General features: G+C 46.3%; 44 protein-coding genes, 1 tRNA gene and 1 pseudogene. 21 read left to right on the forward strand and 25 right to left on the reverse strand.

The features are described 5' to 3' along the window. Positions 1 to 356: 356 nt before the first annotated feature. Both rd and HMPREF9140_RS07085 read right to left on the reverse strand, forming a co-directional pair. A complete protein-coding gene (gene rd / locus HMPREF9140_RS10330; RefSeq protein WP_006952957.1) occupies positions 357 to 524 on the reverse strand; it encodes a rubredoxin in 168 nt (55 codons plus the stop codon). A gap of 218 nt (positions 525 to 742) precedes the next feature. After that, the gene (locus tag HMPREF9140_RS07085) at positions 743 to 2410 is read right to left on the reverse strand and encodes a formate--tetrahydrofolate ligase (RefSeq protein ID WP_006952958.1); all 1668 of its coding nucleotides are present in this window, start codon (positions 2408 to 2410) and stop codon (positions 743 to 745) included. A 154-nt stretch (positions 2411 to 2564) separates the two neighbouring features. Between HMPREF9140_RS07085 and HMPREF9140_RS07090 the strand changes: the two genes are divergently transcribed. Genes HMPREF9140_RS07090 through HMPREF9140_RS07100 form a run of 3 tightly spaced genes read left to right on the forward strand, consistent with a single transcriptional unit; the run spans position 2565 to position 7382 of the window. Continuing rightward, positions 2565 to 3794 carry a nucleoside recognition domain-containing protein gene (locus HMPREF9140_RS07090; protein WP_006952959.1) on the forward strand — a complete coding sequence of 410 codons (1230 nt, stop codon included), beginning with the start codon at positions 2565 to 2567 and terminating at the stop codon, positions 3792 to 3794. Between the two features lie 15 nt (positions 3795 to 3809). Then, positions 3810 to 5261 (forward strand): oligosaccharide flippase family protein, encoded by a 1452-nt coding sequence (locus tag HMPREF9140_RS07095; protein WP_006952960.1) that lies wholly within the window; start codon positions 3810 to 3812, stop codon positions 5259 to 5261. Between the two features lie 9 nt (positions 5262 to 5270). Further along, entirely contained in the window at positions 5271 to 7382 is a 2112-nt protein-coding gene (locus HMPREF9140_RS07100; protein ID WP_006952961.1) for a S46 family peptidase, read from the forward strand. Here the strand turns inward: HMPREF9140_RS07100 and HMPREF9140_RS07105 are convergent. From HMPREF9140_RS07105 to HMPREF9140_RS10965, 5 genes and pseudogenes are all read right to left on the reverse strand, one after another. Further along, on the reverse strand, positions 7356 to 7838 hold the full coding sequence (locus HMPREF9140_RS07105; protein ID WP_040556416.1) for a hypothetical protein: 483 nt from the start codon (positions 7836 to 7838) through the stop codon (positions 7356 to 7358). The genes HMPREF9140_RS07100 and HMPREF9140_RS07105 overlap by 27 nt on opposite strands. Positions 7839 to 8035: 197 nt before the next feature. Further along, positions 8036 to 8398, reverse strand: coding sequence for a GntR family transcriptional regulator (locus tag HMPREF9140_RS07110; RefSeq protein WP_006952962.1), 363 nt, complete (start codon positions 8396 to 8398; stop codon positions 8036 to 8038). Positions 8399 to 8417: 19 nt separating this feature from the next. After that, entirely contained in the window at positions 8418 to 9224 is an 807-nt protein-coding gene (locus HMPREF9140_RS07115; RefSeq protein WP_006952963.1) for a hypothetical protein, read from the reverse strand. 27 nt (positions 9225 to 9251) lie between these two features. Continuing rightward, positions 9252 to 9683, reverse strand: coding sequence for an ATP-binding cassette domain-containing protein (locus HMPREF9140_RS10960; RefSeq protein WP_373852584.1), 432 nt, complete (start codon positions 9681 to 9683; stop codon positions 9252 to 9254). Further along, a pseudogene (locus tag HMPREF9140_RS10965) lies at positions 9663 to 9974 on the reverse strand (ATP-binding cassette domain-containing protein); the annotation flags it as partial. The pseudogene HMPREF9140_RS10965 and the gene HMPREF9140_RS10960, both read right to left, overlap by 21 nt. Before the next feature lie 405 nt (positions 9975 to 10379). Here HMPREF9140_RS10965 and HMPREF9140_RS07125 point away from each other — a divergent pair. From HMPREF9140_RS07125 to thrS, 7 genes are all read left to right on the forward strand, one after another. Beyond that, on the forward strand, positions 10380 to 11474 hold the full coding sequence (locus HMPREF9140_RS07125; protein ID WP_006952965.1) for a thiamine-phosphate kinase: 1095 nt from the start codon (positions 10380 to 10382) through the stop codon (positions 11472 to 11474). A 127-nt stretch (positions 11475 to 11601) separates the two neighbouring features. Further along, a tRNA-Phe gene (locus HMPREF9140_RS07130) sits at positions 11602 to 11674 on the forward strand. An 83-nt stretch (positions 11675 to 11757) separates the two neighbouring features. Further along, positions 11758 to 12939, forward strand: coding sequence for an Lnb N-terminal periplasmic domain-containing protein (locus tag HMPREF9140_RS07135; protein ID WP_006952966.1), 1182 nt, complete (start codon positions 11758 to 11760; stop codon positions 12937 to 12939). Beyond that, positions 12932 to 13282 carry a hypothetical protein gene (locus tag HMPREF9140_RS07140; RefSeq protein WP_006952967.1) on the forward strand — a complete coding sequence of 117 codons (351 nt, stop codon included), beginning with the start codon at positions 12932 to 12934 and terminating at the stop codon, positions 13280 to 13282. The genes HMPREF9140_RS07135 and HMPREF9140_RS07140 overlap by 8 nt, the downstream gene beginning before the upstream one ends. A 76-nt stretch (positions 13283 to 13358) precedes the next feature. Then, positions 13359 to 16715 (forward strand): preprotein translocase subunit SecA, encoded by a 3357-nt coding sequence (gene secA / locus HMPREF9140_RS07145; RefSeq protein ID WP_006952968.1) that lies wholly within the window; start codon positions 13359 to 13361, stop codon positions 16713 to 16715. A gap of 454 nt (positions 16716 to 17169) precedes the next feature. Next, positions 17170 to 17664, forward strand: a complete 495-nt coding sequence (locus tag HMPREF9140_RS07150; protein WP_006952969.1) for a gamma carbonic anhydrase family protein — start codon at positions 17170 to 17172, stop codon at positions 17662 to 17664. A gap of 187 nt (positions 17665 to 17851) precedes the next feature. Further along, a complete protein-coding gene (gene thrS, locus HMPREF9140_RS07155) occupies positions 17852 to 19801 on the forward strand; it encodes a threonine--tRNA ligase (RefSeq protein WP_006952970.1) in 1950 nt (649 codons plus the stop codon). 74 nt (positions 19802 to 19875) lie between these two features. Here thrS and yihA read toward each other — a convergent pair whose 3' ends face one another. Beyond that, positions 19876 to 20478, reverse strand: a complete 603-nt coding sequence (gene yihA / locus HMPREF9140_RS07160) for a ribosome biogenesis GTP-binding protein YihA/YsxC (RefSeq protein ID WP_006952971.1) — start codon at positions 20476 to 20478, stop codon at positions 19876 to 19878. A gap of 305 nt (positions 20479 to 20783) precedes the next feature. Between yihA and aspS the strand changes: the two genes are divergently transcribed. From aspS to HMPREF9140_RS07200, 7 genes are all read left to right on the forward strand, one after another. Beyond that, the gene (aspS, locus tag HMPREF9140_RS07165) at positions 20784 to 22544 is read left to right on the forward strand and encodes an aspartate--tRNA ligase (protein WP_006952972.1); all 1761 of its coding nucleotides are present in this window, start codon (positions 20784 to 20786) and stop codon (positions 22542 to 22544) included. Beyond that, positions 22544 to 23791 (forward strand): GTPase HflX, encoded by a 1248-nt coding sequence (gene hflX, locus HMPREF9140_RS07170; RefSeq protein WP_006952973.1) that lies wholly within the window; start codon positions 22544 to 22546, stop codon positions 23789 to 23791. Before aspS ends, hflX begins: the two co-directional genes overlap by 1 nt. A 17-nt stretch (positions 23792 to 23808) precedes the next feature. Then, positions 23809 to 25662 carry a DUF4954 family protein gene (locus tag HMPREF9140_RS07175; protein ID WP_006952974.1) on the forward strand — a complete coding sequence of 618 codons (1854 nt, stop codon included), beginning with the start codon at positions 23809 to 23811 and terminating at the stop codon, positions 25660 to 25662. Between the two features lie 394 nt (positions 25663 to 26056). Next, complete coding sequence (locus HMPREF9140_RS07185; protein ID WP_006952976.1) at positions 26057 to 28972, forward strand: M16 family metallopeptidase; 2916 nt, start codon at positions 26057 to 26059, stop codon at positions 28970 to 28972. An 89-nt stretch (positions 28973 to 29061) separates the two neighbouring features. Beyond that, positions 29062 to 30708 (forward strand): fumarate hydratase, encoded by a 1647-nt coding sequence (locus HMPREF9140_RS07190; RefSeq protein ID WP_006952977.1) that lies wholly within the window; start codon positions 29062 to 29064, stop codon positions 30706 to 30708. Between the two features lie 14 nt (positions 30709 to 30722). Beyond that, on the forward strand, positions 30723 to 32045 hold the full coding sequence (locus tag HMPREF9140_RS07195; RefSeq protein WP_006952978.1) for an alpha-L-fucosidase: 1323 nt from the start codon (positions 30723 to 30725) through the stop codon (positions 32043 to 32045). After that, on the forward strand, positions 32042 to 32713 hold the full coding sequence (locus HMPREF9140_RS07200) for a copper homeostasis protein CutC (RefSeq protein ID WP_006952979.1): 672 nt from the start codon (positions 32042 to 32044) through the stop codon (positions 32711 to 32713). Before HMPREF9140_RS07195 ends, HMPREF9140_RS07200 begins: the two co-directional genes overlap by 4 nt. 395 nt (positions 32714 to 33108) lie before the next feature. On the opposite strand, the gene cysS is transcribed toward HMPREF9140_RS07200, so the two are convergent. The 8 genes from cysS to HMPREF9140_RS07240 form a co-directional block, all read right to left on the reverse strand. Then, positions 33109 to 34596: a cysteine--tRNA ligase gene (gene cysS / locus HMPREF9140_RS07205; RefSeq protein WP_006952980.1), complete on the reverse strand. Its 1488-nt coding sequence runs from the start codon at positions 34594 to 34596 to the stop codon at positions 33109 to 33111. A 10-nt stretch (positions 34597 to 34606) separates the two neighbouring features. Next, positions 34607 to 35578 (reverse strand): ribonuclease III, encoded by a 972-nt coding sequence (gene rnc, locus HMPREF9140_RS07210; protein WP_006952981.1) that lies wholly within the window; start codon positions 35576 to 35578, stop codon positions 34607 to 34609. Then, a complete protein-coding gene (gene fabF, locus HMPREF9140_RS07215; RefSeq protein WP_006952982.1) occupies positions 35568 to 36830 on the reverse strand; it encodes a beta-ketoacyl-ACP synthase II in 1263 nt (420 codons plus the stop codon). The genes rnc and fabF overlap by 11 nt, the downstream gene beginning before the upstream one ends. Before the next feature lie 80 nt (positions 36831 to 36910). Then, a complete protein-coding gene (locus HMPREF9140_RS07220) occupies positions 36911 to 37147 on the reverse strand; it encodes an acyl carrier protein (RefSeq protein WP_006952983.1) in 237 nt (78 codons plus the stop codon). Positions 37148 to 37428: 281 nt separating this feature from the next. After that, positions 37429 to 38658, reverse strand: coding sequence for an FtsX-like permease family protein (locus HMPREF9140_RS07225; RefSeq protein ID WP_006952984.1), 1230 nt, complete (start codon positions 38656 to 38658; stop codon positions 37429 to 37431). A 10-nt stretch (positions 38659 to 38668) separates the two neighbouring features. After that, positions 38669 to 39004 (reverse strand): 30S ribosome-binding factor RbfA, encoded by a 336-nt coding sequence (gene rbfA, locus HMPREF9140_RS07230; protein ID WP_006952985.1) that lies wholly within the window; start codon positions 39002 to 39004, stop codon positions 38669 to 38671. Between the two features lie 76 nt (positions 39005 to 39080). Continuing rightward, positions 39081 to 39716, reverse strand: a complete 636-nt coding sequence (locus HMPREF9140_RS07235) for an O-methyltransferase (protein WP_006952986.1) — start codon at positions 39714 to 39716, stop codon at positions 39081 to 39083. Further along, complete coding sequence (locus HMPREF9140_RS07240) at positions 39706 to 40137, reverse strand: type II 3-dehydroquinate dehydratase (RefSeq protein WP_006952987.1); 432 nt, start codon at positions 40135 to 40137, stop codon at positions 39706 to 39708. The genes HMPREF9140_RS07235 and HMPREF9140_RS07240 overlap by 11 nt, the downstream gene beginning before the upstream one ends. Before the next feature lie 41 nt (positions 40138 to 40178). Here HMPREF9140_RS07240 and HMPREF9140_RS07245 point away from each other — a divergent pair, with 41 nt between their 5' ends. The 4 genes from HMPREF9140_RS07245 (at position 40179) to HMPREF9140_RS07260 (ending at position 45619) form a co-directional block, all read left to right on the forward strand. Continuing rightward, on the forward strand, positions 40179 to 41138 hold the full coding sequence (locus HMPREF9140_RS07245; RefSeq protein ID WP_006952988.1) for a site-specific tyrosine recombinase: 960 nt from the start codon (positions 40179 to 40181) through the stop codon (positions 41136 to 41138). 813 nt (positions 41139 to 41951) lie between these two features. Beyond that, positions 41952 to 43502: a glycine--tRNA ligase gene (locus tag HMPREF9140_RS07250; protein WP_006952989.1), complete on the forward strand. Its 1551-nt coding sequence runs from the start codon at positions 41952 to 41954 to the stop codon at positions 43500 to 43502. A gap of 7 nt (positions 43503 to 43509) precedes the next feature. Continuing rightward, a complete protein-coding gene (locus tag HMPREF9140_RS07255) occupies positions 43510 to 44142 on the forward strand; it encodes an FKBP-type peptidyl-prolyl cis-trans isomerase (RefSeq protein ID WP_006952990.1) in 633 nt (210 codons plus the stop codon). A 58-nt stretch (positions 44143 to 44200) separates the two neighbouring features. Then, positions 44201 to 45619 (forward strand): MATE family efflux transporter, encoded by a 1419-nt coding sequence (locus HMPREF9140_RS07260; protein WP_006952991.1) that lies wholly within the window; start codon positions 44201 to 44203, stop codon positions 45617 to 45619. Between the two features lie 97 nt (positions 45620 to 45716). Here the strand turns inward: HMPREF9140_RS07260 and HMPREF9140_RS07265 are convergent, their stop codons facing one another. The 9 genes from HMPREF9140_RS07265 to HMPREF9140_RS07305 all read right to left on the reverse strand — a co-directional run bounded on the left by HMPREF9140_RS07265 (position 45717) and on the right by HMPREF9140_RS07305 (position 56783). Continuing rightward, positions 45717 to 47186, reverse strand: a complete 1470-nt coding sequence (locus tag HMPREF9140_RS07265; protein WP_006952992.1) for a TolB family protein — start codon at positions 47184 to 47186, stop codon at positions 45717 to 45719. A 2-nt stretch (positions 47187 to 47188) separates the two neighbouring features. Next, on the reverse strand, positions 47189 to 48979 hold the full coding sequence (locus HMPREF9140_RS07270; RefSeq protein ID WP_006952993.1) for a DUF6057 family protein: 1791 nt from the start codon (positions 48977 to 48979) through the stop codon (positions 47189 to 47191). A 665-nt stretch (positions 48980 to 49644) separates the two neighbouring features. Then, the gene (gene nqrF, locus HMPREF9140_RS07275) at positions 49645 to 50913 is read right to left on the reverse strand and encodes an NADH:ubiquinone reductase (Na(+)-transporting) subunit F (protein WP_006952994.1); all 1269 of its coding nucleotides are present in this window, start codon (positions 50911 to 50913) and stop codon (positions 49645 to 49647) included. A gap of 6 nt (positions 50914 to 50919) precedes the next feature. After that, positions 50920 to 51546 (reverse strand): NADH:ubiquinone reductase (Na(+)-transporting) subunit E, encoded by a 627-nt coding sequence (nqrE, locus tag HMPREF9140_RS07280; protein WP_006952995.1) that lies wholly within the window; start codon positions 51544 to 51546, stop codon positions 50920 to 50922. Between the two features lie 3 nt (positions 51547 to 51549). Then, positions 51550 to 52179: an NADH:ubiquinone reductase (Na(+)-transporting) subunit D gene (locus tag HMPREF9140_RS07285; protein WP_006952996.1), complete on the reverse strand. Its 630-nt coding sequence runs from the start codon at positions 52177 to 52179 to the stop codon at positions 51550 to 51552. Positions 52180 to 52191: 12 nt separating this feature from the next. Continuing rightward, the gene (gene nqrC / locus HMPREF9140_RS07290; protein ID WP_006952997.1) at positions 52192 to 52905 is read right to left on the reverse strand and encodes an NADH:ubiquinone reductase (Na(+)-transporting) subunit C; all 714 of its coding nucleotides are present in this window, start codon (positions 52903 to 52905) and stop codon (positions 52192 to 52194) included. Between the two features lie 18 nt (positions 52906 to 52923). Then, on the reverse strand, positions 52924 to 54078 hold the full coding sequence (locus HMPREF9140_RS07295) for an NADH:ubiquinone reductase (Na(+)-transporting) subunit B (protein ID WP_018572108.1): 1155 nt from the start codon (positions 54076 to 54078) through the stop codon (positions 52924 to 52926). A gap of 39 nt (positions 54079 to 54117) precedes the next feature. Further along, positions 54118 to 55473, reverse strand: coding sequence for a Na(+)-translocating NADH-quinone reductase subunit A (locus tag HMPREF9140_RS07300; RefSeq protein WP_006952999.1), 1356 nt, complete (start codon positions 55471 to 55473; stop codon positions 54118 to 54120). Positions 55474 to 55925: 452 nt separating this feature from the next. Continuing rightward, positions 55926 to 56783 (reverse strand): DUF6261 family protein, encoded by an 858-nt coding sequence (locus tag HMPREF9140_RS07305; RefSeq protein WP_006953000.1) that lies wholly within the window; start codon positions 56781 to 56783, stop codon positions 55926 to 55928. Between the last annotated feature and the right edge of the window lie 888 nt (positions 56784 to 57671).

Raw genomic sequence — 57671 nt, forward strand, 5'->3', positions numbered from 1 at the left:
AGTAGTAGTGTGTGTGTGTGTGTGTGTGTGTGTGTGTGTGTGTGTGTGTGTGTGTGTGTGTGTTAGCACTTTTTCTGAACCCTGCAAGAATATAGTGTTAAAAAACACGGGAGAAGTGGAATTCTCTCGCGCCGTATTATTGCTATAATAAAAGAAGGGTTTGTTACTCATGGCGGCAAAGGTATATCATTCAGTCTTTTCTGGCAAATAATTCTCCAACTCTCCTTATCAGCATCGAAGCAACTGAACGAAAAACGGTAGTTTAGCTTGGTTGTAAAAAGTAAAAGAGGGCACAAATAAAACTTGCACCCTCTCTTGTCAATTAAATTATAATAATCAAGTAAAATGAAAATCGATTAATCCTCTAAAGGACTGAATTCCGATTTACCGACTCCACACTCCGGACAAACCCAGTCTTCGGGAAGTTTATCGAAAGGAGTACCCGGCTCTATGCCGTTATCGGGGTCGCCAACTGCCGGATCATAAACCCAGCCACACACGTCGCAAACATACTTTTGATTCATAATGCTTTTGTTTTTATTATTTACTTATTAAGTGTTCGCTAGTCGAATAATCTCAACTTGCGCGTGACAAAGGTAAGTAGATGTCCATAATAAAACGCTACCTCAGCATTAGAATCTGTTCGATTCGTAAAAGATAAAGGGTGCCTCTCTCACGAGGGACACCCTTTTTATACTTTCCGAAAAGATGTTCGGGAAAGAGGGGATTTTTGAGGAAAGGATTAGGATAAGCCCTCGATTAATCCGTTAACTACTTCGATTCTCTCGGCTTGCGGGCTCTTCGGCAAGCCTGGCATGCGCATAATTGTACCGGCAATTGCTACGATCATTTCGGCACCGGCGTTGATAACGAAGTCGCGGATTGTTATGTCGAAACCTGTTGGGACACCATAGGCTGTTGCATCTTCCGAGAACGAATATTGAGTCTTGGCAATGCAAACCGGGAAATGAGCATAACCAAGCTCCTTGATGCGCTCGAGTTGCTTCTTGGCGGCAGGACGAAGACGAACATTCGCAGCGCCATAGATGGTTTTCGCAATAGTTTCGACTTTATTTTCAATGCTGTCGTTATCGTTATAAAGCATCTTGAGCGGAGCTGAAGGCGATTTATCAATGGTATCAACAACCAGTCGGGCGAGGTTTTCGGCTCCTTTACCTCCATCAAGGAATGCCGTGTTGATAGTAAACCCAACACCAAGCTTATCGCAATGTTTACGAACGAGTTCGAGTTCTTCGTCGGTGTCGGTTGCAAATCTGTTGAGGCAAACAACCACTGTTTGACCGAACTTACGAAGATTTTCGATGTGCTTGTCCATATTTGCAAATCCCTTTTCAATGCCTTCGGTGTTAGGCTTAGATATTTCCTTAACATCGATTCCTCCGTGCATCTTCAGAGCTTGAGCTGTTGCAACAAGAATTGTTAGTTTGGGCGATAAGCCAGCCTTACGGCATTTGATATCGAAGAACTTCTCGGCTCCGAGGTCGGCTCCGAATCCAGCTTCGGTTATGCAATAATCTCCAAATGTTAGTCCCATCTTCGTTGCCATTATACTATTGCATCCATGCGCGATATTTGCAAATGGGCCACCATGAATGAGTGCCGGCGTGTGCTCTATTGTTTGTACAAAGTTGGGGTGAATAGCGTCGTGCAGAAGAGCAACTATAGCTCCGGCCACACCCAAGTCTTTCACCGTAAATGGTTTTCCTTCGAGGGTTATACCCAATAGGATGTTTTCGATGCGGCGGTGCAGGTCTTCTTCATCGGTTGCAAGGCAAAGGATGGCCATGATTTCGGATGCTGGCGTAATATCGAATCCGCTTTCACTCACTATTCCGTCGGTTCGACTACCTAGTCCGGTTACAATGCTACGTAAGTTACGGTCGTTCACATCAAGCACTCTGCGCCAAAGAATTTCGCGCATTCCGAATCCATCCTGCTGATGCTGGTAGATATAATTGTCGAGTAGGGCCGAAATCATGTTATGAGCCGATGTGATGGCGTGGAAATCACCAGTGAAGTGAAGATTAATTTTCTCCATCGGCAACACTTGTGCATATCCACCTCCAGCAGCTCCGCCCTTCATTCCGAAGCATGGGCCGAGCGATGGTTCGCGAAGAGCTAACATTGCATTTTTCCCGATTCGGTGCATTCCCAATGCCAAGCCTACACTGACGGTGGTTTTACCAATTCCTGCTTTGGTAGGCGAGATGGCTGTGACGAGAATCAGATTCGAACGCTTCACACGTTCATTATCAATGAGAGAATAAGGGATTTTGGCAATGTGTTTGCCATACGGGTCAAGCGCATCTTCAGGTATTCCAACTTTACTGGCAATGGTGCCGATGGGTTCTAACTTTGTTTCATGCGCGATTTCGAAATCTGTTTTCATGACTCTGTGAATTAATCGATTGTTATTAATGTAAATAATTGGCTCAAATGTACTTCATTTCCAGCAGTCGGCAAATTTTCTTCTTGAAAGTGCTTACTTTTGCTCGCGTAAAATCAATTGGTATTTAAATACAAAACGCACACTTTCCGCCCTCATGGTATTGAATTATATTTGGATTGCATTTTTCCTTATAGCTTTTATTTTCGGCGTGATTGCTCTGATAACGGGCGACGCTGCAGTGCTTCAGAAAATGCTCGATGCAACTTTCAGCGCATCGAAAGGCGCTTTCGAAACTTCTCTGGGCCTTACAGGCGTGCTTGCTCTGTGGTTGGGAATAATGAAGATTGGCGAACGCGCAGGTGTGGTGAATGTGCTGGCAAGAATGCTTAATCCGGTGTTTACGAAGCTCTTTCCCGACATTCCGAAGAATCATCCCGTTATGGGTTCAATCTTCATGAACATTGCATCGAATATGCTCGGCCTCGACAATGCCGCCACACCAACTGGCTTAAAAGCTATGGCGCAGATGCAGGAACTTAATACGCAGAAAAAAGATACGGCCACGAATCCGATGATTATGTTCCTGGTGCTTAACACGTCGGGGTTGACGATTATTCCCACGAGCATTCTTGCTTTCAGAAGCGCCAACGGAGCAGCGGTTCCTACAGATGTTTTTATTCCTATTCTACTCGCAACTACGGTGGCTACGATAGCCGGAATAATTATCACCGCCATTTGGCAACGCATAAATCTCCTTCAGCCGGCTCTGCTGGGAGCAATTCTTGGAATGATTGCGCTTGTGGGCGCGATTATGTGGGGATTCGGACAGATGGACGAGCAAACAATGAAGACGGTAACATCGGTTGCATCGAGTTTGATAATTCTTTCCATCATCGTGCTTTTTCTTTGTGCCGGAATTTACAAGCATATCAACGTTTACGATTCGTTTATCGAAGGAGCCAAGGAGGGATTCACAACCGCCGTTAAAATTATTCCTTATTTGGTTGCGATTCTTGTGGCCGTGGGAGTTTTCCGCGCATCGGGTGCAATGGATTTGCTCACAGAGGGAATAAGATGGATGGTTTCGGCATGTGGACTCGACACCGGATTTGTAAACGCCCTGCCCACGGCATTAATGAAACCACTTTCGGGAAGTGGGGCTCGTGGATTGATGCAGGAAACAATGACTCATTTCGGAGCCGATTCCTTTGCCGGCCGACTGAGTTGCATCTTCCAGGGTTCTACAGACACTACTTTCTATATTCTCGCAGTTTATTTTGGAAGCGTAAGCATTAAATACACCCGACACGCGGTTGCATGCGGACTCTTAGCCGACCTCGCCGGAGTGATTGCAGCCATAGCCGTATGCTACATCTTCTTTTAGACAAATAAAACAGAAATGGCAAACTTAAAATCTTTAGCCAAAGACACTGCCATATACGGATTGAGCAGTATCATCGGGCGATTTCTGAACTATCTTCTTGTACCCATCTACACGGCAAAAATAAGTGCAGCTAGCGGAGGCTACGGAGTTATAACCAACATGTATGCCTACACAGCTTTGCTACTCGTAGTGCTTACATACGGAATGGAAACCACATTCTTTCGCTATGCCAACAAAACCGAAGAAAATCCCCAAACGGTTTACTCTACCGTGCTTTCGATGGTTGGAATAACCTCGCTCACGTTTATCGCCTTGGTGTTTATATTCATAAACCCGTTGAGCAATCTCATGGGCTATGCCGACCATCCGTCGTATGTATGGGTAATGTTTGTTACCATAGCCATCGACGCATTTCAATGTATTCCGTTTGCTTACCTCCGATACAAAAAACGCCCCGTCAAATTCGCTGCGCTTAAACTTCTGTTCATCGCACTAAGCATTGCGCTCAACATAGTTTATTATATCATTTTGGGCGGAACCGAAGTGGGCTATGCATTCTATATCAACCTTGTTTGCACTGCGTCAATAACCCTCTGTTTCTGGAAAGAACTGCGCGACGGATTCTTTGCAGGCGGAAAGCTACTCGACGCACAATTGGTTAAACGGATGCTCGCCTACTCCTGGCCGATTCTAGTGCTGGGCATAGCCGGCATACTCAATCAAACGGCTGATAAGATTCTCTTTCCATATATATATAAAGGTAGCGACGCCCACACGCAGCTCGGAATCTACGGAGCCGCAAGCAAGATTGCAATGATTATGGCAATGATAACCCAGGCCTTTAGATATGCCTACGAACCGTTTGTATTCGGTAAATCGAAAGACAAAGACAACAAAGAAACCTATGCCAAGGCGATGAAATATTTCGTGATATTCACCCTCTTCGCCTTCCTGTTAGTAGTGGGATATCTCGACATTATTCGCCACATCATCGGTCGCGATTATTGGGACGGTCTCAAAGTTGTGCCCATCGTGATGGCCGCCGAAATAATGATGGGCATATATTTCAACCTCAGCTTTTGGTATAAACTAATCGACAAAACCATCTGGGGAGCCTATTTCTCGGGAGCCGGATGTGCCGTGCTCATCGCCGTTAACATCATCTTCGTACCGCGATACGGTTACATGGCCTGCGCATGGGCCGGATTTGCAGGATACGCCACGGCGATGGTGCTATCATACATCGTTGGGCAGAAAAAATACCCCATAGCCTATCCGCTAACCTCCATTGTAACATACACAATACTGGCCACAGTGCTCTTTGCCGGAATAACTCTGGCCAATGAGCATCTCGAAACCATACCTGCCCTCGGCGTAAAAACACTCCTCATAGCAGTGTTCGGATTATATATCTACAAAGCCGACATCAGCAAAATGCTCCGAAAACATCAAACAATTAATAAATAAAACGCACAAATGAAGAAAACAGCTTTAATCGTCGCCGGCCTAATGGCGCTCTCTACAGTCCACGCCGACGAAGGCATGTGGACACTTTACAACCTACCAGATGCCGTTTACGAGCAAATGGTAAACGAGGGATTCCAACTTCCCTGCGACATGCTCTACAATTCGCCAAATGCAATTAGCAACTATGTGGTGAATTTCTCCGGCTATTGCTCCGGAGTAGTAGTGTCGCCCGACGGACTCGTATTCACCAACCACCACTGCGGATTCTCTGCCATCAATTCGCACTCAACCGTTGAGCACGACTATATGCTCAACGGATTCTATGCAAAATCATATAGCGAAGAACTCCCGAACGAAAAAATGTTTGTTTCCTTCATGAAGGAACAGAAAGACATCACCTCTCGGGTCAATGCAATCACTCGTGGAAAAGAAACCGATGCACAGGAAGCAGCTATCGATTCGCTAACAAACCTACTAACAGACTCGGTAAAGAGAATAGATAAGACTCTCCACGTAGAAATAGACCCCTTCTACGAAGGAAACAAATACTTTGCAACCGTATACCAAGACTTCAAAGACCTGCGCCTTGTATTCACCGTGCCCAAATCGATGGGAAAATTCGGCGGAGAAACCGACAACTGGATGTGGCCACGACAAACGTGCGACTTCTCTGTGTTCAGAATCTATGCCGACCCAAAAACAAACGGGCCGGCCGACTATTCGCCAAGCAACGTGCCATATCATCCCGAACATTGGGCACCCGTGAGCCTCGAAGGATATAAAGATGGCGATTTCGCAATGACTGTTGGCTACCCCGGAACAACTAACCGATACCTCTCGTCATACGGAATCAAGCAACGCCGCGATATCGAAAACACCAGTCGCATACAAGTACGCGACATCAAGCTCGCCATCCTCAAGAAATACATGGATGCTAGCGAAAAAACACGCATTCAATACGAAGACTCCTACGTAGGTTCGGCAAACTATTGGAAAAACTCCATAGGAATGAACAAGTGCATCGACTCGATAGGCCTAATACGCCAGAAAGCAGAATACGAAGCCAAAATCAGAGCCTGGCTCAGTAATCCAAAGAATAAAAACTCTGCAACCGACGTAGATTTCGCACTCCTCGAGCAACTCTACAATCGCAACGCACCCCTGGCCCACGCAATCGGCTACTGGCAAGAATCATTCTGGAAAAACTCCGAATTCCTCACACGAGCCATCAAAATAAACTTCGGAATGCAACCCAAAGGTACGCCCGACAACCAATACTGCGAATTCGATGACAACAGCAACGAATGGAATCTCGAACTCGACAAAGAACTCACTGCCGCAATGTTCAAGAACTATGCAGCAAACGTTCCCGAAGAATATCAACCAGAACTCTTCAAAACAATCAAAACAAAATTCAAAGGCAACTACGAGAAATACACCGCATGGCTATACAGCAAAAGCAAACTGCTCGTAAAAGGCACCAAGTTCTATCCCGACAACCAGAAAGATTTCTTAAAAGACCCTGGCGTACAAGTTGGCTTCCAGCTCATGCTCCAATACGCTGAAATCGGTTCGCAAATCAAACCCATCATGGACAGCATAGCCCAACAAGAAAAGAAACTATGCCAAGCCAAGCTCGAAATGGAAATGAACAAACCACACTACAGCGACGCCAACTTCACCATGCGACTAAGCTACGGGCAGGTAGGCGGATACATGATAGGCAACTTCAACAGCGGATACTACACCACAACCCAAAGCATACTCGACAAAATGAAACAAGGGGCCAACAATGCCGACTACAAAGTTGAACCCATAATGGAACAACTCATGAGCGCAAAAAATTTCGGCCCCTATCAAGATAAGCGAACCAAGCAACTTCAGCTCTGCTTCCTAACCAATAACGACATCACGGGCGGAAACTCAGGCTCTCCGATGTTCGACGGTAAAGGACGCCTCATCGGCCTCGCTTTCGATGGAAATTGGGACAGCCTCTCGTCCGACATCAACTTCGACACCCACCTAGCCCGATGCATTGGCGTCGACATACGCTACGTGCTCTACATGATGGACAAATGGGGACACGCTGACCGCCTAATCAAAGAAATATCTCCGAAATAATCCCCACCCTTGCATCTCAACAAATAACTCCCTCTGCTCTACCCCAAACGGCAGGAACGTTTCGCCAAAGGGCGAAGAGATGAATCCAACGGCAGGAACGTTTCGCCAAAGGGCGAAGAGCCAATCCAACGGCGAGAGCGTTTCGCCAAAGGGCGACGAGCCAAATCCAACGGCGGGAACGTTTCGCCAAAAGGCGACGAGCTGAATCCAACGGCAGGAACGTTTCGCCAAAGGGCGAAGAGCAGAATCCAACGGCGGCAGCGTTTCGCCAAAGGGCGAAGAGCTAAATCCAACGGCGGGAACGTTTCGCCAAAAGGCGAAGAGCTGAATCCAATGGCGAGAGCGTTTCGCCAAAGGGCGAAGAGCCGAATCCAACGGCAGGAGCGTTTCGCCAAAGGGCGAAGAGCTAAATCCAACGGCGGGAACGTTTCGCCAAAGGGCGAAGAGCCAAAACAAGAGGATTCTTTTTTATATCACCCCAAGCGGGCAATGCTTCCTCCCAAAACACCGTATACCAATGAAGCCTACCGGCCGAATTGATATACGGTGTAATATCATCCCATTTTCCCTCCGAGGATTAATCGGATTCTTAAACCGAACTCACGTAAAATAATGTCGCGGCAAGCCCGGTCGGGAAAAAGTATTAATAAAAATCAGCTTCTTTTTGCTTTCTCCCATTCCTCGGATATGGTGCCAATATCGATGCCGAGAAGCTTCATCTGACGAAACATGTCGGGAAGAAGTATTCCAAGGAAGTTTTTACGTCGAACATCCAGAATACGCTTCAGAGCATTAGACGAAACATAATATCCCATTCCACGCCGATAATATATTATCTCGTTACGAGCCAAAAGCTCGAACGATTTAACAACAGTGTTAGGGTTCACCTGGAAATTGGCGCCTATATCGCGAGCTGAAGGAATACGCTCATCTGCCTTGTATTTGCCACTTATGATATCGTCGCAAACACGTTCGGAAATCTGCTCGTATATTGCTTTGCTGTCTGAAAATATCATTCTTGCCTCCTTTCATTTCTTAGATATTAAACCATCGGTTATTAATAACCTGCAGTCGGCAGAAAAGTCGATAAGCAAGAAAATAGTTCAAGCCGGTAAAGACTGCACCGATAAGGAATTTCAAAGGTGTACATACTTGAATGTCGGGCAAACTGAGGTGATAGTTGGTGTAACCATAAATGTAGCTCACCAATCCGATAATCGCCAAAGAAATAATAGTAAACAGCAAGAACAACACAATGATAGTGCATAGCCATGGCACCTTTTTGAAGAAAACGCCACCGAGAACGAAAATGGAATTCTGGAAGAGATAGGCGATGAAATATATCGAGAGCGAGCCGAATCCATTTCTTATTCCTGGGTAACTGTCGAGTATAAATCCAAGCATCGAAACACGAGTTCCGGCATGCAGAAGCATACATAGAAGCTGCTGTATCACGTCGGCAACCAGAAAAGAAACGGCAAGCGATAACATTACGCCGATGGTTACAAACAGCAGTCGGGCAACAAACTTTTCGAGCGCCGAAGCAGGCAAGGTCAGTTCGTCGATTAGACTGTTCTTGTTGTTCAGGTCGGATATGATAAGATATCCTCCGATAGTCAAGAAGGTAGAAAACACAATTACAATCATCCCGAGTACTCCGAGGAATCGTATCGTAATTTCAGTTTTGTCAATTGGCCCTATGTGAAATGGGTCTATAGACATGATTCCTGTCAGAGCAAAGAAGATGGTGAGGCCCAGAGTTAGGCTTATAATCTTCTTACGACGAACAATACAGAGACGACGCAAAACATTTCCGAAACGGATAATATTGAAACTATTCATTTTGTAAATTCCTTTCTTTTTGATTGTTTATTTAAGTTTTCCGAGTATAGCCGCATTGAAAAGCAATTCCACGTTTATTGGCGTTTCGGGCGAATCTTTCTGCCTTAGCGCAACAACGGCATTCCCCTGGAGCGAAGGCTCGGCATAAAGAATGTTATTGTCCATCTGGTCAGGCATTCGATAGCCGAACTCATAACGGCCCACAATTTCATCTGTCGACGCATTAATGAGCAAATTACAATTGTCGAGAATTATAATGTGGTCGAGTAATTGCTCCACATCATGTACTTGGTGAGTTGAAATAACCAACGTCGAACCTTCCGGAATGTTTCCCGCAACAATCTTGCGGAACAAAGCTTTCGAGGGAATATCTAGCCCGTTCGTGGGCTCGTCCATGAGTAACAGTTCGCAACCCGAAGCTAAAGCGAAACTCATGAAAACCTTTTTCTTCTGCCCCATCGAAATATTTCTCAAACTTCTAATCCCCTGCACCTGAAAATCGGAAAGGCATCTCTCCAAAGTTTCCCTGCTGAAATGAGGATAAAAATCCTCGTGAATCTTAATGAAACTCTCTAGCGAAATAGCAGGTAGTTCAAACTCTTCGGGCACCATATAAAGCTCTCGCAACATCTCGGGATGCCTCTTCCGAGCCTCCATTCCATTTGTAAAAACGCTTCCGCTCTTGGGTTTGAGCAGGCCGGCAATAAGATAGAGCAATGTACTCTTTCCGGTCCCGTTCCTTCCAAGCAATCCGTAGATGCTGTTATTATCTAACCCAACACTTAGACCGTCGAACACATTGTATTTACTACCGGCATAGTTGTAATGCAAATCTTTAATCTCAATCATAGTCGTAACTAAATTTATTTTCTGTTTTCTTTTAACCCGCTCATCGGTTGCGCGCAATAGAGCCTTGAGTCGAGTGTACTATTTGTATAAGACACTGCAAATATAAATACACTATTCTATTCGTACAAGCATTCTATGATTTTTTCATCTCAATCTCTAATTAGATATCTGGGTAGAGAAAGGATATACTAAGCAAGAAAATCAGCTTCTTTAGAATCCGGCATTTGTACCCAACGATAAAATATTTTAGTTTTGCCTGCCGGAATACTCAGACTCCCAAAAGAAGAAACATACATTATATAATATATGGAGATAAAAGAAATCGGAGAATTCGGATTAATCGAACGTCTCACAGCCAATATCCATCCCCAAAACAGTTCAACCATAATCAGTATAGGCGATGATGCAGCCGTACTTCGCTATGAAGACAAAGAAATTCTAGTGGCATCGCAAATGTTCATGGAAGGAGTGCAATTCGACCTCACATACATAGATATGCAACATTTGGCATATAAGGTGGCAATGATTGCTATGTCAAACATATTCGCAATGAACGGCGAACCACGACAAATTCTCGTTTCCATAGCCCTTGGAAAACGATTTAAAGTTGAAGACCTCGATAGCTTCTACATCGGATTAAAAAATGCTTGTCAGCGATGGAACGTCGACATTGTAGGAGGCGATACCACCTCGTCTTACACCGGATTGGCAATTAATCTTACCTGCATAGGCGAGGTCGCGAAAAACAAAATAGTACTACGTAACGGAGCCCGTGAAACCGATATAATCTGCGTCTCTGGAAACCTCGGAGCTGCATATATGGGCCTGCAAATACTCGAACGCGAAAAAAGCGTCTACTATCAACAAGTCGAAGAGTTCAACCGCAAGCTCGATGCTGTAAACCTAAATGGAAACAAAACTCAACTCGCTGCTCTAGAAAAAGAACGGGAAATCATAGCTAATTTTCAGCCTGATTTCTCAGGAAAAGAATATCTCATAGACCGGCAATTAAAACCCGAAGCACCCGGCGAAATAATTTGGAAGCTCAAAGAAGCAGGTATCCTACCAACCTCGATGATAGACATATCCGACGGCCTAGCTAGCGAACTAAAACACATCTGTAAGGAAAGCAAATGCGGATGCCGAATTTATGAAGATAGAATCCCAATCGATTATCAAACCGCCGCTACATGCGAAGAGTTCAACTTAAACCTGACAACTGCCGCTCTGAACGGAGGCGAAGACTATGAATTACTCTTCACAGTTCCCATCACCTATCACAACAAACTGCAAGAACTCGATTCCATACGCCAGATAGGCTACATAACAAAAGCCTCATTAGGAGAACGCATTATCACGCGCGATGGCAATGAATTGGAATTACAGGCACAGGGATGGTAGGTCGAGAAGTAACATCTAGTCGTTAACAAACACTAATCAGAAAGATAAAATTTTATCAAACATTGCGAGAGCAAGCTGAAACCTGTACTTTTGCCGACGCAAGTCAGAAATGAAACATAAGAAAGACGGTACCTTAGCTCAGGTGGTAGAGCAATGGACTGAAAATCCATGTGTCCTTGGTTCAACTCCAAGAGGTACCACTCCTCCTTTCATCAGGGCGGTTCTCTAAAGAGACCGCTCTTTTTTATTTCTGACTGAAGATAAAGAGAACTTGCAAATCAAAATGAAACAGAAGACAATCCATATTCTCCTGACAATTCTTATGCTAGCTACAGGTTTAAAAGGCGAAGCACAGACAGTTAATCATTTAGATTCTATGGAGATTTCTCTTCTCACCTGCTCGCCAGGTAAAGAAATATGGGCGCAATATGGTCACACGGCTTTGAGGATCCGAAATTTGGCAAATGGGCAGGATTTAACAGTTAACTATGGTATATTTTCTTCGAGTCAGCCATATTTCGCTCTGCGATTTCTTTTCGGACTGACAGATTATCATGTAGGTGTATCTTATACTGAACTTTTCCTTTCAGAATATGCAAGAGAGGGGCGCGGTATAACCGAACAAAAACTAAATCTCTCATCAACCGATAAACAAGCTATATACAAGGCTTTGCAACACAATCTCAAACCTGAAAATGTGATTTATAGATATAATTTCTTCTACGACAACTGTACTTCACGCGCCAGGGACCTAATAACGAATAATCTACATGGCAAACTATCTTTTCCTAAAGACAATAAAAGAGTTTCGTTCCGTTCAATGATTCATCAATGGAATTTTGTGAATAAATGGTCGCAGTTAGGTGAAGATTTATTGCTCGGAGTAAAAGCCGACTGTCCGACAACTCAAAGTGAACAACAATTTTTGCCGGCCAATCTAATGAACGATCTTAGTAATACTATATATAGAGGTAAATCTATAGTTTCGGAAACTAATCAATTGCTCGAACCACACTCAACCTTAGAGAACGATTCATCGATATTCAATCCAATACTTGTCGGTGTTCTATTTGCCATTTTGTCAACCATTATTATTATTATGGAATATAAAAAACGGCGAATATTCTGGTTTTGGGATGCCTCACTGCTACTCCTATCCGGTTTGATTGGCATTATATTGTTCCTCATGATTTTTTCTCAGCATCCATGTGTTAGTCTGAATATCAATATTCTTTTCTTCAATCCACTATGTCTTGTTTTCTTTTATCCAGTCATAAAGAATGCCCGTCGAGGCAAATCCCACAGATGGTGGTCTATTTGGCAAATCAGCATAATTCTTGGATTCATTGGAACACTCTTCCAAAGAGTTCCTATTCCAATTCTAATAGTGGCATCTTTCTTGCTTATCAACTGTATGATTCATCGATTCATTTTTACAAAACAACGGCCGAAAATCCATGAATAAATACATCACCGTACTTCTTGTAGCTCTCGCCGCCACAGGAGTAGAGGCTCAGAACTATCAATTCGTGCTAAGAGTTGCACTTGGTAATATCGGCTATTCCGAAGTTCATAATTTGCCTGTCGATAACGGAATCAAAAGTAATATTCTGTCAATAATAGCCGCTTATAAAAAAGTAAATGAAGAAACCGGGTCTACTCCAACAATGTTTATTCATTCCTTGGCAGCAACCAAGGTGAAAGTATATCCGATTAGAACCATAAAACATATTCAAAATGATTTCCTCGAGCATCAGAATCCTTCCCTTAGCTCGAGCATCAGAATCCGAGCCCCAAGCATGCAGTAACTCCCCCTAATTAGAAAATCATACCCCAAATTAAAACAATAAGGAGAGAAGTCTCTAAACACAAGAATAATACAAAATGAATTTCAACAAAATATTAAAATCGCTTTTTGGCGATAAGTCCACACGCGATATGCGACTCATTCAACCTTTCGTGGACAAAATAAAGGCAGCGTATCCTGAAATAGAAAAGCTCGACAACGATGAATTGCGTGCAAAAACCCAAGAAATAAGACAATATGTACGCGATTCAGCTAAAGAGCAACGCGAAGCAATCGATAATCTACGCGCCAGTATAGAAGAAACTCCAATAGACGAACGCGAAGAGATTTTCGACAAGATTGACAAACTCAACAAAGAAGCATTGGAGAACTATGAGAAAGCGCTTAACGAAGTGATGCCCGTAGCCTTCTCCATCGTGAAAGAAACCGCACGCAGATTTGCAGAAAACGAGGAGACTGTTGTCACAGCAACTGATTTCGACCGTGAGCTTGCAGCCGACCCTTCGAAGGATTTCATCACAATAGATGGCGACAAAGCCTACTATCATAATCATTGGACAGCCGGTGGAAACGATCTAAAATGGGAAATGATTCACTACGATGTCCAGCTCTTTGGCGGTGTTGTATTACATCAGGGAAAGATTGCCGAGATGGCTACGGGTGAAGGTAAAACACTTGTTGCAACTCTTCCTGTTTTCCTGAACGCACTCACCGGAAACGGTGTTCATGTGGTGACGGTGAACGATTATCTGGCAAAGCGTGACTCTGAATGGATGGGACCACTCTACGAGTTTAATGGATTATCTGTTGATTGCATTGATAAGCATCAGCCTAACTCACCAGAACGTCGTAAAGCTTATCAGGCCGATATTACTTTTGGAACCAATAACGAATTCGGTTTCGACTATCTCCGTGATAATATGTCTGTATCTCCAGCCGATCTCGTACAACGAGAGCATAACTATGCAATTGTAGACGAGGTTGACTCCGTATTGGTTGATGACGCCCGCACACCGCTCATCATAAGCGGTCCGGTACCTAAGGGTGATGATCAGATGTTTGAAGAATATCAACCACTGGTACAGAATCTCTATGAAGTCCAGCGTAAACAAGCAACGGAACTATTATCCGAGGCACGACACAAAATATCGGAGGGAATGAATTCTTCAGATGACAAGACAAAAAATCAACTGCTTGAAGAAGGATTTTTGGCTCTCTATCGTTCCTATAAGGCGCTGCCTAAGAACAAGGCGCTCATAAAATATCTTTCGGAAGAAGGTATAAAAGCCGGAATGCTCAAAACGGAAGAATATTATATGTCGAACAACAACCGCGAAATGCCAAAAGCCATTGAGCCTTTATATTTCGTAACCGAGGAAAAAATGAATTCCTGCGACCTTACCGACAAAGGAGCTGCATGGCTTGCAAAACAGGTGAAGGATGAAAAATTGTTCGTCTTGCCAGATATTGCAACTGAACTCTCGCTATTGGAGAAAGAAAAAGAGGATAAAAACCTTGACGAGCAAACTTATGTTGACAAGAAGGATGACCTTATGTCTCATTACGGTGTACAGAGTGAGCGTGTACACACTTTGCATCAACTTCTGAAAGCCTATACGATGTTCAATAAGGACGACGAATATGTTGTTCTCAATGGTGAAGTAAAAATCGTTGACGAGCAAACTGGCCGAATAATGGAAGGACGCCGTTGGAGCGACGGACTCCATCAAGCCGTTGAGGCCAAAGAGCATGTAAAAGTAGAAGCCGCAACCCAGACGTTCGCAACAATCACACTGCAGAACTATTTCAGAATGTATCATAAACTGGCTGGAATGACTGGTACGGCATCCACTGAAGCCGGTGAGTTTTGGGACATATATAAGCTCGATGTCGTGGAGATTCCAACCAATCGCCCCGTCATTAGAAATGATATGGAAGACCGGGTCTATAAAACTGCTCGTGAGAAATATTCTGCAGTAATCGAAGAAATCGAAGACATGCGAAATCACGGTCGTCCGTGCCTAGTCGGAACAACCTCGGTGGAAATCAGCGAACTTTTGAGTAAGATGCTCGATATGCGGAAGATTCCACATCAGGTACTCAATGCCAAGCAGCATCTGAAAGAGGCACAAATCGTAGCCGAAGCCGGACAGTCGACAAACGGACTCGGCGCGGTGACCATAGCAACCAACATGGCCGGTCGTGGAACCGACATAAAACTTTCGCAGGAAGTGAAGGATGCCGGAGGCTTAGCAATCATTGGAACCGAGCGACATGAAAGCCGTCGTGTTGACCGCCAGCTTCGTGGGCGTGCCGGTCGTCAGGGCGACCCCGGCTCGTCGGTATTCTATGTTTCTCTTGAAGACAAACTGATGCGTCTATTCGGTTCCGAGCGTATAGCCAGGGTTATGGACCGTCTCGGTTTTGAAGAAGGAGAGCGAATAGAAAGTTCAATGATATCTAACAGCATCGAACGCGCACAGAAGAAAGTTGAAGAAAACAATTTCGGTATCCGTAAGCGCCTTCTTGAATACGACGACGTTATGAACAAGCAACGCACCGTAATCTACGAAAAGCGCCGTCACGCACTCATGGGCGAACGAATAGGCATGGACATCTCGAACGCTATTTGGGACCGTTGTCTCAACATCATTCAGAATAATGATTATGAGGGCTGCCGTGAAGAATTCGTTAAAATTCTCGCTATGGAATGCCCTTTCAGCGAAGACGAATTAATAAATGCCAATCGTGAGAACCTCGCCGAACGTAGTTTCCAAGAAGCCATGGCCGCATTTAAACGGAAAACCGATCGCATACAAAGCATCGCATGGCCTATAATCAAGCAAGTCTATGAAACACAAGGTCAGACCTACGAGCGTATTATGGTACCCATCAGCGATGGAAAGCGAGTATATAACATCCCGTGTAACCTCAAGGAAGCCTACGACACCGAGGCCAAATCGGTTGTGAAGCAGTTTGAAAAAGTGATAATGCTACACATCATCGACGACAACTGGAAAGAAAATCTACGCCAGCTCGACGAGCTACGCCACTCGGTTCAGAACGCATCCTACGAGCAAAAAGACCCGCTGCTCATCTTCAAACTCGAAAGCGTGAAGCTCTGGGATAATATGATTGACGATATTAACAACCGTTCGACAAGCGTGCTTATGCGCGGACAGATTCCCGACATGCAACCTGCCGACGAAATCCAAGAGGCCGAACCCGAACAGCGAAGTCAACGCTACAACGAAAAGAAAGACGACCTCATAGACCAGGCACAAGCGGCTGCAGCCAGACAGGACACCCGCGAGTCGGCATCGCAACAAAACCACACGCCCTACAGAGCTGAGAAAATGCCGCGACCAAACGACCCTTGTCCATGCGGAAGCGGAAAGAAATTCAAAAACTGTCACGGGCGCAACGTACGATAAATAAACCAAGAAGATTCGGGGAGCAACTTCCCCGAATTTTCAGTTTTAAAGCATACCTAAAAACCGAATCAACCTGGAAACACTGTTTCTAGCGATTTTCAAAACTGAATCAGGCTGGAAACACTGTTTCTAGCGAGTTTCAAAACCGAATCAACCTGGAAACACTGTTTCTAGCGAGTTTCAAAACCGAATCAATCTGGAAACACTGTTTCTAGCGAGTTTCAAAACCGAATCAATCTGGAAACACTGTTTCTAGCGAGTTTCAAAACAGAATCAGGCTGGAAACACTGTTTCTAGCGAGTTTCAAAACCGAATCAACCTGGAGACGCTGTTTCTAGCGAGTTTCAAAACCGAATCAACCTGGAAACACTGTTTCTAGCGAGTTTCAAAACAGAATCAGACTGGAGCACCACGCTCTTGATATTTCAAAAATGTAAATACACAAACAACAAACATGGCACTCATTAAATCAGTAAACAACCAATCGCCCACATGGGGCGAACGGTGTTATTTTTCAGAAAATGCAACCCTAGTCGGCAACATCACCATGGGCAACGACTGCTCCGTTTGGTTCGGCGCCGTACTTCGAGCCGACGTCGACGGAATAACTATCGGCTCACGTGTGAATATACAGGATTTAGCCTGCATTCATCAAACAAAAGGTTCTCCTGTGGTACTCGAAGACGACGTGAGCATCGGTCATTCAGCCGTTGTTCACGCCGCTACCATTCGTCGTGGCGCGTTGATAGGAATGAACGCCGTAGTGCTCGACAATGCCGAAATAGGCGAGAACTCAGTTATAGCCGCCGGAGCCGTTGTTCTGCACGGCACTAAAGTTCCCCCCAACGAAATATGGGGCGGTATTCCAGCCCGCCGAATCAAAGCCGCCGCCCCCGGACAATCGCGTACTTTTTCCGAACACTATCTGGAAATCAAAGATTGGTATTAGTATTGTCGCAATCCCCAGTTAAGCGCCGGCACACACCAAACCTTTTAGCAAGAATCTCTGTTCGGTACAGATTCCTCCTATCCAACGGTACGACAGAAAATAGAGATAAATCTAGAAGCAATTAATCGTGAACATCTACTTATAAGTAACTTTGCCACACTTTGATTTATAAAAACTAGTTTGTATTATGGTTAAAATCACTTTCCCGGACGGTTCTGTACGCGAATACGAACAGGGCGTAACCGGTTATCAAATCGCAGAGAGCATATCGCCGGCTCTCGCCCGCGACGTTGTATCTTGCGGGGTGAATGGCGTAACGACAGAGTTGAATCGACCGATTAATGAAGACGCAACTATCGCACTTTATAAATTCGGCGACGATGAAGGTAAACACACCTTCTGGCACACATCGGCACACCTGCTGGCCGAAGCGTTGCAGGAACTCTATCCCGGAATCCAGTTCGGATTCGGACCAGCCATCGAAAACGGATTCTTCTATGATGTTATGCTGGCTAACGGACAATCGATTTCGGAAAACGACTTCCCGAAAATCGAAGAAAAAATGCGCGAACTGGCCAAAAAAGACGAACCAGTGGTGCGCCGAAACGTAACCAAAGCCGACGCAGTGAAAGAATTCACAGCCGACGGACAGGAATACAAAGTAGAACACATCGTAGAAGACCTTGAAGACGGAACAATATCAACCTACACACAAGGACGCTTCACCGACCTTTGTCGAGGGCCACATCTCGTGTCGACAGGCGCCATCAAAGCCATCAAAATAACCAGTGTTGCCGGTGCTTTCTGGCGAGGAGATGCTAAACGCGACCAACTCACGCGAATCTATGGCATAACCTTCCCGAAGAAAAAAATGCTTGACGAATATCTCGTGATGCTCGAAGAAGCTAAAAAGCGCGACCATCGCAAAATCGGTAAAGAAATGGAACTCTTCATGTTCTCCGAACGTGTTGGAAAAGGACTGCCCATCTGGCTGCCAAAAGGAACCCAGGTGAGACTTCGATTACAAGAAATTCTACGCAAAATTCAGCGCCCCTACGGCTATCAAGAAGTAATAACACCCGGTATCGGCGGGAAAAGTCTCTATATCACTTCGGGACACTATGCACATTACGGCAAGGATTCGTTCCAGCCCATCCACACGCCCGAGGAAGACGAGGAATATATGCTCAAACCGATGAACTGCCCGCATCACTGTGAAATCTATTCGCACAAACCACGGTCGTATAAAGACCTGCCAATGCGCATAAGCGAGTTCGGAACCGTTTTCCGCTACGAAAAGAGCGGCGAACTGCATGGACTCACCCGCGTTCGCACCTTCACACAAGACGACGCCCACATATTCGTGCGTCCCGAACAAGTTAAAGCCGAATTTGAAGATGTGATAGACATAATCCTGAAAGTGTTCAGAACATTCGGGTTCGAAGACTATGAAGCGCAAATCTCCTTGCGCGACCCGAAAGATAAAGAGAAATACATCGGAGACGACGACGTGTGGGAAGAAAGCGAAAATGCCATCAAAGAAGCTTGCGCCGAGAAAGGCATAAACGCCCGCATTGAAATCGGCGAGGCCGCATTCTATGGCCCAAAGCTCGACTTCATGATTAAAGACGCTATCGGGCGGCGTTGGCAGCTCGGAACAATCCAAGTAGACTATAATCTTCCGCAAAGATTCAAGCTCGAATACACCGCCGAAGACAATTCGAAGCGTACGCCGGTAATGATTCATCGCGCACCGTTTGGGTCACTCGAGCGATTCACCGCCGTATTGATTGAACACACCGCCGGTCATTTCCCGCTTTGGCTCACACCCGACCAGGTAGCCATTCTGCCCATATCCGAGAAGTTCAACGATTATGCACGCCAAGTAAAAACTTATTTCGACGAGCAGGATATTCGTTCCTACATTGACGATCGCAACGAAAAAATCGGTCGTAAGATTCGTGACAACGAACTTCGTCGCACACCCTACATGCTCATCGTAGGCGAGAAAGAAGCTGCCGAAAACTCCGTATCGATGCGTAAACAAGGCGGAGGCGAACAGGCCAGCATGCCCATGGAAGAATTTGCAAAGCGAATCTTAGCCGAGGTAGCCGAACAACTCGGAAAGCTCGACTAACGAATCCCTTCCTACATACAAAAGGTGCCCGCAACTGCTTGCGAGCACCTTTTTATTTGTCTGCTTAACGATACTTATGTGGGAAGATTGTGCATAATGTCGTCGAGATAATTTAGTAGCTCGTCGCGCCCGGTTTTGTTGGTTGCCGACGTAATGAAATGCGGCGGATATTCCTCCCATCCATCGTCAAGAGCTTTCAGCCAAGCCTGTGCATTTGCGTTAGCCTGTCCCGGCCTCAGTTTATCGGCTTTAGTAAAGATAATCGAGAAGGGAACGCCGTTCTTGCCGAGCCAATCTATGAATTCGCGGTCAATTTTCTGTTGTTCATGGCGAATGTCTATAAGCACAAATACGTTCACAAGCTGCTCACGATGCAAAATATATTGAGCAATCATCTGTTCGAGTTTATTGCGCATCGACTTCGAATTACGGGCATATCCATAGCCCGGGAGGTCAACCAAATGCCACTCGTTGTTTATCAGGAAATGGTTTATCAGAAGCGTCTTTCCCGGCATAGCCGACGTTTTGGCTAATCCTTTATGGTCGCAAAGCATATTTATCAGACTCGATTTGCCAACGTTCGAGCGGCCTATGAAAGCAAATTCAAGCCCGGAATGTTGCGGGCACTTCTTGAAATCGGGAGCGGAGATGATGAATTCGGCCTTTTTAATAATCATGATGGAATAAAAAAGATGTTTCGCCTGCAAAGGTAATATAACGTAGGTTCGGTTTAAGAGAAATTTCTAATCAAGCGATATAGCGAGTGTAGAAGCTTCCTAGTATCTATCCGAATGCTAGCTTCCGAAAAAAAAATTGCTTTTGCATCACAAAGTATGAGCAGTCAGAAAATCAATTATTCCGACCGGGCAAAATATCAATAAAAAGCAGACTTATTTGTTCGAAATAACGTGAATAAAGGTTACTGCAAAAGTTATTACCTTTGTGGCACACATAAAACCAATAACGTTTACAACTTAAAAATATGTATCGCACAAATACTTGTGGTGAACTTCGCATAACCAACATCGGCAAAAAAGTAACGCTCGCCGGATGGGTGCAGCGTTCACGAAAAATGGGTGGAATGACCTTCATCGACTTGCGGGATAGATATGGAATCACGCAACTCGTGTTCAACGAAGCCGACAACGCCGAACTTTGTAATGAAGCCAATAAACTAGGACGAGAATATTGCATTCAAATAAAAGGCAACGTAAACGAACGACAAAACAAAAACGACAAAATACCAACGGGTGACATCGAAATCATCGTGAAAGAACTGAAAGTTTTGAGTACGTCACTCACCCCGCCATTCACGATTGAAAATAACACCGACGGCGGCGACGACCTTCGGATGAAATATCGCTATCTGGACCTGCGTCGGCCCGCAGTTAGAGACTGCTTAGAGTTACGCCACAGAATGACGATACTAATTAGAAATTTCCTGGATTCAAAAGATTTCATCGAAGTGGAAACACCTATCCTCATTGGTTCAACGCCCGAAGGAGCACGCGATTTCGTTGTTCCGTCGAGAATGAATCCAGGACAATTTTATGCTCTTCCGCAGAGTCCGCAAACTTTAAAACAACTATTAATGGTTGCCGGATTCGATCGCTATTTTCAAATTGCAAAATGTTTCCGCGACGAGGATTTGCGAGCCGACCGTCAGCCGGAGTTCACCCAAATAGACTGTGAGATGTCGTTTGTTGACCAAGACGATGTGATAAACATATTCGAGGAAATGGCACGCCATCTTTTCAAAGAAATACGTGGCGTGGAGATTCCAAAACTGGAGCAGATGCCATGGAGCGAAGCTATGAGAAGGTTCGGTTCGGACAAACCCGACCTACGTTTCGGAATGGAGTTCGTTGAACTGATGAACGATTTCAAAGGCGTGGCCGACTTCCCTATATTCAACGAAGCAGTTTATATCGGCGGAATCGTTGTTCCCGGGTGCGCTGATTATAGTCGTAAACAACTCAATGAGCTCGCCGACTTCGTCAAACGGCCGCAAATAGGCGCGAAAGGATTAGTCTATGTGAAATACGGTAGCGATGGAAGCATAAAAAGTTCAATTGATAAGTTCTACACCACAGACCAACTGAAGAAAGTGAAACAAACCGCCGGCGCAAAGGATGGTGACCTGCTGCTGATTCTCTCGGGCGACAATATAAACAAAACACGGATTCAACTCTGCTCGCTACGACTCGAAATGGGCGACCGACTCGGATTACGCGACAAGAATATCTTTAAATGTCTTTGGATTGTTGATTTCCCTCTATTCGAGTGGAGCGACGAAGAGCAGCGGCTCATGGCCACGCATCATCCTTTCACGATGCCCAATCCCGATGATATACCTATGCTCGACGAACATCCCGAGCAAGTACGCGCAAAAGCCTACGACTTTGTTTGCAACGGAGTTGAACTTGGCGGCGGTTCGTTGCGTATTCACGATACCAACCTGCAAGAACGAATGTTCGAAGTATTAGGGTTCACGCCCGAACGTGCCGAAGCCCAATTCGGATTCCTTATGAACGCATTCAAATATGGTGCTCCTCCGCACGCCGGACTGGCTTTCGGCCTCGACCGATTCGTGAGTCTCCTCGCCGGTCTCGACACAATACGCGACTGCATCGCCTTCCCCAAAAACAACAGCGGGCGCGACGTAATGCTCGATGCTCCTTCTGAAATCGACACAACGCAACTAGACGAACTACAAATCAAACTCCAGCCGAAAGAAGTTTAATGAAAGAATTTGTCATATCCGAGGTTAAGGCCGAAACAGCCGTACTCGTCGGGCTAATAACGCAAGAGCAGAATGAAGCTAAGACGAAAGAATATCTCGACGAACTCGAATTCCTTGCCGATACAGCCGGTGCCGTGACCGTGAAAAGATTCACGCAACGGGTAGGCGGGCCGAGTGCTGTGACCTACGTCGGTAAAGGCAAACTCGAAGAAATAAAGAACTTCATTAAACTGAAAGAAGACGAAGAAGAGCCGATAGGAATGGTGATTTTCGACGACGAACTGTCGGCCAAACAACTCCGTAATATAGAAAATGAGCTAGGCATAAAAATACTGGATCGCACATCCTTAATTCTCGACATATTCGCGATGCGAGCACAAACGGCAAACGCAAAAACACAGGTCGAGCTGGCACAATATCGCTATATGCTGCCGCGGCTGCAACGCCTCTGGACTCACTTGGAGCGACAGGGTGGCGGCTCGGGTTCGGGCGGCGGGAAAGGTTCGGTTGGATTACGTGGTCCGGGTGAGACGCAGCTTGAGATGGACCGCCGGATAATTCTACAGCGTATGTCGTTACTAAAGCAACGCCTGGTTGAAATCGACAAGCAGAAAATAACCCAGCGTAAAAATCGCGGTCGACTAATCCGCGTTGCACTGGTGGGATATACCAATGTGGGCAAGTCGACCATCATGAATCTACTTGCGAAGAGCGAAGTGTTTGCTGAAAACAAACTCTTCGCAACACTTGACACAACCGTGCGCAAGGTGGTTGTCGAGAATCTACCCTTCCTTCTAGCCGACACGGTTGGATTCATTCGCAAACTACCAACCGACCTTGTGGATTCTTTTAAATCCACACTCGACGAGGTGCGCGAGGCCGACCTTCTGCTACATATCGTGGACATCTCGCATCCTGATTTTGAGGAGCAGATTCAGGTAGTGAATCAAACTCTCACCGACCTTGATAGCTCAGAAAAGCCTATGATGATTGTGTTCAACAAAATAGACAACTATCATTGGCTAGAAAAAGAACCCGACGACCTTACGCCCCCAACTAAGGAAAACACATCGCTCAACGAACTCAAAAAAACTTGGATGGCACGCGAAGCCGATAACTGTTTATTCATCTCGGCTAAGCAGCGCGAAAACATAGAAGAATTTCGCAGCACGCTATATAAAAAGGTGCGTGAACTGCACGTACAGAAATATCCCTACAACGATTTCTTGTACGATATTGAACAATAAGAAAAAGATTGATTTTTATGGAATACAGAGCATTAACAGAAGAAGAAATTATTGTATTCGAAAACAATAACTGCTGGGCAGAAGACTGGAATCGTGTGAAAGTAGCCGTCGAAGGATTCTTTCCGAAGTTTTTCCATCGCGTGATGTTCTACGGCGACATACGTCTGGGAAGTTTCGAGAAGAACGTCGAGGTAACCAAGGGATTCGTAAAACACTCCGGAATAAACGACGCAACACTCCGCAACGTCATTGTTGGCAACGATTGCCTGATTGAAAAAATAGGAAACTACATCAACAACTACACCATCGGCAACGACTGTCTCATAACCAACATTTCCGTGATGGAAACAACCGAAGGTGCAACTTTCGGCGAAGGCAATTTAATTTCGGTGCTCAACGAGGTAGGTGATGGGAATATGATTCTTTTCCACGACCTCAACAGTCAGCTAGCCGCATTCATGGTTAAACATTTCGGCGATAAAGACCTCAAGAATGCTATTCGCCGGCTCATTTCCGAAGAGATTGCCCGAACGAATCCCGAACGCGGAACACTAGGTAACGGCGTAAAGATTGTCAACACTAAAGAAATAACGAACACCATCATTCAGGATGACTGCGAAATATCAGGTGCAAGTCGATTGAGCGACTGTACCATTCTAAGCACCGGTAAAGCAAGTGTTTACATCGGTACCGGCGTGATATGCGAAAATACCATTATCAGCGACGGTTCGAGCATCATCAACAGCGTGAAGATGCAAGATTGTTTCGTTGGCGAAGCCTGCCAGATTGCAAATGGATTCACAGCTTCGCAAAGCGTATTCTTTGCCAATTCATTTATGGCCAACGGCGAGGCCTGTGCAGCTTTCTGCGGTCCGTTCTCGGCCTCACATCACAAAAGTTCGCTACTCATCGGCGGAATGTACTCGTTCTACAACGCCGGCTCGGGCACCAACTTCTCGAATCATGCCTACAAGATGGGGCCAATGCACTGGGGAGTTCTCGAACGCGGAACAAAAACAGCCAGCGGAGGTTACATTCTCATGCCGGCCACAATCGGCACGTTCTCTGTTTGTTTCGGAAAGCTCATGCACCATCCAAACACGCAGGCTCTACCGTTTTCATATCTCATTGCTGGCGGCGACACCATGTTCCTCGTGCCCGGCCGAAACATAACAACCGTGGGGCTCTATCGCGACATTCGTAAATGGCCCAAACGCGACATGAGACCGCAAGATTCGCAAAAAAGCATCGTCAATTTCGACTGGCTCTCACCTTTCTCGGTTGGCGAAATCCTAAGAGGAAAGAAGATTCTCGAAAACCTACGATTAGCCAGCGGCGACAACGTGTCGACCTATAATTATCACGAGTATGTAATCAACGCATCGAGTCTTCGAAAGGGAATAAAATACTACGACATAGCCCTGCGCATCTATATGGGAGCCGTGCTTAAGCGCGCTCACAAACAGGGATTCTTTGGGAAACCCGAAACCGAAATCGGGCTCGGAAAGTGGAACGACCTCTCTGGACTACTCCTGCCCGAAAGCGAAGAACAAAGAATGATTGCCGACATAAAGAGCGGTTCGCTCGAAACCATTCAGGACGTGCTCGAACGCTTCGCCGAAATAAATCGCAACTACAGGCGCTATCAATGGGCGTGGACATACAGAATGATTCTCGACTACTACGGCATACAGGAAATAACCGAGGTCGACAGCGACCGAATCAAACACGATTACATCGAGGCACGTCGTGCATGGATTGCCGAAATAAAAAAGGATGCCGAAAAGGAATTCGATATGGGCGATGTAGACGAAGAAGTGTTCCGCGATTTCGTGGATAAGCTCGACCACGAGATAGATTTCGAAGAATAGAGGCCCCGCGGAACTTCCGCAAACGAGAATACAAATGGTTTCAGCCTCGCGGAACTTCCGCAAATGAAAATACAAATGGTTTCAGGCTCGCGGAACTTCCGCAAACGAGAATACAAATGGTTTCGGCCCCGCGGAACTTCCGCAAACGAAAATACAAATGGTTTCAGCCTCGCGGAACTTCCGCAAATGAGAATACAAATAGTTTCGGCCTCGCGGAACTCCCGCAAACGAGAATACAAATGGTTTCGGCCCCGCGGAACTTCCGCAAACGAAAATACAGATGGTTTCAGTCTCGCGGAACTTCCGCAAACGAAAAACAAAACTGTTTGGGGGCTTTGCACTGTTGGCAACTCAAAATCAGAATGAATATTCACTTCAAATCAAATTATAAATAATGAAACTATCAATCTTTAGAACAGCATGCCTAAGCATTTTGCTCGTGCTCGGAACTCTAGGAATCCAAGCACAACGCTACACCTACGAAAGCGTACCGGGCGACCCCATGCAGAGTAGAATCTATACTCTGTCGAACGGTTTGAAAATCTATCTCAGCGTGAACAAAGAAAAACCACGCATCCAAACATTCATCGCCGTACGGACCGGAAGCCGAAACGACCCCGCCGAAACAACCGGATTAGCGCACTATCTGGAACACATCATGTTTAAAGGTACAACCCACTTCGGCTCGTCGAACGTAGAAGCCGAACGCCCGTATCTCGACTCTATCGAGCGCCGGTTCGAGGAATATCGTCGCGTAACCAACCCCGCGATACGCAAAAAGTTATATCACCAAATCGACTCCATATCACAGCTCGCAGCCAGATATAACATACCCAACGAATACGACAAAATGATGCACGCCATCGGAAGCGAAGGCACGAACGCCTACACCTCGAACGACGTAACATGCTACACCGAAGACATACCGGCGAACGAACTCGAATCGTGGACAAAGGTGCAGGCCGACCGCTTCCTGAATATGGTTATACGCGGATTCCACACCGAACTCGAAGCCGTATACGAGGAATATAACATCGGCCTCACAAGCGATAGCCGGAAACTGTTCACCGCCCTCATGGCCAAACTATTCCCCACACACCCATACGGAACGCAAACAACCATCGGACTGGGCGAACACCTCAAAAACCCGTCGATTGTGAACATCAAAAACTATTTCAAAAAATATTATGTGCCGAATAATATAGCCATCTGTATGGCCGGCGACCTCGATCCCGACAAAACCGTTGCGCTGATTGAAAAATACTTCGGCGGCTGGAAACCAAGTCCGCACATCGATGTGCCACAATATGCAGCCATGCCCGCAATCACCACACCGGTAGATACAACCGTAGTCGGACAAGAAGCCGAAACACTCTGGATTGGTTGGAGAGCCGAACCCGGAAACTCACTGCAGGCCGACACACTCGAAGTGATAAACCAAATGCTTTGCAACGGACGAGCCGGATTGTTCGACCTGAATCTCGAACAAAAAATGAAACTCCTCTCCGTGAACGACGGATTCGAAGCAATGCACGATTATTCGCTCTTCATAGTAATGGGCTCGCCAAAACAAGGACAATCGCTCGACGAAGTCCGCACACTGCTGCTCGGGGAAATCGATAAACTCAAACGTGGCGAATTTTCAGATGACCTCCTGCCATCGGTTATAAACAACTACAAACGCACGTTCTACAAACAGCTCGACAAGAATAGATTCCGCGCCAACAAATTCGTAAACGCCTTCATCAATAATGTCGACTGGAAACAATCCGTTGGAATGATTGACCGTATCTCACGGTTTACCAAAAACGACATCGTGAGCTTCGCAAATCGTTTCTTCGGCAACAACTATGTTTGCGTCAACAAAGTTCAAGGCAACGACACTACAATCAAGAAAGTAGAAAAGCCCATCATCACACCCATCCCGACAAATAACGATAAGAGCTCGGCTTTCCTCAACGAAATCGTGAACTCGAAACCAGAAGAAATTCAACCACAGTTCATAGATTTCAAACGCGACCTGACGCAAGGTATAACCAAACACGGTTTGCCCATTCTCTACAAACAAAATAAAGAGAACGACCTCTTCAGTCTGCGCCTCGACCTACCTCTCGGAACAGAAAGCGATCCGATGATAAACTACGCTGCCGACTATCTCAATTACCTCGGAACGGCTAAGATGACTAACGAGCAAATCAAACAGGAATTCTACAAAATGGCGTGCGACTACTCCATCAGTCAAGGTGCCGAAAAAGCCTATATAACTCTTAGCGGACTGAATGAAAACCTACCCAAGGCGCTCACTCTGCTCAACGACTTGCTCGAAAACGCCAAGCTCGACCGCGAGGCTTATTCTAAGATGGTTGAACTAATCATCAAATCGCGCAACAACCAAAAAACCAACCAAAACGCCAACTTCAGCGCCCTGTTCAACTATGGTAGATACGGTCTCTACAACTCCGTACTCAACCATCCAAGCGCAGAGAAATTAAAGAATCTCGACCCACAGAGCCTACTCACAATGCTCAAGAATCTGAAGAACTACAAAGCAACCGTCCTCTATTACGGTCCGAGCACGCTGGCCGAAATCGATAAACTCATCAGCAAAACCATCAAAACCCCGAAGAAATTTGCTGAACCTCTTCCCGCAAAGCACTACACTATGCAACCCACCCCGAAGAACGAAATTCTCATTGCGCCCTACGATGCAAAGAACATCTACATGGTGCAATTCCACAACGAAAACACGAAATGGACACCCGAACGTGCGCCGCTCATCGCCCTCTTCAATGAATATTTCAGCGGTGGCATGAACACCATAGTGTTCCAGGAAATGCGCGAATCTCGCGGTTTGGCATATTCGGCCGGCGCAAACTACACAAGCCCATGGCGTCTTAGCGACTACGAGAGCTTCTACACAATGATTATCACCCAAAACGACAAGATGATGGACTGCGTTCGCGAGTTCAACAAACTGCTCAATAATGTTCCTGAACGCCCGGCAAACTTTGAACTCGCAAAGAAAAGTCTCACAAAGAGCCTCGCTTCGGAACGCATAACGAAGTTCCAGATTCTTTCAGCCTACCTTAACGCACAGCGTCTCGGACTCGACCGCACACTAAGCGAAATCATCTATAAAGGAATTCCGGCCCTGCAGCTACAAGATGTCGTTAACTTCGGAAAGAGCAACATGGCCAATAAAACATTCAAATATATCATTCTCGGCGACGAAAAAGAACTCGACATGAAAGGGCTCGAAAAAATAGCCCCAATACATCGCCTCACCACCGAAGAAATCTTCGGATATTAAAATAAAATATTTCATATGATCTGTTTCACACCCGGAAGATTCGTGAGAATCTTCCGGGGAATTTATAAAAACAAACGAACAAGGTATTTATGGTAAAATTCAACTACGCCCCAATGTTTCAAATGGGCAAAGACGAAACGAACTATCGGCTCCTCTCTAAAGACGGAGTGAGTGTTGGAGAGTTCGAAGGTAAAGAGATTCTAAAGGTTAGTAAGGAAGCTCTCACGCTGGTGGCACAACAAGCTTTCCACGATTGTGAATTCATGTTGCGCAGAGCTCACAACGAGCAAGTAGCCGCAATATTGAAGGACCCTAACGCATCAGAAAACGACAAATATGTCGCGCTGCAATTCCTCCGCAATGCCGAAACATCCGTGAAAGGCGTGCTCCCATTCTGTCAGGACACGGGCACGGCAATTATCCACGGTGAAAAAGGTCAACAGGTTTGGACCGGTTTCGACGATGAGGAAGCTCTTTCGCGCGGAGTTTTCAACACGTTCACTGAAGAAAACCTGCGCTATTCGCAGAATGCTCCTCTCAATATGTACGACGAGGTGAATACAAAATGCAACCTCCCCGCACAAATAGACATCGAAGCAACCGAAGGCGCTGAATATCGCTTCATAATGGTTGCGAAAGGCGGCGGTTCGGCCAATAAAACATATTTCTATCCGATGACCAAAGCTACCATACAAAACGAAGGAACACTCATTCCATTCCTCGTAGAAAAGATGAAAAGCCTCGGAACTGCAGCATGCCCACCATATCACATCTGCTTCGTCATCGGCGGAACATCGGCCGAGAAAAACCTACTCACCGTTAAACTAGGTAGCATAAAATATTACGACTCGCTACCAACATCCGGCGACGAAACCGGCCGTGCGTTCCGCGACATCGACCTCGAAAAGAAACTCCTCGACGAAGCCTACAAAATAGGGCTCGGCGCACAGTTCGGCGGAAAATATCTCGCACACGACATCCGTATCATCCGTCTACCGCGTCACGGAGCAAGTTGTCCGATTGGAATGGGCGTGAGCTGCTCGGCCGACAGAAACATCAAGGCTAAAATCAATAAAGACGGCATCTGGATCGAACAAATGGATGAAAACCCAACCGAACTCATTCCCGAAGAATATCGTCAACCGGGCGAAGGAGCCAGAGGAATCGAAATAGACCTCGACAAAGGAATCGACTCTGTTCGTGCCGAACTCACTAAATACCCCGTCTCGACCCGTGTGAATCTTCGAGGCACAATCATCGTTGCCCGCGATATTGCCCACGCTAAACTCAAAGCCCGACTAGACGCCGGCGAACCAATGCCCGATTATTTCAAAAACTATCCTATTCTCTACGCTGGCCCGGCAAAAACTCCCGAAGGGTATCCCTGCGGTTCGATGGGCCCCACAACAGCAAACCGAATGGACCCATACGTAGATGAGTTCCAAGCCAACGGCGCATCGCTAGTGATGATTGCAAAAGGCAACCGCACCCAAGCTGTTACCGATGCCTGCAAAAAATACGGCGGCTTCTATCTCGGAACCATCGGCGGAGTGGCTGCAGTGCTATCGCAAAGCAGCATCAAAAGCATCGAATGTGTTGAATATCCCGAGCTTGGAATGGAGGCAATATGGAAAATAACCGTCGAAAACTTCCCGGCTTTCATTCTCGTCGACGACAAAGGGCACGACTTCTTTAAAGAGCTCAAACCCTGGACGGGATGTACAACCAATAAATAAAAATCAACTTAAACATGAAAGTAAAAACAACTCTTCTCGCTGCGCTGATGCTTGTATCTGCAAACCTGTTTGCACAACAAGCCAACACGCCCGAAAGCACTTACGAACCTACTCCCGAGAATCTAGAAGCACGGAAGCATTTCGCCGACAGTCGCTTCGGAATCTTCCTTCATTGGGGTATCTACAGTATGTTCGCACAGGGCGAATGGTATCTCAACACAGGCAATCTCAACAAGGATGAATATGCCAAGGCTGCCTCCGGATTCTATCCCATCCGATTCGATGCCGACAAATGGGTGAAGGCCTTCAAAGACGCAGGAGCGCGTTACATCACCTTCACAACCCGCCATCACGATGGCTTCTCGATGTATCACACCGCCGAAGGCAAATACAACATCGTGGATGCAACCCCATTCGAGCGCGACGTACTCAAAGAACTCACCGACGCATGCCATCGCGAAGGCATCGATGTTCACCTTTATTATTCTATACTCGATTGGATTCGGCCCGATTATCCTATCGGACGAACCGGACGCAACACCGGGCGCACACTCAAACCCGATTATCCTTCTTACTTCGGATTCATGGAACGACAGCTCAACGAGCTCCTCACCGGCTACGGCGATGTGAAAGCCATCTGGCTCGACGGATATTGGGATCACGATGAAGACAGCATTCCTTTTGATTGGCACATGCCCGACTTGTATCGCTATGTGCACAGCATAAAACCCGAATGCCTCATTGGAAACAATCACCATATCTATCCTCTCGTAGGCGAAGATTTCCAAATGTTCGAACGCGACCTGCCAGGCGAAAACAAATCCGGACTCTCCGGACAAGACATTAGTCTCCTTCCGCTCGAAATGTGCGAAACCATGAACGGAATGTGGGGGTACAAAGTTTCCGATACGAACTATAAATCGGCCAGCCAACTCATTCAGATGATTGTTCGTAGTGCCGCAAAGGGAAGCAACCTCCTTTTGAATATCGGGCCGCAACCCAATGGCGAACTGCCCGAACAATCGCTAGACCGACTAAAAAGTATCGGTCAATGGATGCGCCACAATGGCTCAACTATCTACGGAACCCAAGCCGGCAGTATAGCCGAACAACCCTGGGGAGTGAGCACCGACAAAGCCGACACAACCTTTGTACACGTGCTCAGCAAAGTGGACAACGAAATAAGTTTCCCACTCGCAGCCAAGCCGCGCAACGTCCTCGCATTCGAGAAAAGAACCAAACTACCGTTCAAATACGACAAAAAGAACGCGCTCCTAACCATCAAACTCAACGTGCCCGAAGGAGTGACGGACTATATCATCAGAATCGAAAAATGAAACGAACACTCGAAGTATGCACGGCAAGCATCGCCAGCGTAGATGAAGCCGTGAAAGGAGGAGCCGAACGGATTGAACTCTGTTCGGCTCTCGAACTAGATGGGCTCACTCCCTCTGCCGGCCTGGCGAAATATGTGCACACCACCTATCCAAACCTTAGAATACACGCGCTCATACGCCCACGCAGCGGAAACTTTGTCTATTCGCCCGCCGAACTGCAGGTGATGCTCAGCGACATCGAAATTCTAAGACCTATAGTACACGGAATCGTGAGTGGCGCTCTCCTACCCGATGGTTCAATCGACCGTCAATCAACCACCCAGCTTGTCAATGCCGCCGGTTCGCTACCTTTCACATTCCACCGTGCATTCGATGTGTGCCATGCCCCTCGCGAATCCCTCGAAACTCTAATCGAATTGGGATGCACCCGCGTACTCACCTCCGGTCAGCAACCCACGGCCGAGCAAGGCTCCCAGCTACTGTCTGAACTGGTTACACAATCCGGCGGCCGAATTATTATTCTTCCCGGCGGTGGCGTTAACGCCTCTAACGCCGTTTCGATATTGAATACCACTGGCGCCATCGAAATCCACGGTTCCGCTCGCAACGGCTCGTCCGAAACCGACTCTCACGAAGTTGCCAAACTCCTCGAAAGTATAAATGCATAGCTACGAAATGGCCAATTTGAGGTTAATTGAGCGAGTACAACACCCTTGAGTAAGAGTGTAGTACACCTTTGATGAAGGGTGTACTACACCTTTAGTGAAGAGTGTACTACACCTTTAATGAATAGTGTAGTACACCCTTGACGAAGAGTATCCATTTGTAACACCTTGCCCGCAAAATATCTAATGACCAATTGGGGTTTATGAAAAGAGGCTAGAGGAAAACTCGGGATAAGTAATTGTTTAAGATTAAAGTGTGAATATACTCCTGAAAGAGAGATAAGTCTAGAGAATGAGCAGATACTTATCTCTTGTGTAAAAGAAGTATTATGGCCAGTATACATCCGTGAACCTGACATAAGGAAAAATAGGCAAGGAGGGGTGATGTGGAGGGAGAGTCATTTATCCAAACGCCAGGTAACTCCATCTTTTGTGTCCTTGACAACGAATCCGGCTGATGATAGGGAATCGCGAATCTCGTCGCTCACAGCCCAATTTTTCTCTTGTTTGGCTTTGTTACGGAGGTCAAGAATCATGTCGACAACTTTCCCATAAGCCTCTTCGCGTGCACTGTTATCGGCTCCTCGCTCGTTGCGCAGACCTAGAATGTCGAAAGTAAATAGGTGCATCGTTTTGGTGAGTTCTTCGAGGTCGGCAGCAGAGATTTGTGCCTTTCGGGCGTTTATAGCATTGAGGAGATGACTGGCTTCGAAGAGTGTAGAGATAACGGCTGGGGTCATGAGGTCGTCGTTCATTGCTTCGTAGCATTTGTTGCACAGTGTTGAAACAAACTGTCGGGTTTGTTCGTCTGAATCGTTGGATGCTGGCGTTCGTTTGAGTTCTTCGATACTGTTCATGAGACGCTCATAACCTTTTTGTGCAGCTGTCAGTGCCTCATTGGAGAAATCGACCGTACCGCGATAGTGAGCCGAGAGGATGAAGAAACGTATCGTCATCGGCGTATAGGCCTGTGTTAGGATTTCGTGCTGACCGGTGAAAAATTGCTCTAGGGTTATGAAGTTGTTGAGCGATTTGCCCATCTTTTGTCCGTTGATGGTTATCATATTGTTGTGCATCCAATATTTAACCATCTGTTCGCCTTGCGATGCTACGGCTTGTGCTATTTCGCATTCGTGATGAGGGAAGATGAGGTCCATTCCGCCGCCGTGTATGTCAAATCGGTTGCCGAGATATTTTCGTCCCATGGCTGTGCATTCGCAATGCCACCCGGGGAATCCTTGACTCCATGGCGATGGCCAACGCATGATGTGTTCGGGCATGGCTCGTTTCCATAGGGCAAAATCAGCTTGATTTCGTTTTTCATCTACTCCGCTTAGTTCACGTGAGTTTCCAATCATGTCGTTGAGGTTCCGTCCGGATAGGATTCCGTATCGGTGAACTTTGTCGTATTTCTGAACGTCGAAGTATATGCTTCCATTGCTTTCGTAAGCGAATCCGTTTTCGATTATTTCTTTTACGAGCTGTTCTTGCTCAATAATATGGCCTGTTGCCTGAGGTTCGATGCTCGGAGGTAGCACATTAAGCATTCGCATCGCGTCGTGATAACGGTTAGTATAATGCTGTGCTATCTCCATGGGTTCGAGCTGTTCAAGTCGAGCTTTCTTAGCTATTTTGTCATCGCCTTCGTCAGCATCGTGTTCGAGGTGTCCCACGTCGGTTATGTTTCTAACGTAGCGCACTTTGTATCCTATGCGTTTCAGATAACGGAAGAGTACATCGAAAGTGATGGCTGGCCGGGCGTGCCCGAGGTGTGGGTCGCCATAAACGGTTGGTCCGCAAACATACATGCCCACATTTGGGGCTGCAATGGGTTCGAAACGTTCTTTCTGCCTGTGCAGGGTGTTGTAAATAACTAGATTTTGCATCGTTAGCGATTTATTCTCCGAATGCCTTAGCTTCGGCTTCTGCTATTATTATTTCGCGGTCGTCTAGTTTCATTCTATGAGTTTTCTCATTGAATACTTCTGCCTGAAATGGGCATTCGTGCTTAATTTCTTGGTCGGAGGGGCTCACAAAGAAGTTCGTTTCGTCGACTGTTTGAGAAACATCGGCTATTGGTTCCTCTTCCATCTTGGTGCGTTCGGCCTTGGCTGTGAATATTTTGTTTATGAATTCAGAGTCATGATGTAACCGCTGCAGTGTTAGCTTTGAGGCTGCTTGTTGACTTTCCTTCTTTGAATAGCCGGGTGCTTCGCCGCCTTCCACTCCTTCCATAACGACCTGGAATTTAAATATCGGATTTCCTTGCTCGTCGTTGAGGTTTTCAATTAAGCGGAATTCTAGTTCCACCTTGTTCTTTTGAGTCCATTCAATGAGCTTTGACTTAAAGTTCACCTCCTTGTAGGCAACCTTGTCAATGTTAATTAAATCGCCCAGGATTTGGCGCTTCATGAACTTTATGCAGGCTTGATAACCATGGTCTAGATAAAGCGCCCCAACTAGGGCTTCGAATGCGTTTCCGCCCAGATAGCTGTTGTGCGATTGATTGTTTCCACTCGAAAGAATGAGCTGGGTTATGCCTAGCTCTTTGGCTAGCCTGTTTAGTGTGTCGCGTTGAACTATTTTCGAACGCGTATTGGTCAAGAAACCTTCGCGTTTGCCGGGGAAATGTTCGTAAACAATCGCTCCCACGATGGCATCTAGAATAGCGTCTCCTAGAAATTCCAGTCGTTCGTTATTCACGGGTGCTCCTTTTGCACTTCGACGTGCCACGCTCTTATGAAGAAGAGCAATCTTATAGAAATTAATGTTGTGGGGAAGGATTCCGATGATTTGGTATAAAGACAAATAAAGCTCCTTCTCCTTGCGGAAAGGGAGCTTTATTCTGTCTATAATATTATTCAGCATACTTCTTGAATACTACGCAGGCATTGTGTCCGCCAAAGCCAAATGTGTTGCTTAAAGCTGCTCGTACTTCGCGTTTTTGTGCCTTATTGAACGTAAAATTCATGTTGTAGTCTAATTCCGGATCTTTATCATCTTCCGAATGGTTGATTGTTGGAGGAACAATGTCGTTCTTGACTGCAAGAATACAAGCCATTGCTTCAACAGCTCCTGCAGCACCGAGAAGATGCCCGGTCATGCTCTTCGTTGAAGAGATGTTCAACTTATAGGCGGCTTCACCAAAGAGATTCTTTATTGCCTTCGCTTCTGAAACGTCGCCAACAGGTGTTGAGGTTCCATGTACGTTGATATAATCAATATCCTCGGGTCTCAAACCTGCATCGTCGAGTGCGGCTTTCATAACAAGTTTTGCGCCCAGTCCGTCGGGATGCGATGCTGTGATGTGATAGGCATCGGCTGATTCGCCTTCGCCGGCCATCTCAGCATATATCTTGGCTCCGCGTGCTTTGGCATGTTCAAGTTCTTCGAGAATGATGCAACCAGCCCCTTCGCCCATAACGAAACCGTCGCGACTGGCTGAGAATGGTCTCGAAGCACGTTCGGGATCATCGTTGCGGGTCGATAGAGCGTGCATGGCATTGAATCCACCAACACCACATTCGCATATAGCACTTTCAGCTCCACCACTGACAATCATATCGGCTTTACCTAAACGAATCAAATTAAATGCGGCCGCTAAAGCGTTAGTTGAAGACGCACATGCTGATGTTGTGGTGAAATTCGGACCATTGAAACCAAAGCGAATGCTTATCTGACCAGAAGCGATGTCTGCAATCATCTTCGGAATGAAGAACGGATTAAATTTCGGACCAGCATCTTCGTGCTTGGCGTAGTAATCAACTTCTTCCTGGAATGTTTTTATTCCGCCTATGCCAACACCATAGATAACTCCTATGCGCTCCTTGTTAGCTTTCTCTAAATCGATTCCTGAATCTTTTACGCCCTGAATGGCACTCACAACGGCAAGCTGTGTATAGCGATCCAGTTTGCGAGCCTCCTTACGGTCAATGTAGTCATTGAGATTCAATCCTTTCACTTCGCAAGCAAAGTGAGTTTTGAATAAGGTTGTATCGAATTGCGTAATAGGTGCGGCTCCGCTCTTACCTGCAATCATATTTTGCCAGGTTTCCTCCGATGTGTTTCCTATTGGAGTAACGGCTCCGATACCGGTCACTACTACTCTTTTTAATTCCATTGATGTAAGATATAAGTTATTAGAGCAAAAAAATCAAGCGGAAATTTCTTTCCGCTTTTTTCTATTTCACTATTAACTTCTTACTTAGCATTCTCCTGAATGTAAGCAATTGCGTCACCAACAGTAGAAATTTTTTCTGCCTTATCGTCAGGAATGGAGATTCCAAATTCTTTTTCGAACTCCATGATTAACTCTACAGTATCCAAGGAGTCTGCGCCAAGATCGTTTGTGAAACTTGCTTCAGGCTTTACTTCTGCTTCGTCAACACCAAGTTTATCTACGATAATTGCTTTTACCTTTGATTCAATTTCTGACATAATTGTAAGTTTTAAAATGTTTAATAATTACTTTCAACTTTAAAATTCGGCGGCAAAGAAACTGTTTTTTTTCCGGCCTCACAAATATTTCCATCAAAAAAGCTGCAAGTTATGCACATAACGAGAGGGGTTGTGCAAAGAAAATGAGGGTGATTTATCCAATTGTCGTATGATAAAACAGATCTTATCTGGTTAAATATTCCGTTGACTTGATCAATATGGCATTTATCATTAGTGAATATACAGCCGCCTGGGAGAATATCGAATAACCGTTCAATATTTCATTTGGTTAGGCGTTTGCTCATATATCTAACAGGATACCATACAGCTAACCACCCGACGATTATTACGGTGAAAAAGATGAGAATAACGTCCCATGGATGCACACTTATAGGATAGGCTTCGACAACAAAATTACCTGCACGATTGCCTAGGCTCACCAATCCATAGGTTTGTTGAAGCCAACATAGCAGAAGGCCGAAAAGGATTCCGATGAACGCGCCGAAAACCGATATCATTCGTCCTTCGAACAGGAAAATTCTGTTTATCTGTTTGTCGGTGGCGCCTAGATAGCGCAATGTTCGAACATCGTCTTTCTTATCGATTATCAGCATAGACAGCGACCCGATTATATTGAAGCAGGCCACCATTAATATAAAGGTGAGGAATGCGTAGGCAAAAAGTTTTTCGATGCGCATTATATTGAATGTGTCGGCTTGTTGTTCGTAGCGATCTTTTACGGTGAATTTATTTCCGGCGATTTTTTTTATTCGAGCTTTGGTTTCATCTATATCAACGTCGGCTTTGAGGCGTAACTCAAGCGATGTGATTTCGCCCTGCCGACTGAATATTCTTCGAGCAAAGTCTATGGAGGTAATTATGTAGCCTTTGTCGTATTTGCTTTGTTTGACTTGAAACAAAGCTCCAGGCGAAATGAGCGAATCTTCGACAAAAGCTTCTGTGGGATTCGAGGCGTCATATTGTCCTTCGCGTTGCGGGGCATAAATATTAAGATAGTTGCGCCATGCGACTCCGGTCCCTAAATCTTGCGCCAGTCTGATTCCGAGTATTCCATATTGTAGATTAGCGGCGTGCAATTCAAACTTTCCGTCTCCGTATAGAATATCGTTGATGTTAGTTAGTGAGTCGAAATTATCTTCTACTCCTTTAATCGTCACCATGGCTTGTTTGTTGCGATACATGGCCAGGGCCTGATCTTCCACACATTCGGTTGCGACCTCGATTTCGGGCAGTTTTTTTATTTCGGTGAGAATCGGGTCGTCGGCTGCTACAGCTTTTCCTTTAGCCGGTTCGATTTTCAGTTGTGGATCGAAGCCTGTAAAGAACGACGCAATCAAATCAGAGAAGCCATTGAAGCCGCTCAACACTACAACAAGTGCCATTGTGGCCACCGACACTCCAACAACCGAGATGAGACTAATCACATTTATTGCGTGCGTGCTTTTCTTGGAGAAGAGATAGCGACGGGCGATATAGAACGGGAAGTTCATTACGGGAGATTTATTTTTTCAGAAGACTATCGATTCGTTCTATATAGTCGAGTGAATCGTCGATAAAGAATCTCAATTCAGGAACTATTCTAAGTTGATTCCGCACGCGTTGTCCGAGGTCGTAGCGTATTGTTTTTTCGTTTGCCCTTATGTTGTTGAGTAGTTCCTCGCTTTTATCGGAGGGGAATATGCTGAGATACGACGTACAAATACTCAGGTCGGGACTGATTTTCACTCGAGTCACGCTAACCAACACGCCGTGCATAGCTCGAGTTTGACTCTGAAAGATGCTTGCCAGTTCCTTTTGAAGCAAGCGCGAAACACGGTTCAATCTTGTTTCTTGCATAGTAATGTTTAATTAAAAATGGAGGTCTGATTTTGATGTTTGCAAAGGTAGCCATAAGGCTTCGCTCGTTCAAACATTATTTTTTTCGGATGATTGTGAGTCCGTCGCGCAACGGAATAATAACCTTTTCCACCCTATTGTCGGCCGCAACGAAATCGTTGAAACGACGTATACCCAGTGTCTGACTGTCGCCATCATATTCTTCGTCGACCACATGTCCATCCCAAAGTGTATTATCGGCCACGATATATCCGCCATCGTTCAAAATTCCGAGCGTCGTTTCATAAGTTTTGAGATATGTACGTTTATCGCCGTCGATGAATGCCATGTCGAACATGATTCCCAGTTTCGGAGCCTCCACATTAGCATCGCCTATTCGGAAAATAATTTTCTCGGCAAGCGGCGAGCCTTCTATCCATGAGCTGGTAAAATCTTCCATCTCGTCGTTTATCTCGAAGGTATAAATTCGCCCATCGGCCCTTAATCCCTCGGCTATGCAAAGCGCCGAATAACCGCTGAACGTTCCTACTTCTAAAACATTCTTCGGCCCAATCATCTGAACCAGCATCTTCAGAACACGCCCCTGAACATGTCCGCTTGCCATTCGTCCGTGAACGGTTTGAATGTTCGTGGCCCGATAGAGCCGATGTAGATATTCGTTCTCCGGATCGATGTGTGAAGAGATATAATCCTCGATGGTTCTATCCAACATCCCGATGCAATATTAGAGCCTCGACGGCCAAGCGATAACTGTTCATTCCGAACCCCTCGATACATCCCAGGCAAGCTGCACCTATCACAGAACGGCGGCGGAAGTCCTCACGCCCCAAAACGTTGCTCACATGAACCTCGACAACCGGCGTTTCTATAGCTCGAATACAATCAAGTAGTGCAACGCTCGTGTGAGTGTATCCGCCTGCGTTGAGTACAATCCCGTCTGCAGAAAAGCCCACCTCTTGCAGCTTGTCGACCAGTTCGCCTTCGATATTACTCTGAAAATAATCCAGCTCGACATCTGGGAAAATCCTGTGCAATTCAGCCAAGCAGTTTTCCATCGATTCACTACCGTAAATACTGGGTTCGCGTTTTCCAAGAAGATTCAGGTTCGGCCCATTGATAACAATAACTTTCATATCTAAAAGGATTAATTTTGTGTCAACAAAAGTAGCAAATAATGAGAAAAGAATTCACCGACCAATCCAAGCTCATCGCACGATACAGAAACTATCTCAAACTCGAAAAAGGCCTTTCTCCCAACTCCGTCGAGGCCTATATGCTCGACCTCTCAAAGATGCTCACCTTCCTAGAAATGGAAAACATTCCATTGCTCGAACTTCAACTCGAGCACATGGACCAATTCGCCGCCTTCGTTATCGACCTCGGAATAGGCGCCCGCTCGCTAGCCAGAATACTAAGCGGTGTACGACAGTTCTACCAATATCTCGTCGTTGACGGATACATAGAAAACAACCCCACCGAACTCGTCGACTCTCCACGCATTCCCCAACATCTACCCGAAGTGCTCTCAACGGCCGAGGTAGACATCCTCGAACAAGCCATCGACCTCAGCAAATGGGAAGGCCATCGCAACCGAGCCATCATCGAAGTGCTCTTCTCGTGCGGATTGCGAGTATCCGAACTAACTCATCTCAAAATGTCGAACCTCCACCTTGACGAAGAATTCATCCGCGTTATCGGCAAAGGTTCCAAAGAACGACTCGTGCCAATATCGCAAAGAGCAATACGTGAACTCGAATTCTGGTTTGCCGACCGCAACGTAATGAATATCAAACCCGGCGAAGAAAATTACGTGTTCCTCAACCGACGCGGCCATCACCTAACCCGAACAATGGTGCTCATCATGATAAAGAAATACGCCCAGCAAGCCGGCATACGCAAAACAATCTCGCCCCACACACTTCGCCATTCCTTTGCCACAGCCCTGCTCGAAGGCGGCGCCGACCTGCGTTCCATCCAAGCCATGCTAGGGCACGAAAGCATTGTAACAACCGAAATATACACCCACCTCGACACCTCCTCTCTACGCCGACAAATACTCGAGCATCACCCTCGCAACATACACCATCATTCACCGCAACCAAACCCCGACGATTCAGAAACTCTACTACAATAAAACCAGATTCGCCGCCATAAGGCACAGCCAATCCACCTTTATTATAACACCAATACGACATTGAGAAATATCGGGTTTACATAACAAAGAGCAAACTCGATGGCAGTATTGGCACGAACCGGATTTGGGGAGATAAAAACGGTCATCGGGTTCGCTCAAAATTTCTTAGAGAGATGAAAACGGTCATCGAAAAATCGCGCCTGAAACTCAGGGAAGCAAAAACGGTCATCGGGAAAACGTGCCCGAGTTTCGGAGAACAAAAAACGATGACCGTATTGAATCAAAAAAATCGCAGGCGACAAAAAACGTACATCGGGTTCGCACAAAAATTTTCCAGGCACCATTTCCCGGTCACCGTTTTAATTAGAACTTGCCCGAGGCGGTGCAAAACGGCTATCGGGTTCTCAAGCAGTCCTCGTCCCCTTAAAAAGTAAGAACCATCCTTTATTTAACGTGAGTTCGGTTTAAGAATATGTTTAAGCCTCCGAGGAGCCAATGGGGAATAAACAACGAATACCAATTCGGGCGTTCCGCCCGCATGTAGGGACAGACCCCGTGTCTGTCTCCGATACCCATGCCAATTCGGTCTACCGACCGCATGGCAATATTTCATCCTGTCGCGTCAGGGTGCGGACAGACACGGGGTCTGTCCCTACATGCGGCCTACCGGCCGAGTGGGAGTCTCCATTAAACCGAACTCGCGTTATTTAATAGCATCCCAGCCCCGTTGCCAAGGCATACAGGGCCGAATTAATCTTCGGAAGAAATAATTACCTTTGCGCGGTAATTATTGAAAACTAACAACATATATTCATGGTACAGGAAGATATTTTCAAAAAGATTGTGAGCCACTGCAAAGAATATGGTTTCGTTTTTCCAAGCAGCGACATATACGACGGTCTTGCTGCCGTCTACGACTACGGACAGAATGGCGTAGAACTGAAGAACAACATAAAACAATATTGGTGGCAATCGATGGTGCTACTGCACGGCAACATCGTAGGCATCGACGCCGCCATTTTTATGCATCCAACCGTATGGAAAGCCAGCGGACATGTCGACGCTTTTAACGACCCATTGATTGACAACCGTGACTCGAAGAAACGCTATCGTGCAGACAATCTCATAGAAGACCAAATCGGCAAATACGAAGAAAAAATAGAAAAGGAAATCGCTAAAGCCGCCAAGAAATTCGGCGATTCGTTCGACGAAGATAAGTTTCGCGAGACCAATCCGAGAGTGCTCGAAAATCAACGGAAACGCGACGCACTTCACGCCCGATATACTGAGGCCATGCAGGGCCCCGACCTCGGAGAACTGAAACAAATAATACTCGACGAAGGAATTGTCGACCCAATCAGCGGAACAAAGAACTGGACCGATGTTAGGCAATTCAATCTTATGTTCTCAACCGAAATGGGGTCGCTCTCCGACGCCACAAACAAAATATACCTCCGCCCCGAAACAGCACAGGGCATCTTTGTGAACTTCCTGAACGTACAGAAAACCGGGCGTATGAAAGTACCCTTCGGAATAGCCCAAATAGGTAAGGCTTTCCGTAACGAAATCGTAGCCCGCCAGTTCGTATTCCGCATGCGCGAATTCGAGCAGATGGAGATGCAATTCTTCTGTCAGCCAGGCACAGAAATGCAGTGGTTCGAATACTGGAAGAAACATCGCATGGCATGGCATAAAGCACTCGGCATGGGCGACGAAAACTATCGTTTCCACGACCATGAAAAGCTAGCCCATTATGCCAACGCCGCATCCGACATTGAGTTCCGCATGCCATTCGGATTCAAAGAAATTGAAGGCATACACTCACGCACCGACTTCGACCTGTCGCAGCACGAGAAATTCTCCGGCCGACAGGTGAAATATTTCGATCCGGAACGCAACGAAAACTATACGCCTTATGATGTCGAAACCTCGATAGGAGTAGACCGAATGTTCCTCACCGTGATGTGTCACAGCTATTGCGAGGAAAAACTCGAAAACGGCTCAGAACGCATTGTTCTTCGACTGCCCGAACCGCTCGCACCGGTGAAATGCGCCGTGTTACCGCTAGTAAATAAAGACGGACTGCCCGAAAAAGCAAAGGAAATTGTCAACGCCCTCAAATTCCACTTCAATACACACATCGAAACAAAAGATTCCATCGGCAAACGCTATCGTCGGCAGGACGCCATCGGAACCCCATTTTGCGTAACTGTCGACGGCGACACACTAAACGACAATACCGTAACTCTGCGCCACCGCGACTCGATGAAACAAGAACGTGTGCCAATCGAAAAACTGCGTGAAATCATTGAAGATCGAGTATCGATAACCTCGCTACTCAAAAAAATAGACATAGACAATTAAAACAAATATGAAACATTCCAACCCAATCAGGAACGCCGTCATAGCGGCTGCTCTTCTACTCACAACAGGTACATTCTTCTCTTGTTCGGAAGATAAAATCGAAACAATCGAGGAATATCCCAACTGGAAGAGCACCAACGAAGCATATTGGAGCAAACTTTACAACGAAACCAAGCAGAAAATCGATGCCGGCGACACGTCGTGGAAGATTATTCTGAACTACACCTACCAGAACCAAACCAACCCATCGGGCACCCCTCCAACATATCGCCCCGACCAATACATCATTGTGCACGAACTCGAAAAAGGAACAGGTGCAGGCACCCCGCTCTACACCGATTCCGTACATATTCACTATCGAGGTCGATTGCTCCCGTCGACAACCTACACCGCCGGTTTCATAACTGAAACATCCTGGGGCACGGACAACTTCAACCCACTCACAGCCCGACCGGCACAAATGCGAGTAAGTAAAACGGTAGACGGATTCGCAACCGCACTCCAGAACATGCACATAGGCGACCATTGGATGGTTTATGTGCCCTACAGACTAGGCTACGGAGTTAGGAAAAATCCCAGAGTTCCGGCCTATTCAACTCTAATATTCGACCTCCGGTTGGTGTCGTTCTATAAATTATAAAACATCATATTAAAGGTTTGAACTTCAAAATTCAAACCTTTTTTAGTCACTAGTCATTATGGCCGTTTCAGACACTTTACTAGCGAAAATCCGCGGCGGAGAACAAATCACAACAGCCGAAAAACTAAACCTCATAGTCCAGCTCAGCATTCCCTCAATGCTCGCCCAAGTAACCACCGTGCTCATGTTCTACATCGACGCATCTATGGTGGGCTCGCTTGGCGCCAATCCATCGGCCGCTATCGGATTGGTTGAACCGGTCACATGGCTCTTTGCCTCGCTAAGTAGTGCCTGCTCCATGGGATTCTCCGTACAGGTAGCCCATTTCATCGGCGCCAACGATTTCGAAAAGGCCAGGGCAGTTATGCGACATGGCTACATCTTCGGTCTCGCAATAAGCTTCGCTCTGATGATTCTCGCAGCAGCTGTAGCTTTCCCACTACCCGGATGGCTCAAAGGCGGAACCGACATTCAACACGACGCATCGCTTTATTTTCTAATCTTCTCATTCGCCATCCCCTTTGTTCTGCTGGAACAACTCTCGGCCTCAATGCTGAAAGTGTCGGGCGACGTTCGCCGGCCAAGTTTTATCGCAGTGCTCATGTGCGTGCTCGACGTAACGTTCAATTTCTTCTTCATTTTCCCCACCCGAACAATTGAAGTGTTCGGCATACAGATTGAAGTATTCGGACTCAATCTCGGCGTAAAGGGTGCAGCCCTGGGCACAGCCTCATCCTTTGCGGTAGGTGCTCTTCCATTGATATATTTCGCAATATTCCGCAGTAAGATTCTAGCATGGAAGCTCGATAAAGAACGTTTCGTATGGATGTGGTCATACATCCGAAATGCTGTCAAGATAGGTGCACCGATGGCCGTTCAGCAAATGCTGATGAACGGTGCACAAGTGGTGTCGACAATGATTGTAGCCCCACTCGGAAACATCTCCATCGCTGCCCATTCGTTTGCTATAACAGCCGAAAGCCTGTGCTACATGCCGGGCTATGGAATCGGTGAGGCTGCAACAACACTAGTCGGACAAAGTATGGGGGCACAACGTCGCGAACTGTGCTACAGTTTTTCGCATATGACGGTCTTCATCGGAATGGGCGTAATGGCTCTTATGGGTGTGGTTATGTATGCGTTCGCGCCGGAGATGATTGGCCGGCTTTCTCCAGTTGAAGAGATACGCGAACTCGGAACGGCCATCCTACGCATCGAAGCGTTTGCCGAACCGTTCTTTGCCGCCTCGATTGTAATTTACTGCGTATTCGTAGGCGCTGGCAACACCATCCGCCCATCTATCATCAACCTTGGTAGCATGTGGCTAGTTCGCCTCACGCTCGCCGCCATACTTGCTCCAACCTACGGTCTGCGTGGCGTTTGGTTTGCAATGGCTATAGAGTTGACTTTCCGCGGAATATTATTCCTCATCAGTTTATTCCGTGGCAGCTGGATGAAGAATTTACAAAAGGAATAACAAGACTCCATATCCTGCCCACTCAATAAACTCTCCAATTGGTCATTAGAAAATCAAAGGGAATAGTCGTCTTTAGATCTAATGACCTATTTAGGGTTTATCTTATTTTGGTTTCTATTCTTTCCGGCGAAACGATAGCACGAACGAAATCACGCGACTTCAGGTTGAAAGGATGAGAAGTGAAGTCGGGAGTGTTGAACGAAAATAAAGAGCGGTCGTAGAACTCCCATGGATTCTTTTGTGGCAGAAGAAACGGCTTTGACATCGTACCGTCAGAATTCACGTGTGTTAGATATAGTCGAGTGTAATATCCGTCGATACGGCGCGAGGTGAACACAAGCCATCGCGAATTGGAACTCCAGTTGTGGAAACTATCGGCAGCCCGACTGTTTATTTCGGTGAGCGGGCGAGCCTTACCGGTACGGATATCGAAAAGCCATTGGTCGGCTTCATTATGCCAGATTGGGAAAACGCCATAATCGGCCATAGTGAAGATTATAAATCGGCCATCGTAGGATGGTCGTGGATGGGTGGCACTCTTTCCCATAAGGCGGGCGTTGAAAATGGTGTCGGGCTGACCGATAGTTCTGCCTGTCCGAGCATCGAAGCCCACTTTGCATAGGTTATAGCGAATACGCTTATAGTTCGCCGGAATATCCCATGCGACCGACGCAACAAAATAGAGCGTCCGACCATCAGGCGAAAAAACGGGATAATTCTCATAGTTCTCAGGTGTCATAACCGATGGATTGAGAACAATTTCGTTGGTTGTGGGATTGAGTATTAGAATATCTGACGCCTGATCGAATACCTCGATTCGTTCTGACCTTACGGCGTGAAAACTCTGGTGAGTTTTGTTGGTTGAATAGGCTATGAATCTGCCCGACGGATGCCAATACGGATAAACCAGCGACCCTTTCAGCGAGTCGTTTTTCGCATTGAGGATTTTGAAACCATCGCGACCGCCGATTATTGTACCACCGTTGCTCCCTCTCACATGGAAAGTGAAGTTGTCGGGGTTGGTTCGATTAGGAGTATGACAATTCATACATGCACCGGGCACAGAAGTATTTTCGATTATAGCCTGCTGACGAAAGGTGGCCAGCTCACGTTGATAAAGGCCCATCTTGCCGTAGACTTCATATCCCGGAGCAACAAGCCGATAGGTTAATCCCCACTCGCCTATTGGATCGGCCGACACATTCACGTCAAAACTCTTGTAGCGTGTCCATTCTCCGTTTTGCTTCACGTTGACAGTGAAGATTATCTTACCACCTTTGTTAAGGTTGGTTAGTTCGTGCCACTGGTCGATATCGAAGTCGGCATAATCGCCCTCCGCCTCGATACTTCCGCCTTTCGAGCCACGAGCCTCCACGAAGATAGATTCCGATGGGCCGTCGTAGTTGAAGTTGAGCGGTGCTATCCCGGCCGGGATAGTAACACCGACATAATCGGGGAATATTTTCGGTATACTGTTGTCTTGTCGAACATTTTGCGGCGCGTGCGAACAGCCTGCCAGCAAGAGTGGCAAAGCAAGAGTTATGATGTGTTTTACGAGTGTTTTCATTCTTAATAAATCTCCTTCATTTCCTGTTTAGTTGTTTTCCCGGGAGACCCCAGTAGCACGTATCGCCACACGTTAGTTGAGAGCGGCGGCGAGTTGAGTTCGGCCGATTGCTTATTTGTCATGTAGACCGAAAGAAACGCACGCGTGCTCTGAACGTTCTGCAGATCCACAGAATAGGGCAGACCGTCCAAACTACCATGGCGCTGAATCCATAGACCAATAAGAATCTGCTGGGTGGAATTTGGAATATGGTCGAACTTGAGATATTTCCCTAGCGGATAGTACTTCATGAACTTTCTCAAATCGCGCTGTAGAAGTTCATAGGCTATGAGATAGTCGTAGGCCATCCGATTGTTATATTTCCGGTTGTCAACCAGCAGCAAGCCCAGCATTTGGTCCATCTCACGGTCACTGAAAAGATAGTCGGTTTTCTTTATCCGCAAATCGCGCAGCCGGCCATATTCCGCATCCCTATTCACAGCTTTGTCGTTTCCTATGAAGCGCATCTGCTGGTCGGCCCACTTCGCATAGAACAGCGATTTTTGGAGCATACGGAGATATTTCGCAGCTACGGCATAATTTCCGTTAACGATGTTGCACTGTGCCAGTCGACGCATTATTCGTCCACTTCTCCGCCGGTTCGGGATAGCCTCCTGCGCCTCGAAGGCGTAGCGTTCCGATTCGTTAATCATTCCCAGTCTGTAGAACACCTCGCTGGTTGGCAGCGGCGAGGTCATATCGCGAGTGAACGTTGGAAACAATCCCTCAGCGCCGTTTTGGAAGAACTCAAACATCCGGTCGCCCAACTGTCCGTTCATCGCCAGCGCCAAGTTCACGCAACTAACACTCAGCGGGGTGGTGGGCTGATGAGCTTCGGCCTTACGGATAATCTTATTCCACTGATTTGTTCGCACTAGATAATCATATTCAATCTGGTCGTATTTCAATCTGTCGAAACTGACTCGAACGCCCACCGCACCGATAAGAACAATAACGAACAGAAGCGCAGGCATGACTATCTTCGGCCTGACAACACGTGTTGGCAACCACATCCCAATCGCCGGAATAACAGCAAATGCAGCCATCACGACAAACTGCATTATGGGAATCTCGACCGGATAGCGGAAATAGTTCACTCCACAAAACAACTGATATTTCGGATAGGGCAACCACAACGAGCATACGTATATAATAATAAAGGTGTAAACCGCCATCGCCCCCGCAATCCACACACCCCTCCGTTTCCCCACAGAGAACAGAACGGCAAACAGAACCATGCACCACACACTTGCTCCGAACAGCCAATAGAATGCCGGCAAGCCAATCGCTGTAAAAATCACAGTCGGCAAGCCCTCGCCGCCCATCTTAAGATAGAACAACATGAACGTCAGTGCTGCTACAAGCGATACGCCAAAGGATAGCATCACATTCTCGTTTCCCATATAGGCCCAAAGTACAAACGCTGGCACAAAGGTTATCGACTGCCAAACTTCGTCCGCCCCCACCCTTTTGAATATCGCTACCGTGAGCTCTCGCATCATAAAAAAAACTGTGCCGAGCAACACTGCACCCACCACGTAGGCATAGTTGAACTGCGTCACGAATTCGGCTATATAATCGGCCATGCCGCCCGGCACGCTCATACGTTCGACAAAATAATCAGTGGTGAAAAGAAAAAGCTGATATTGTTCCTGAAAACTAAGGGTACACACATAGGGCACAGCCCAAAACACAGCCACTGCAAGGGCGAAAAGCAATGACAGGAATGGAGATTTACTAAAGATTATTTTCATTTGATTTTTTGCGTTATTTCCGTGACGGATATTCCTTTCCGGTGGTTGCAAATGTACTAAAAACTCCCCGCGCTTAGCCTCTCATCGATCTTGACACCTCTTCAGCAATATGTGAGTTCGGTCTAAGAATTCGCTTAATCTTCGGAGGCATTATGAATGATAGATATGGGTGCTAACTCGGGCGGAATGCCCGCCTGTAGGGACAGACCTCGTGTCTGTCCGACGCCCATCCAACAGGACGAGATAAACCCAAATCGGTCATTAGATATTTTGCAAGCAAGGTGTTACAAATAAACACTCCTTGTCAAGGGCATTAAACACTCTTCATCAAGGGTGTAGTATACTCTTCATCAAAGGTGTAGTACACTCTTCATCAAAGGTGTAGTACACCTTTAGGCAAAGGTATAGTACACTCTTATACAATGGTGTTACACTCGCTTTATTAACCCCAAATTGGTCATTAGATCTAAAGATTACTATTCCCTCTGATCTTCTAATGACCAATTGGTGATAAATATTCGGCTCGAACATGTCCGAGAAATATTATACGGTAGGTAGACCGATTTGGCTTAGATATCAGTTCAAAGCTTCACACTTAAGAGTATATGAAAAAACGAGGATGCACCCTTGATGGATACATCCTCGTACATCACATAAAGAACATGTTAGCCGAAATTATCGTAAAGTATGGCGTCCTGGTCAACCCCGAGACTGTCGAGATAGTCTGTCACGGTTTTAATTAACATAGGCGGACCGCAGAGATAGTATTCGCAGTCTTCGGGCGCCTCGTGATCTTTCAGATACGTATCGCGGATACAGTTCACTGCAAATCCTGCGTAATATTTCACTCCAGCCTCATCGGCTTTCGGGTCGGGCCTGTCGAGCGATAGGTGGAAATGGAAATTGGGATATTCTTTTTCGAGTTCCCAGAAATCTTCCAGAAAGAATGCTTCACTGAGCGCCCGGGCACCATAGAAGAAGTGCATCTCGCGATCGCGCGTGTTGAGGGTTTTGAGCATGTGCATTATTTGACTTCGCAGCGGAGCCATACCGGCACCTCCACCTATCCATATCATTTCTTTCCCGGAGGTGAAGTTGGGGTGAAAGTCACCATAAGGGCCACTCATCATCACTTTATCGCCAGGTTTGAGACTGAAAATGTAGGACGAACCTATACCCGTCGGTACATTCTGGAATCCCACTTGCGGACGTGGAAGGAATGGTGTGGATGCAATTCGAACCGTGAGTGTGATTATATCGCCTTCTGCCGGATAATTGGCCATGGAGTACGCTCGTACGGTTTCTTCGGGGTTATGGGCTTTAAGCGAGAAGAGGTTGAAGTGCTTCCAGGTTTCGATATATTCGGGACCAATGTCGTCCTTATTAAAATCCTTGTCGTAGTCAATGCAATCATAAGCGGGGATTTTTATCTGCGCATACGAACCCGGCACAAAGTCCATGTGCTCGCCTGGCGGTAGAGCCACCTTGTATTCTTTGATGAAACTTGAAACGTTTTTGTTTGAAATCACAGTGCATTCCCATTCCTTGATTCCCATAATTGATTCGGGAACTTTTACGGCCATGTCGCCTCTCACCTTGCATTGGCAACTTAGTCGCCAATGGTTTTTAATTTCTTTTCGAGTGAAGTGCGGGCGTTCAGAGTCGAGAATTTCTCCTCCTCCTTCGATAATTTGCAGTCTGCATTGTCCGCAACTTCCCTTTCCTCCACATGCCGAGGGTATGAATATTCCTTGCTGGCCCAGAGTTGACAGCACGGAGCTGCCTTGCTCTACGCTTAGTGTTTTATCGCCGTTGATAGTTATGTTTACGTTTCCGCTCGGACTAAGATATTTCTTGGCTACAAGCAGCAAAATAACCAAGATGAGAATTACAAGCAGAAATACGCAAATACTAGTTGTTATGAATTGTCCCATTTCTCGTTAGATATTAAGTCCCGAAAAGCACATCATTGCCATTGCCATCAGTCCTACGGTGATGAATGTTATTCCGAGTCCTTGCAGCGGTTTCGGCACGTCTGAATATTCCATTTTCTCGCGTATGGCTCCCATTGCAACAATTGCCAGCGTCCATCCTATTCCAGAGAATAGACCGTAAACCAACGCGTCTAACGCAGAGCCAATATATTGTGTACTCGACGGGTCGAGTTCTATACGCTGTTGCATGAACAACGACGCACCCATGATGGCACAGTTCACAGCTATGAGGGGTAAAAATATTCCCAGAGCACCATATAGAGCAGGTGAGAACTTCTCGACGGCCATCTCGACAATCTGTACAATGCCGGCAATTACGGCGATGAAGAGAATAAAACTTAAATAGGATAGGTCTATGCCTTCAACCAAACAGTCGGGGCCCAGCAGTTTGGTAAGCAACAGATAGTTCACCGGAGTTGTCACGAGCAAAACGAATGTAACGGCAGCTCCCAAACCTAAAGATGTTTTCACGTTCTTCGAAACGGCCAGGAAAGAGCACATTCCGAGGAAGAATGCGAATATCATGTTGTCCACAAAGATGGACCTAAACGCTAAGCTTATCAGATGTTCCATAGTTTACTCCTTGTTTTCTTTATAGAAATATGCACGATGAACCCATATCACGCAGCCCACAATGATGAGTGCCATTGCCGGCATTGACATCATTCCGTTGTCGAGATAGCCCGCGTCGTAGAAACTTTGCGGAATAATCTTGAATCCGAGCAATGAGCCGCGTCCTAGAAGTTCGCGCACTGCTCCAACGATAACCAGAATAAGCGCATAGCCGAGCCCGTTGCCGATACCGTCCAGGAAACTAGGCCACGGTTTGTTGGTCATTGCGAATGCTTCGAGGCGTCCCATGAGAATGCAGTTTGTGATTATCAATCCGACATAAACCGAGAGTTGCACGCTAACATCATAGGCCACGGCTTTTAGCACCTGGCTCACAATAGTCACCAGAGCTGCAACAACAACAAGTTGCACGATTATCCTTATTCGGTTCGGAATTGTGTTTCTGATTATGGAGATAATCACGTTTGCGAACGCCGTAATTATGGTGACGGCCAATCCCATCACTATTGCCGGCTTCAGCTGTGAAGTCACGGCCAGAGCTGAGCATATCCCGAGTACCTGAACCAATATCGGATTGTCCAGGTTGAGTGGATTGCAGAGCACTTCTCTATTTTGTTTTGAGAATAAATTCATATCGTAAGATTCTTATTTGCTTGTGAGGAATTTCACATAAGGTTGCAGGCCTCCTTTTTCGGCTTGGAACATTTCGGTAACGCCATTGCTTGTCAGCGTGGCACCGGTCACAGCATCAACCTGAGTGTTGTTGTCGGTGATTTTTTTGAGTACAGACAGGGATATTTTCTGTCTCTCGTTTCCTGCAAACAAATGCTTGCCTTTGAACTTAGCTTGCCAACTTGCGTTATCCTTAATCTCGGCTCCTAGTCCAGCGGTTTCACTTTCATGATTAAAGTAGATTCCGAAAACGGTGGTTTTATCGCCATTTATGGCTATGAAACAGTTTATCGGCCCCCAGAGTCCGTTGCCATAAATCGGAATCACATATTTCGTTTCGCCGTCTACCTTGCATCTGAATAGTGCAAGCCTACCTTCCTTAGCGTCTTTGCTATTGAGTTTGAATCCGGCTTCGGTGCCTCCTTGTTTCCCGGCCTCAACCAGTTTTCCGTCAGCATCTATGATATCGTCGGCTATTATCATTTCTTTCCACAGTTCGCGAGCCTTCTGGTCGGTCATGTCTCTGTCCTGATTGAGGGCAAAGAGTATCTGCTTTTGTTGGTCGAGCTGAACGTTGGCATCCTGCGCAGGCTTCAGAGCCTGGAACACAAAGGCCAACATAAACGCCACTATGAGCACGAGGACGATTGAATATATGATGGTGTAGGAATTGCTATTTGTTTTCATTTCCTTAATCTCCCTCTTTTATTCTTTTACGCGTTTTGCACGCTTGTTGATATTTGATTGAACAACATAGTAGTCGATGAGCGGAGCAAACATGTTGCCGAAAAGTATTGCAAGCATCATTCCCTCGGGATAACCCGGATTCATAACTCTGATGATAACTGCAAGCGCACCCACAAAGAGTCCGAATATCCATTTACCGGTCTCGGTACGAGCCGACGTAACCGGGTCTGTTGCCATGAACACGGCGCCAAAACAAAATCCGCCCAAGATGAGATGTTCGAACCAAGGAATTGGTGTTGAGCCCAGCGATTGAAACAGGAAGGCCGTTGCCCCACCGCCAACAAAAACGCTAAGCATCGTTTTCCAGCTTGCAATGTTCGTCCACAAAAGAATTACTGCGCCGATGGCTATGGCTATAACCGATGTTTCGCCAACCGAACCGGGAATCAAACCGATTGCTATGTCTGAAATCGATGCATTGACGTGCCCACCTTGTGCAATTTCGCCCAACGGCGTGGCCATGGTGTGACTGTCGGGAAGAGCATACCCCAATCCGAAGATGCTCCCGTCGGCAACCCAGATGGTGTCGCCCGTCATTTTACTAGGATATGCAAAGAACAGAAACGCGCGTGCAATAAGTGCTACGTTGAAGATGTTCATTCCTGTTCCACCGAAAATTTCTTTTGCGAATATCACGGAAAAGGCTATGGCCAGTGCGAGCGTCCAAAGCGGAATCGTCACCGGAACAATCAACGGAATAAGTATACCGGAAACAAGATAACCCTCCTGAATTTCTTCGCCCTTCCATTGCGCCCAGATAAATTCTATTCCGAGGCCCACGATGTAGGACACCAATATGTTCGGAAGCAACGCAAGCAATCCGTAGACAAACATACCCCAGAACGTTGCATCGCCGATATGACCAGCGGATAAGGCGTTTTGATAGCCTATGTTATACATTCCAAAAAGCATCGCCGGCAAAAGCGAAATGACAACGATACTCATTATGCGCTTCGAGTCGATAGCGTCGTGAATAGAGGCTCCGTTCTTCGACGTGTCGCGAGGCACGTAAAGAAAAGTTTCCATTCCATCGTAGACGCTCTTCAAGGCATGAAGTTTCCCGCCTTTTTCGAAATTAGGACGAATCTTGTCTAGATAATTTCTTAAGCTCATATTTCTTTCATTAATAGGATTCTCTGAAAACACGTGTGGTTAGGCGTTTTCTTTTCTAAGTGTATCTAGTCCTTCTCTAACAATTTTCTGCAACGGAAGTTTCGAGCTGTCAACAAACTCTGCCAAAGCGAAATCTTCAGGACTAACTTCATAGATTCCCAGCTCTTCCTGCCGTTCGATGTTGCCCGATATGATGGCTTTGATGAGATATTCGCCATAGATGTCCATCGGAAGAACGCGGTCGTATTCGCCGCTCATAATCATATGCCGCTTGCCGCCTTTTATACGGGCATCGAGAACATATTCTTTGCCCGGCATAAGCCAACTGAAATAGCTTTTCGACGTAGACAGAGTTTTGAAGCGTGGCATAATCCAGCCAACAAACTCGTTCACGTCGTCGCCCTCCGGAATTGCTGTAATTTCGGATGTGTGAGCACCAAGTCCGGCGTTGCCCGTCACTACTCTTCCCGTGAGCGGATTACCGTTGATTATACGCACATTTCGTTCGGCTTTCACGTTGTCCTTGAGGATGGTTTCCACGGGTATCCCGATGAGTGCGTCGACATAACCCGTACGTTTCATTTCACTTCCGGCGATTGCAACGAGTCGGCGAAGGTCGACCTGACCAGTATTGAACAACCTGCCAAAGATGATAACCGAACTTGGGTCGACCGTCCAAACAACTTCACCTTTGTTCACGGGCGATATATGATTGATTTGAACACCCACATTGCCTGCCGGACAAGGTCCGTTGAACTCGTATATCTCAACGTCTTTCATCTCGCTCAGCACCGAACCACTCTGCACGGAGCCTATGCCGAGGTACACTTTTGCAATCTTCGAAAGGGCTGTAAGACCGGTTTGGAAATCCTTCATGCGCGATTCGTCGCCCACTTCAAACAGAAAATCGCCTTGCAGCGGCATATCTCTCAAAGCCGAAACGAAAATCGCCTTTGGTTCAGTGTCGGGGCGTGTCGAAACGGCATAAGGCAATTGGTTTATATAGCCAAACAGTCCGCTTTTCAATAAATGGTTCTTCACTTCGTCGCCGCTGAGTGCGCCAACATCTTTTATCCCGAAATCAACATATTCTTGCCGCGCATCGGCCTTAATTTTCAGATAGAGAATCTTCCTGCGTTCGCCTCGCACAATGGCTTCCACGGTTCCGCTCACCGGCGAAGCGAAGCCCACCTCAGAGCAATGCTTGTCCACAAACAGCACGCTGCCTGCCTTAACATGCTCGCCCTCGCGAACAACAACTTTTGGAGTAAGCCCTGGAAAATCATCGGGTGAAACAAGGAAAGCTTCCGACGAATCAAGTGGCAGAGATTCTTCTTTGGCTTTTCCGGCTAGGTTGATATTTAATCCCCTGCGCAGCTTTATAACATTTGCCATATTGTTTATAATTATTTCATCTCAATGTGCTTGCAAATGTACCTATAATAAGGTCTCAAAACAGAATTTACACTTCACATTTTTGACGCCTAAGCCTCTCCTGAACATTATGTTTCAACAGTTAGTGCAGACTTATTTTCGGCCGAATAAGAATTGGGCGGATTTGCGGGGGGCATAAATGCGAACAAACACAGGGCAAACGTTGGGGCGGACTGACACGGGGCAAACGTTGGGGGATGGATAAAAATGCGGACAGACACGGGGTCTGTCCCTACATATGCGGCCTATCGGCCGAATGGGAATTGTGGCGGATTTATCCGAGGGACACGAATGTAGGGACAGACCCCGTGTCTGTCCGTGTATGTATTAATATCACCCGTGTCTGTCCGATACCGATATTCCCATTCGGTCTTATCGTCCGAATGGGAATATCGATTTAAAACCGAGCTCATCTAGATTACCGGTTCCATCGGCGCATCGTTTTCGATTTGCAAATCCTCGGATTCGAGCTCTGTTTCGGGCGCCGACTCTTTCTCCTCAGCCGCCGATTCTTTCTCTTCAGCCCAGCGTTTTCGCTGTGCTATTATTTCTCTATGGGTGGTTCTTAAATCGAGTGCGGTGCGATTCATCCGATTTATGAGGGTTGTTATCAGATCCCGTTCGTCGTTAGTTCCCGCTACCAGATGGGCCGACTGGACACACACGCACACGTTGGCGAAGGCGCGGTCGGTTTGCGGACGAATTTCTTTCGAACCGGGCAGTTTATTCTCAATCTGTTCATTTCGTCGTGCTTTGCGTGCTGCTTCAAATTCGGTATTCACTTCGTAGAGTTTTTTCAGCACGGCGGTGAGCCCCACCTTTGCCACCTTATCGGGATATTTTTCGGCATCGACGCGCATACTGATAATGTGCAGCGTTTCGCCATCCGACGAATTGGTTTGTATTCTGCGATACGGGCCGAGAGCAACATCCAGTTCTTCGGCCGCATTCCGAACATCATCGAAGGGCGACAGTTTTTGCGCGCGTATCATACCGAAGATATGCCTAAGCAGTCTGTCGCGCTCCTTATCCTTTTTGCGCAACTCTGCTGTGTGGACAGACGTGTGGGATGTTTTTTCTATATCAACTTCGAGGTCGACATTAGTTGCCCAATCTTTTAGCAAATCGGCAGGGATTTTAAGTTTCTTCGGGCCGAATTCAGTCACGAGGTCATACTGTAGTTTATGGAATTGCGCGTGCAAAGCGTTGCTGAACCTGGCGCAGCCTCCCGTTTTGATTTTCATTGTGTGAATAGGATTGTTACTGCTCATTATTCTTTTGTTTTTAAAGTTTTCGTCTCTGTTGCCTGCCTTTTTTCTCCTCGCAACGACATTTGTTTGTGGATAAACGAGGGGCGGATTCCCGACAACAATCTTGTTTTGTGTGCAGACCGGAGCGGATTCCCGACAACGATTTTGTTTCGTGTGTAAAAGTAGTGTTTTGCCATTACAAAACCGTCGCCAAGACTTATAATTTATTTTTCATTCTGGCGACATCGTCGCCGAGACTTATAATTTATTTTTACTGCTAGCGACATCGTCGCCGAGACTTATAATTTATTTTTAGCTACGGCGACATCGTCGCCTTAACTTATATTTTATTTTATCTCCCAGCGACGATGTCGCCTTAACTTATATTTTATTTTAACTGCTGGCGACGATGTCGCCTTAATATATAATTTTTTTTAAGTGCTGGCGACATCGTCGCCTTAACATATAATTTATTTTAAGTGCTAGCGATATCGTCGCCTTAACATATATTTTATTTTAACCGTCGGCGACGATATCGCCAGAGGTTAGAATAAATTTTAAGTCGCGGCGACACAATCGCTTTGATATATAATAATATACTAATCAAAGCGACAGTATCGCTACGAGATAAATTAATTTATAACTGTCGGAGATGCAGTAGTCAAGAGAAAAAATAAATTATAAGTCTTAGCGACATCATCGCTGGGAGATAAAATAATTTATAACTGCAGGCGACAATATATTTAGGTTGGCAACACCCGTTCGCCCACCGCAAAAAAACAAGGATGGCCTTTTAGTCTGTTTTGGTTAACTTTGCAACAAATTATTCGCATCTTGCGAAGGTGCTTGAAGTGTTGCCCATAAAAAAATTGAGACTCGCAAGCAATAAATGTGAAGAAGCAACGTTTT

This window comes from Prevotella micans F0438, from assembly GCF_000243035.1.
Taxonomy (GTDB): domain Bacteria; phylum Bacteroidota; class Bacteroidia; order Bacteroidales; family Bacteroidaceae; genus Prevotella; species Prevotella micans.

Coding starts and splice junctions, on each gene's coding strand:
- aspS (WP_006952972.1), top strand. CDS start 20,784: ATGTATCGCACAAATACTTGTGGTGAACTTCGCATAACCAACATCGGC.
- HMPREF9140_RS07190 (WP_006952977.1), top strand. CDS start 29,062: ATGGTAAAATTCAACTACGCCCCAATGTTTCAAATGGGCAAAGACGAA.
- rd (WP_006952957.1), bottom strand. CDS start 524: ATGAATCAAAAGTATGTTTGCGACGTGTGTGGCTGGGTTTATGATCCG.
- HMPREF9140_RS07090 (WP_006952959.1), top strand. CDS start 2,565: ATGGTATTGAATTATATTTGGATTGCATTTTTCCTTATAGCTTTTATT.
- hflX (WP_006952973.1), top strand. CDS start 22,544: ATGAAAGAATTTGTCATATCCGAGGTTAAGGCCGAAACAGCCGTACTC.
- cysS (WP_006952980.1), bottom strand. CDS start 34,596: ATGCAAAATCTAGTTATTTACAACACCCTGCACAGGCAGAAAGAACGT.
- secA (WP_006952968.1), top strand. CDS start 13,359: ATGAATTTCAACAAAATATTAAAATCGCTTTTTGGCGATAAGTCCACA.
- HMPREF9140_RS07185 (WP_006952976.1), top strand. CDS start 26,057: ATGAAACTATCAATCTTTAGAACAGCATGCCTAAGCATTTTGCTCGTG.
- HMPREF9140_RS07125 (WP_006952965.1), top strand. CDS start 10,380: ATGGAGATAAAAGAAATCGGAGAATTCGGATTAATCGAACGTCTCACA.
- HMPREF9140_RS07200 (WP_006952979.1), top strand. CDS start 32,042: ATGAAACGAACACTCGAAGTATGCACGGCAAGCATCGCCAGCGTAGAT.
- HMPREF9140_RS07270 (WP_006952993.1), bottom strand. CDS start 48,979: ATGAAAATAATCTTTAGTAAATCTCCATTCCTGTCATTGCTTTTCGCC.
- HMPREF9140_RS07095 (WP_006952960.1), top strand. CDS start 3,810: ATGGCAAACTTAAAATCTTTAGCCAAAGACACTGCCATATACGGATTG.
- HMPREF9140_RS07285 (WP_006952996.1), bottom strand. CDS start 52,179: ATGAATTTATTCTCAAAACAAAATAGAGAAGTGCTCTGCAATCCACTC.
- HMPREF9140_RS07085 (WP_006952958.1), bottom strand. CDS start 2,410: ATGAAAACAGATTTCGAAATCGCGCATGAAACAAAGTTAGAACCCATC.
- nqrC (WP_006952997.1), bottom strand. CDS start 52,905: ATGAAAACAAATAGCAATTCCTACACCATCATATATTCAATCGTCCTC.
- HMPREF9140_RS07175 (WP_006952974.1), top strand. CDS start 23,809: ATGGAATACAGAGCATTAACAGAAGAAGAAATTATTGTATTCGAAAAC.
- HMPREF9140_RS07220 (WP_006952983.1), bottom strand. CDS start 37,147: ATGTCAGAAATTGAATCAAAGGTAAAAGCAATTATCGTAGATAAACTT.
- HMPREF9140_RS07225 (WP_006952984.1), bottom strand. CDS start 38,658: ATGAACTTCCCGTTCTATATCGCCCGTCGCTATCTCTTCTCCAAGAAA.
- HMPREF9140_RS07255 (WP_006952990.1), top strand. CDS start 43,510: ATGAAACATTCCAACCCAATCAGGAACGCCGTCATAGCGGCTGCTCTT.
- thrS (WP_006952970.1), top strand. CDS start 17,852: ATGGTTAAAATCACTTTCCCGGACGGTTCTGTACGCGAATACGAACAG.
- HMPREF9140_RS07150 (WP_006952969.1), top strand. CDS start 17,170: ATGGCACTCATTAAATCAGTAAACAACCAATCGCCCACATGGGGCGAA.
- HMPREF9140_RS07240 (WP_006952987.1), bottom strand. CDS start 40,137: ATGAAAGTTATTGTTATCAATGGGCCGAACCTGAATCTTCTTGGAAAA.
- HMPREF9140_RS07265 (WP_006952992.1), bottom strand. CDS start 47,186: ATGAAAACACTCGTAAAACACATCATAACTCTTGCTTTGCCACTCTTG.
- HMPREF9140_RS07250 (WP_006952989.1), top strand. CDS start 41,952: ATGGTACAGGAAGATATTTTCAAAAAGATTGTGAGCCACTGCAAAGAA.
- HMPREF9140_RS07110 (WP_006952962.1), bottom strand. CDS start 8,398: ATGATATTTTCAGACAGCAAAGCAATATACGAGCAGATTTCCGAACGT.
- nqrF (WP_006952994.1), bottom strand. CDS start 50,913: ATGGGACAATTCATAACAACTAGTATTTGCGTATTTCTGCTTGTAATT.
- HMPREF9140_RS07245 (WP_006952988.1), top strand. CDS start 40,179: ATGAGAAAAGAATTCACCGACCAATCCAAGCTCATCGCACGATACAGA.
- HMPREF9140_RS07305 (WP_006953000.1), bottom strand. CDS start 56,783: ATGAGCAGTAACAATCCTATTCACACAATGAAAATCAAAACGGGAGGC.
- HMPREF9140_RS07115 (WP_006952963.1), bottom strand. CDS start 9,224: ATGAATAGTTTCAATATTATCCGTTTCGGAAATGTTTTGCGTCGTCTC.
- rnc (WP_006952981.1), bottom strand. CDS start 35,578: ATGCTGAATAATATTATAGACAGAATAAAGCTCCCTTTCCGCAAGGAG.
- HMPREF9140_RS07235 (WP_006952986.1), bottom strand. CDS start 39,716: ATGTTGGATAGAACCATCGAGGATTATATCTCTTCACACATCGATCCG.
- yihA (WP_006952971.1), bottom strand. CDS start 20,478: ATGATTATTAAAAAGGCCGAATTCATCATCTCCGCTCCCGATTTCAAG.
- fabF (WP_006952982.1), bottom strand. CDS start 36,830: ATGGAATTAAAAAGAGTAGTAGTGACCGGTATCGGAGCCGTTACTCCA.
- HMPREF9140_RS07260 (WP_006952991.1), top strand. CDS start 44,201: ATGGCCGTTTCAGACACTTTACTAGCGAAAATCCGCGGCGGAGAACAA.
- HMPREF9140_RS07300 (WP_006952999.1), bottom strand. CDS start 55,473: ATGGCAAATGTTATAAAGCTGCGCAGGGGATTAAATATCAACCTAGCC.
- HMPREF9140_RS07100 (WP_006952961.1), top strand. CDS start 5,271: ATGAAGAAAACAGCTTTAATCGTCGCCGGCCTAATGGCGCTCTCTACA.
- HMPREF9140_RS07195 (WP_006952978.1), top strand. CDS start 30,723: ATGAAAGTAAAAACAACTCTTCTCGCTGCGCTGATGCTTGTATCTGCA.
- HMPREF9140_RS07140 (WP_006952967.1), top strand. CDS start 12,932: ATGAATAAATACATCACCGTACTTCTTGTAGCTCTCGCCGCCACAGGA.
- HMPREF9140_RS10960 (WP_373852584.1), bottom strand. CDS start 9,683: ATGGGGCAGAAGAAAAAGGTTTTCATGAGTTTCGCTTTAGCTTCGGGT.
- HMPREF9140_RS07295 (WP_018572108.1), bottom strand. CDS start 54,078: ATGAGCTTAAGAAATTATCTAGACAAGATTCGTCCTAATTTCGAAAAA.
- nqrE (WP_006952995.1), bottom strand. CDS start 51,546: ATGGAACATCTGATAAGCTTAGCGTTTAGGTCCATCTTTGTGGACAAC.
- HMPREF9140_RS07135 (WP_006952966.1), top strand. CDS start 11,758: ATGAAACAGAAGACAATCCATATTCTCCTGACAATTCTTATGCTAGCT.
- rbfA (WP_006952985.1), bottom strand. CDS start 39,004: ATGCAAGAAACAAGATTGAACCGTGTTTCGCGCTTGCTTCAAAAGGAA.